The sequence below is a fragment of the Streptomyces monashensis genome, assembly GCF_001866665.1.
Classification (GTDB): Bacteria; Actinomycetota; Actinomycetes; order Streptomycetales; family Streptomycetaceae; genus Streptomyces; species Streptomyces monashensis.
Genome location: NZ_MLYO01000054.1, coordinates 1 through 56123, shown reverse-complemented (window position 1 = coordinate 56123; position 56123 = coordinate 1). Strand labels below are relative to the sequence as shown.

Annotated in this window: 54 protein-coding genes and 4 pseudogenes (1 of these 58 running past the window's edge); 36 read left to right on the top strand and 22 right to left on the bottom strand. The window is 73.2% G+C overall.

The window, feature by feature from the left end:
• The 3 genes in view from BIV23_RS29785 to BIV23_RS29775 are tightly spaced (at most 13 nt apart) and all read right to left on the bottom strand, a layout consistent with a single transcriptional unit that may run on beyond the window.
• A protein-coding gene (locus BIV23_RS29785) for a hypothetical protein (protein WP_071384084.1) crosses the window boundary here: on the bottom strand, positions 1-882 show its 5' portion. Its footprint begins 1263 nt before the window's first position; 882 of the gene's 2145 nt are visible here — the first part of the coding sequence; it begins with the start codon at positions 880-882; its stop codon lies off the left edge, out of view.
• Positions 879-1955 carry a hypothetical protein gene (locus BIV23_RS29780; protein WP_071384083.1) on the bottom strand — a complete coding sequence of 359 codons (1077 nt, stop codon included), beginning with the start codon at positions 1953-1955 and terminating at the stop codon, positions 879-881. The genes BIV23_RS29785 and BIV23_RS29780 overlap by 4 nt, the downstream gene beginning before the upstream one ends.
• Before the next feature lie 13 nt (positions 1956-1968).
• Positions 1969-3021 carry a protein kinase domain-containing protein gene (locus BIV23_RS29775; protein ID WP_079173481.1) on the bottom strand — a complete coding sequence of 351 codons (1053 nt, stop codon included), beginning with the start codon at positions 3019-3021 and terminating at the stop codon, positions 1969-1971.
• A gap of 134 nt (positions 3022-3155) precedes the next feature.
• Here BIV23_RS29775 and BIV23_RS29770 point away from each other — a divergent pair, with 134 nt between their 5' ends.
• Genes BIV23_RS29770 through BIV23_RS29710 form a run of 13 tightly spaced genes read left to right on the top strand, consistent with a single transcriptional unit; the run spans position 3156 to position 18946 of the window.
• Positions 3156-4010, top strand: coding sequence for a CHAT domain-containing protein (locus BIV23_RS29770; RefSeq protein ID WP_079173480.1), 855 nt, complete (start codon positions 3156-3158; stop codon positions 4008-4010).
• Positions 4007-4648, top strand: a complete 642-nt coding sequence (locus BIV23_RS29765) for a hypothetical protein (protein ID WP_071384080.1) — start codon at positions 4007-4009, stop codon at positions 4646-4648. The genes BIV23_RS29770 and BIV23_RS29765 overlap by 4 nt, the downstream gene beginning before the upstream one ends.
• Before the next feature lie 2 nt (positions 4649-4650).
• Positions 4651-5664 (top strand): HesA/MoeB/ThiF family protein, encoded by a 1014-nt coding sequence (locus BIV23_RS29760; RefSeq protein WP_071384079.1) that lies wholly within the window; start codon positions 4651-4653, stop codon positions 5662-5664.
• Complete coding sequence (locus BIV23_RS29755) at positions 5661-7160, top strand: effector-associated domain EAD1-containing protein (protein ID WP_071384078.1); 1500 nt, start codon at positions 5661-5663, stop codon at positions 7158-7160. The genes BIV23_RS29760 and BIV23_RS29755 overlap by 4 nt, the downstream gene beginning before the upstream one ends.
• Complete coding sequence (locus BIV23_RS29750; protein ID WP_071384077.1) at positions 7153-8244, top strand: JAB N-terminal domain-containing protein; 1092 nt, start codon at positions 7153-7155, stop codon at positions 8242-8244. The genes BIV23_RS29755 and BIV23_RS29750 overlap by 8 nt, the downstream gene beginning before the upstream one ends.
• A complete protein-coding gene (locus BIV23_RS29745) occupies positions 8192-9061 on the top strand; it encodes a hypothetical protein (protein WP_071384076.1) in 870 nt (289 codons plus the stop codon). The genes BIV23_RS29750 and BIV23_RS29745 overlap by 53 nt, the downstream gene beginning before the upstream one ends.
• A complete protein-coding gene (locus BIV23_RS29740) occupies positions 9058-10962 on the top strand; it encodes an ATP-binding protein (RefSeq protein WP_071384075.1) in 1905 nt (634 codons plus the stop codon). Before BIV23_RS29745 ends, BIV23_RS29740 begins: the two co-directional genes overlap by 4 nt.
• 39 nt (positions 10963-11001) lie before the next feature.
• The gene (locus BIV23_RS29735; protein ID WP_071384074.1) at positions 11002-12207 is read left to right on the top strand and encodes an AAA family ATPase; all 1206 of its coding nucleotides are present in this window, start codon (positions 11002-11004) and stop codon (positions 12205-12207) included.
• A 30-nt stretch (positions 12208-12237) separates the two neighbouring features.
• Positions 12238-13032 (top strand): hypothetical protein, encoded by a 795-nt coding sequence (locus BIV23_RS29730; RefSeq protein WP_071384073.1) that lies wholly within the window; start codon positions 12238-12240, stop codon positions 13030-13032.
• Between the two features lie 3 nt (positions 13033-13035).
• Positions 13036-13299, top strand: a complete 264-nt coding sequence (locus tag BIV23_RS29725) for a hypothetical protein (protein ID WP_071384072.1) — start codon at positions 13036-13038, stop codon at positions 13297-13299.
• Entirely contained in the window at positions 13296-13973 is a 678-nt protein-coding gene (locus tag BIV23_RS29720; protein WP_071384071.1) for a hypothetical protein, read from the top strand. The genes BIV23_RS29725 and BIV23_RS29720 overlap by 4 nt, the downstream gene beginning before the upstream one ends.
• A gap of 48 nt (positions 13974-14021) precedes the next feature.
• Positions 14022-15782: a hypothetical protein gene (locus tag BIV23_RS29715; RefSeq protein ID WP_143079142.1), complete on the top strand. Its 1761-nt coding sequence runs from the start codon at positions 14022-14024 to the stop codon at positions 15780-15782.
• Positions 15779-18946, top strand: a complete 3168-nt coding sequence (locus BIV23_RS29710) for a WD40 repeat domain-containing protein (protein WP_071384069.1) — start codon at positions 15779-15781, stop codon at positions 18944-18946. The genes BIV23_RS29715 and BIV23_RS29710 overlap by 4 nt, the downstream gene beginning before the upstream one ends.
• 14 nt (positions 18947-18960) lie before the next feature.
• Here BIV23_RS29710 and BIV23_RS29705 read toward each other — a convergent pair whose 3' ends face one another.
• The 4 genes from BIV23_RS29705 to BIV23_RS29690 form a co-directional block, all read right to left on the bottom strand.
• Positions 18961-19170, bottom strand: a complete 210-nt coding sequence (locus BIV23_RS29705; protein ID WP_071384068.1) for a radical SAM-modified peptide, FtsH ternary system-associated — start codon at positions 19168-19170, stop codon at positions 18961-18963.
• A 4-nt stretch (positions 19171-19174) separates the two neighbouring features.
• Positions 19175-20182, bottom strand: a complete 1008-nt coding sequence (gene amrS, locus BIV23_RS29700) for an AmmeMemoRadiSam system radical SAM enzyme (protein WP_071384095.1) — start codon at positions 20180-20182, stop codon at positions 19175-19177.
• 74 nt (positions 20183-20256) lie between these two features.
• Positions 20257-21513, bottom strand: coding sequence for a hypothetical protein (locus tag BIV23_RS29695; RefSeq protein WP_071384067.1), 1257 nt, complete (start codon positions 21511-21513; stop codon positions 20257-20259).
• Between the two features lie 77 nt (positions 21514-21590).
• Entirely contained in the window at positions 21591-22427 is an 837-nt protein-coding gene (locus BIV23_RS29690; protein WP_071384066.1) for a hypothetical protein, read from the bottom strand.
• A gap of 298 nt (positions 22428-22725) precedes the next feature.
• Here BIV23_RS29690 and BIV23_RS29685 point away from each other — a divergent pair, with 298 nt between their 5' ends.
• From BIV23_RS29685 to BIV23_RS29675, 3 genes are all read left to right on the top strand, one after another.
• Positions 22726-23013: a hypothetical protein gene (locus BIV23_RS29685; RefSeq protein WP_071384065.1), complete on the top strand. Its 288-nt coding sequence runs from the start codon at positions 22726-22728 to the stop codon at positions 23011-23013.
• An 85-nt stretch (positions 23014-23098) separates the two neighbouring features.
• Positions 23099-25171, top strand: coding sequence for a SpoIIE family protein phosphatase (locus BIV23_RS29680; RefSeq protein ID WP_071384064.1), 2073 nt, complete (start codon positions 23099-23101; stop codon positions 25169-25171).
• Between the two features lie 40 nt (positions 25172-25211).
• The gene (locus tag BIV23_RS29675) at positions 25212-25820 is read left to right on the top strand and encodes a 2'-5' RNA ligase family protein (protein WP_071384063.1); all 609 of its coding nucleotides are present in this window, start codon (positions 25212-25214) and stop codon (positions 25818-25820) included.
• Positions 25821-25848: 28 nt separating this feature from the next.
• On the opposite strand, the gene BIV23_RS29670 is transcribed toward BIV23_RS29675, so the two are convergent.
• The 3 genes from BIV23_RS29670 to BIV23_RS29665 all read right to left on the bottom strand — a co-directional run bounded on the left by BIV23_RS29670 (position 25849) and on the right by BIV23_RS29665 (position 30065).
• The gene (locus BIV23_RS29670) at positions 25849-26988 is read right to left on the bottom strand and encodes an ABC transporter substrate-binding protein (RefSeq protein ID WP_071384062.1); all 1140 of its coding nucleotides are present in this window, start codon (positions 26986-26988) and stop codon (positions 25849-25851) included.
• Positions 26985-27134 carry a hypothetical protein gene (locus BIV23_RS52340; RefSeq protein WP_245790700.1) on the bottom strand — a complete coding sequence of 50 codons (150 nt, stop codon included), beginning with the start codon at positions 27132-27134 and terminating at the stop codon, positions 26985-26987. Before BIV23_RS52340 ends, BIV23_RS29670 begins: the two co-directional genes overlap by 4 nt.
• Positions 27135-27200: 66 nt before the next feature.
• The gene (locus BIV23_RS29665) at positions 27201-30065 is read right to left on the bottom strand and encodes a SpoIIE family protein phosphatase (protein ID WP_079173476.1); all 2865 of its coding nucleotides are present in this window, start codon (positions 30063-30065) and stop codon (positions 27201-27203) included.
• A gap of 569 nt (positions 30066-30634) precedes the next feature.
• On the opposite strand from BIV23_RS29665, the gene BIV23_RS29660 reads away from it, so the two are divergent.
• A complete protein-coding gene (locus tag BIV23_RS29660) occupies positions 30635-31555 on the top strand; it encodes an NADP-dependent oxidoreductase (RefSeq protein ID WP_071384061.1) in 921 nt (306 codons plus the stop codon).
• Positions 31556-31790: 235 nt separating this feature from the next.
• On the top strand, positions 31791-32093 hold the full coding sequence (locus BIV23_RS29655) for a hypothetical protein (RefSeq protein WP_143079141.1): 303 nt from the start codon (positions 31791-31793) through the stop codon (positions 32091-32093).
• On the opposite strand, the gene BIV23_RS29650 is transcribed toward BIV23_RS29655, so the two are convergent.
• Together BIV23_RS29650 and BIV23_RS29645 are read right to left on the bottom strand one after the other, a co-directional pair.
• Entirely contained in the window at positions 32069-32833 is a 765-nt protein-coding gene (locus BIV23_RS29650; protein ID WP_079173475.1) for an MBL fold metallo-hydrolase, read from the bottom strand. The two genes, BIV23_RS29655 and BIV23_RS29650, sit on opposite strands and share 25 nt — an antisense overlap.
• Before the next feature lie 300 nt (positions 32834-33133).
• On the bottom strand, positions 33134-33634 hold the full coding sequence (locus BIV23_RS29645) for a DUF3995 domain-containing protein (RefSeq protein ID WP_071384059.1): 501 nt from the start codon (positions 33632-33634) through the stop codon (positions 33134-33136).
• 171 nt (positions 33635-33805) lie between these two features.
• On the opposite strand from BIV23_RS29645, the gene BIV23_RS29640 reads away from it, so the two are divergent.
• Positions 33806-34312: an RNA polymerase sigma factor gene (locus tag BIV23_RS29640; protein ID WP_071384058.1), complete on the top strand. Its 507-nt coding sequence runs from the start codon at positions 33806-33808 to the stop codon at positions 34310-34312.
• Positions 34309-34791, top strand: a complete 483-nt coding sequence (locus BIV23_RS29635) for an SRPBCC family protein (protein ID WP_143079140.1) — start codon at positions 34309-34311, stop codon at positions 34789-34791. Before BIV23_RS29640 ends, BIV23_RS29635 begins: the two co-directional genes overlap by 4 nt.
• Positions 34792-34853: 62 nt before the next feature.
• Here the strand turns inward: BIV23_RS29635 and BIV23_RS29630 are convergent, their stop codons facing one another.
• The 4 genes from BIV23_RS29630 to BIV23_RS29615 form a co-directional block, all read right to left on the bottom strand.
• A complete protein-coding gene (locus BIV23_RS29630) occupies positions 34854-36200 on the bottom strand; it encodes an FAD-dependent oxidoreductase (protein ID WP_071384056.1) in 1347 nt (448 codons plus the stop codon).
• Between the two features lie 196 nt (positions 36201-36396).
• Positions 36397-37272 carry a geranyl diphosphate 2-C-methyltransferase gene (locus BIV23_RS29625; protein WP_245790699.1) on the bottom strand — a complete coding sequence of 292 codons (876 nt, stop codon included), beginning with the start codon at positions 37270-37272 and terminating at the stop codon, positions 36397-36399.
• Between the two features lie 51 nt (positions 37273-37323).
• On the bottom strand, positions 37324-38706 hold the full coding sequence (locus BIV23_RS29620; protein ID WP_071384055.1) for a family 2 encapsulin nanocompartment cargo protein terpene cyclase: 1383 nt from the start codon (positions 38704-38706) through the stop codon (positions 37324-37326).
• Positions 38707-38711: 5 nt separating this feature from the next.
• The gene (locus BIV23_RS29615; protein WP_071384054.1) at positions 38712-40139 is read right to left on the bottom strand and encodes a family 2B encapsulin nanocompartment shell protein; all 1428 of its coding nucleotides are present in this window, start codon (positions 40137-40139) and stop codon (positions 38712-38714) included.
• Positions 40140-40584: 445 nt separating this feature from the next.
• On the opposite strand from BIV23_RS29615, the pseudogene BIV23_RS52335 reads away from it, so the two are divergent.
• The 3 genes and pseudogenes from BIV23_RS52335 to BIV23_RS54075 form a co-directional block, all read left to right on the top strand.
• Positions 40585-40713, top strand: a pseudogene (locus BIV23_RS52335) (metallophosphoesterase); the annotation flags it as partial.
• 190 nt (positions 40714-40903) lie between these two features.
• Positions 40904-41515, top strand: coding sequence for a DNA polymerase ligase N-terminal domain-containing protein (locus tag BIV23_RS29610; protein ID WP_071384053.1), 612 nt, complete (start codon positions 40904-40906; stop codon positions 41513-41515).
• A gap of 704 nt (positions 41516-42219) precedes the next feature.
• Positions 42220-42363, top strand: a complete 144-nt coding sequence (locus BIV23_RS54075) for a hypothetical protein (RefSeq protein WP_425443540.1) — start codon at positions 42220-42222, stop codon at positions 42361-42363.
• 80 nt (positions 42364-42443) lie between these two features.
• Here BIV23_RS54075 and BIV23_RS47060 read toward each other — a convergent pair whose 3' ends face one another.
• Positions 42444-42656, bottom strand: coding sequence for a DUF5133 domain-containing protein (locus BIV23_RS47060; protein ID WP_079173474.1), 213 nt, complete (start codon positions 42654-42656; stop codon positions 42444-42446).
• Positions 42619-42888 carry an Hsp20/alpha crystallin family protein gene (locus BIV23_RS53640; RefSeq protein ID WP_342746388.1) on the bottom strand — a complete coding sequence of 90 codons (270 nt, stop codon included), beginning with the start codon at positions 42886-42888 and terminating at the stop codon, positions 42619-42621. Before BIV23_RS53640 ends, BIV23_RS47060 begins: the two co-directional genes overlap by 38 nt.
• A 367-nt stretch (positions 42889-43255) precedes the next feature.
• Between BIV23_RS53640 and BIV23_RS29595 the strand changes: the two genes are divergently transcribed.
• From BIV23_RS29595 to BIV23_RS49780, 4 genes and pseudogenes are all read left to right on the top strand, one after another.
• Complete coding sequence (locus tag BIV23_RS29595; RefSeq protein ID WP_071384091.1) at positions 43256-44059, top strand: VOC family protein; 804 nt, start codon at positions 43256-43258, stop codon at positions 44057-44059.
• Between the two features lie 251 nt (positions 44060-44310).
• Positions 44311-44607 (top strand): annotated as a pseudogene (locus BIV23_RS52330) (PAS domain-containing protein); the annotation flags it as partial.
• 45 nt (positions 44608-44652) lie between these two features.
• Positions 44653-45735, top strand: a pseudogene (locus BIV23_RS29590) (SpoIIE family protein phosphatase); the annotation flags it as partial.
• A 204-nt stretch (positions 45736-45939) separates the two neighbouring features.
• The gene (locus BIV23_RS49780; RefSeq protein WP_143079138.1) at positions 45940-46359 is read left to right on the top strand and encodes a hypothetical protein; all 420 of its coding nucleotides are present in this window, start codon (positions 45940-45942) and stop codon (positions 46357-46359) included.
• 97 nt (positions 46360-46456) lie between these two features.
• On the opposite strand, the gene BIV23_RS29585 is transcribed toward BIV23_RS49780, so the two are convergent.
• Positions 46457-46855: a YbhB/YbcL family Raf kinase inhibitor-like protein gene (locus BIV23_RS29585; RefSeq protein ID WP_245790698.1), complete on the bottom strand. Its 399-nt coding sequence runs from the start codon at positions 46853-46855 to the stop codon at positions 46457-46459.
• Here BIV23_RS29585 and BIV23_RS29580 point away from each other — a divergent pair.
• A pseudogene (locus BIV23_RS29580) lies at positions 46848-48207 on the top strand (nicotinate phosphoribosyltransferase). The gene BIV23_RS29585 and the pseudogene BIV23_RS29580 sit on opposite strands and share 8 nt — an antisense overlap.
• Positions 48208-48360: 153 nt before the next feature.
• Here the strand turns inward: BIV23_RS29580 and BIV23_RS29575 are convergent.
• Positions 48361-49506, bottom strand: a complete 1146-nt coding sequence (locus BIV23_RS29575; RefSeq protein ID WP_071384049.1) for a site-2 protease family protein — start codon at positions 49504-49506, stop codon at positions 48361-48363.
• 292 nt (positions 49507-49798) lie between these two features.
• Between BIV23_RS29575 and BIV23_RS29570 the strand changes: the two genes are divergently transcribed.
• The gene (locus tag BIV23_RS29570; protein ID WP_071384048.1) at positions 49799-50011 is read left to right on the top strand and encodes a hypothetical protein; all 213 of its coding nucleotides are present in this window, start codon (positions 49799-49801) and stop codon (positions 50009-50011) included.
• 337 nt (positions 50012-50348) lie between these two features.
• Positions 50349-50654 (top strand): hypothetical protein, encoded by a 306-nt coding sequence (locus BIV23_RS29560; RefSeq protein WP_071384046.1) that lies wholly within the window; start codon positions 50349-50351, stop codon positions 50652-50654.
• 243 nt (positions 50655-50897) lie between these two features.
• On the opposite strand, the gene BIV23_RS52320 is transcribed toward BIV23_RS29560, so the two are convergent.
• A complete protein-coding gene (locus BIV23_RS52320; RefSeq protein WP_245790701.1) occupies positions 50898-51128 on the bottom strand; it encodes an ATP dependent DNA ligase in 231 nt (76 codons plus the stop codon).
• A gap of 17 nt (positions 51129-51145) precedes the next feature.
• On the bottom strand, positions 51146-51850 hold the full coding sequence (locus BIV23_RS29555; protein WP_245790697.1) for an ATP-dependent DNA ligase: 705 nt from the start codon (positions 51848-51850) through the stop codon (positions 51146-51148).
• A gap of 485 nt (positions 51851-52335) precedes the next feature.
• Here BIV23_RS29555 and BIV23_RS29550 point away from each other — a divergent pair, with 485 nt between their 5' ends.
• From BIV23_RS29550 to BIV23_RS29525, 6 genes are all read left to right on the top strand, one after another.
• Complete coding sequence (locus tag BIV23_RS29550; RefSeq protein ID WP_071384045.1) at positions 52336-52740, top strand: STAS domain-containing protein; 405 nt, start codon at positions 52336-52338, stop codon at positions 52738-52740.
• Positions 52741-52937: 197 nt separating this feature from the next.
• Entirely contained in the window at positions 52938-53189 is a 252-nt protein-coding gene (locus tag BIV23_RS29545) for a hypothetical protein (protein WP_071384044.1), read from the top strand.
• Positions 53190-53333: 144 nt separating this feature from the next.
• Complete coding sequence (locus BIV23_RS29540; RefSeq protein ID WP_071384043.1) at positions 53334-54125, top strand: alpha/beta fold hydrolase; 792 nt, start codon at positions 53334-53336, stop codon at positions 54123-54125.
• Entirely contained in the window at positions 54122-54703 is a 582-nt protein-coding gene (locus BIV23_RS29535) for a hypothetical protein (RefSeq protein WP_071384042.1), read from the top strand. Before BIV23_RS29540 ends, BIV23_RS29535 begins: the two co-directional genes overlap by 4 nt.
• 308 nt (positions 54704-55011) lie before the next feature.
• A complete protein-coding gene (gene panD / locus BIV23_RS29530) occupies positions 55012-55431 on the top strand; it encodes an aspartate 1-decarboxylase (RefSeq protein ID WP_071384041.1) in 420 nt (139 codons plus the stop codon).
• A 42-nt stretch (positions 55432-55473) separates the two neighbouring features.
• Positions 55474-55818, top strand: a complete 345-nt coding sequence (locus BIV23_RS29525; RefSeq protein WP_071384040.1) for a GNAT family N-acetyltransferase — start codon at positions 55474-55476, stop codon at positions 55816-55818.
• Positions 55819-56123: the final 305 nt, after the last annotated feature.

Genomic DNA, 56123 nt, shown 5'->3' with positions numbered 1-56123 from the left:
GATCCGGCCGTCCACGATCGGCACCGACCGCTGCCAGCCGGCCACGTCGACCGCGTCGGTCAGCGGCCGGTGCGGGCGGATCCGCTCCAGGGCCGGGTGCCCGGCCGCCCGGTACAGCTCGACCAGCTGGGCGGCGAAGCGGGCGGTCTCCGACGCGGGCGGCGGGTCGCCGACGTCGACGCGCAGACGCTGGTTGATGTACATCGACTGGGGCGGGCGGGCGGCGAGGAACACCACCCGGGGCTGATGGCTGCCCTTGTCGGTGGACTCCCGGCCGGCGAAGGTCCACGGGCGGCCGGCGACCGGCCCGACGATGTCGAGCAGGGCCGTCATCATCGGCAGGGCGAGCTGCGGCCGGGCGATCACGCTGAAGTCCTCCGCCGGGTCGGCGAGCACCCGGGCGACGAGCGTGGTGAGCTGGTCCGCCGGGATGCCGGCGGCCTCCTCGCGCAGCGCGGCCAGCCCCGGCCGCGCTGCCTGTTCGAGCCCGGCCAGGTCGAGCGGGGCCAGCGGGCCGCAGGTGCCGTCCGGTTCGCGGTCCTGCCAGCCCGGCCAGTCGTGCAGCCCGAGCGCGAGCCGGGTGTCGATCGCGTGGGGGTCGCCGACCAGGACATGGGTCAGGGTGGCGCCGCCCCGGCCGTGCGGGTTGCGGGAGGGCAGCTTGCGCAGGACGGCCGCCTCGTCCTCGAACACCAGGTGGACGAGGCTGGCCGCCGCCTCCGGCTGGTCGCCCTGGCCGTCCTGGGTGGCCCACACGTACTGGAGGCGTTTGGCCCAGCGGTCGATGGTGCGCAGCCCGGAGTGCGCGACGGGGCGTACCCCGGCGTTGCCTTCGTGGTCCCGTTCGGCCCAGCCGAAGAGGATCTGGTCGACCGTCGTCATCCGGCAGCTCCCTGGCCGAGGTCGGTGGGGCCGAGCACCCCGCACATCGCGAAGAGGGCGAGCATGGGTTTGAGCGTGCGGCGGGGCGCGAAACTCCCGTGCGGGGAGCGTTGGACGCCGTCCGCCTCGACGGCCTTGTGGCCGGTCGCCGTGGCGAAGTGCAGGGTGGAGCGGGCGCAGCGCACGAAGGGCGCGAGCCAGCCGCGGGCGTCCCGGGAGCTGAGGAACGCGTACGCGTCCTCGCTCTCCTCCTCCACGGTGGCGAGGTGCAGTTCCTCGTCGGGCGAGGCGTTCTGGAACCAGCGGTCGACGAGGTTCTCGTGGTGCCGCAGCAGATCGCACTTGCCGATCACGACGGCGGCCGGCAGCGGCAGGAACTGGGAGCCGTCGACCCCGCGCAGCCGCGCGATCTTGTCGAGGACGACACCGAAGGACGGATCGCCCGTGACGCTGCCGCCGGTGGCGGTCAGCCCGCGGATCCGGGTCGGGTCGACCACGAACACCAGCGCGCTGACCGCGCCGAGGAACGGCACCTCGGCGTCGTGGTCGGCGAGCCACTCGCCGGAGACGTCGAAGAAGGCGACGGCGAAACTGCGGCCGGTGTTGCTGTTGTGGATCCACAGCGCGTCGGTGAACTCCGGAGGCTGCGCCGGGGTTCCCGCCAGGCCCAGGCCCTGGTCGAGGAAGGGGCGGACGACGTCCTTCAGATAGCGCTGGTGCAGTTTCAGGTCGAGGCCGCCGACGACCAGCCCGAGCCGGGCCATCCGGTCGACGTCGGAGAGCATGCCGAGCATGGCGGCGAGCAGATGGCTCTTGCCGGCGGCGGACTCGCCGACCACCCCGATGACCAGGGGTTCACCGAAGTCGCCGTAGCGGCCGGGCAGGACATGCGGTTCGCCGCCGCCGGCGCACAGCCGGTAGGCGTCGAGGCGGCGGTGGTTCCAGCGCACGTCGTCCTCGCCGGGCAGCCGGACGAGGGGTTCGGGCCGGCCGTCGGCGTTGAGGGTGACGGTCTCGGCCTGCGCCCAGTCGACGGTGCTCAGGCAGATGGGGCACCTCACGTGGTCTGTCACGTCACTCCTCCTGTCAGGCCACCGCGACCACGGCGGCGACCACGGCGATCAGGGCGACGGCCAGGACGGCGTACACGACGACGGTCCGCCACCGGCGCGGGTCCGGGGGCCAGGCGGTCCGGACGGCGGGCCCCGGGGCGCCGGCGGCGGCGTACGGCGCTCTGCGCGACGCCTGCTCGAAGGCGTACTGCCGGGCGCGCAGGTCCCGGAAGTGCTGCCGGGCCTCCTGCTCCCGCTCGGCCATCCCGGGCACGCGGCGCGCGCCCGGCCCCTGAGCGGTGCTGCGGCCGGTCCGGGTGTCGCGGCGCAGCTGGAGGGTGTACCCGGTGACGCGGTGGCGGGCCTCGTCGGTGAAGACCCCGTCCAGCAGGGTGCGCAGGCCGGGGTCGAGCCAGCGCACCCGGTCGCGCATCTCCGCCGCCGTGGTGACCTCCTCGCCGGTGGTGAGGTGGAAGAGGACGGCACCGGCGGCGTACACGTCGTCGCGGCAGTCGGCGCGGCCCCGGCCGGCCGCCTGTTCCGGGGAGCGCCACGGGTCGGTGCCGGCCGGGCCGCCGCGCGGATCGCCCTCGTCCAGGGTGAGACCGAAGTCGGCGAGCTGCACGGTGGTGCCGTCCCACCACAGGGTGGCGGGCCGGATGTCCCGGTGCACCAGGCGCAGGTCGTTCAGGTGCCGCAGAACCGTGAGGACGCCGTCCGCGACGGCGGACAGTTCGCCCGGCGGCAGCGGCAGCCGGGCGGCGAGTTCGGCGAGGGGACGGCCGCGCCGGGTGGCCACCAGGAAGGGGGCCCGGTCGTCCGGCCGGTAGCCGATGACACGGCCGAGTTCGGGCGGGTAGCGGGTGACGCCGAGCCGGCGGACCAGCACGTCGGCGGTGCGCACGGTGCGCTCCAGTTCCCGGCGGGCCCCGTCGGTGTGCGCGATGCGCTGCACGACGTGCTCGCCGCCGCCGTGCACCAGTACGCCGTGGCGCTCCCGGAATCCGCCGCGGGAACTCTCTCCCTGTTGATCAAAATCGATCTCGAAGATCGATTTTCCGGCTTCGCGGCCACCACAGGTGATCATTTCCAGACGCTCGATCAAACCCGCCCCCGATAAGTGTGCTGCGGAATCCGAAACTACACCCGTCGGGCGCCACTGCGCGTACCCTTCTCCCCAAGGGCCTGTGTTTCAACGGTAGTTGTCTCGGGGGACGACGGATGGCCAGTCCGACATGGAAACAACTGCGCGACGCCGGCGCATTCGAAACACTGGGCGAATTATTTCCGGACATCCTGAGCAGTCACGCATTCCTCGAGGACGTGGGAATAAGCCCTGCCCTGCTGCCGCCTTTCGGTGGGCCGCTGCCCGCCGCCTCCTGGTGGCGCACGGTGTGCCGGACCGTCGAACAGGGCCGCTTCGCGGGCATCACCCTGGGCGGCCTCGTCACCGCGGCGGCCGCCCTCTTCCCGGGCCACGAGGGCCTCGCCGCCCTGGCCGACCAGGGCGCGCCGGCCGGCCTGCGGGTGCTGTGCCTGACGGCCGCGCCGCTGGACGAGGCCAGACTGCGCCTCGGCGCCGAGCAGCGCGTCATCCAGGACGCGGCGGCCCGCTCCGCCGGCCGGCTGACGGTGACCGTCCACCCGGCCGTCCGGGTCGCCGACCTCCTTCCCGGGCTCCGCACGGCACGGCCGCACCTCGTGCACTTCGCCGGACACGGCACCGACGACGGACGGCTGCTGTTCGAGGACGACGCGGGCACCTCCGCCCCGGTCCCGGTGCGCGCCCTGGCCGCCGCGCTCGCCCTGTCCGCGCCGCTCGTCTGCGTGGTCCTCAACTCCTGCTGGTCGGGGGCGTACGCGGACGGCCTGCTCGACTGCGCCGACACCGTCGTGGGCACCCGCGGCACGCTCGACGACGCCGCCGCGCTCGTCTTCGCCGAGGGCTTCTACGGCGCGCTCGCCCACTCCACCGGCGTCGACCGCGCCTGCGACGCCGCCCGCGCGGCCCTCGCCCTCGCCGGCCACGCACCGGACGAGGTACGGCAGTGCTCCCGAAGGAGCCGCGCCGCATGACGACACCCGAGACGCCCGCCGGGACCTCCGCCCCGGCCGACGTCGCCAGCGCCTTCGAGCGCGGGCTCCAGCGCGGCGACAACCCGCAGGTGGCCGGCGCCGACGGCCCGGCCTCCACCACCCTGGACTCCCGCTGGCTCGGCACCTGGCGGCGGCCCGGCTCCGCGCGCCGCGCCCCCTGCCGGGTGTGCGGGCACACCTTCCGGCTCGACGACACCGTGTATCTGCGCCACGCCGAGGACGGCCGACTGGCCGACGTCACCCACCACCTGCGCAACCTGCCGTGCAGCGGCGAGGCCCCGGAGGCGTCCGGACCGCCCGACCCGGGCGCGCAGGCCGCGTTCTTCCACGGCGTCGACGACACCGACCCCCGTCCGGACACCCTGCACACCGTCCGGCTGATGCCCGACGACCCGGTGCTCGGGCGCCCCGGCCGGCGCAACGCCTGCTTCGTGTGCACGCACACCTTCCGGCTGTTCGAGACCGTCGTCGTCTGCCCCTGCTCGCCCGAGGCACCCGGCTGCCGCAAGGCCGTCCACCAGGACCCGGCGCGCGGCCTCGGCTGCTTCGAGCAGTGGCGCAGCGAACTGACCGTCAAACAGTGCCCGATGAACTTCCGCACCCTGAGGCGGGAGTAGCCATGGGACGCTTCGACCGCCACGCCCTGATCGCCGGCTGGGACCAGCGACGGCTCGCCGGGTCCACCGTCGTCCTGTGCGGGTCGGGCGCGCTCGGCAGCCAGTGCGCCCAGGCCCTCGCCCTCGCCGGCGTCGGCCGGCTGGTGCTCTGCGACCCGGACACGGTCTCGGAGTCGAACCTCAGCCGCGCCCCGCTGTTCCGCGCCGCCGACATCGGCGCACCCAAGGCGGCCGTCGCGGCCCGCCGCCTCGCCGAGCTGTCCCCGGTGACCCGCGTCGACGCCCGCACCGCCCCCCTGGTCAGCGGGGTGGGCCTCGCGGAACTGCGGGACGCCTCCCTGGTCGTCAGCTGCCTGGACAGCCTCGCGGCCCGGCTCCAACTCGCGGGCCGCTGCCAGCAGATGGGCGCGGCCCTGCTGGACGGCGGCACCAGCGCCTGGGGCGGCGAGATACGGCTGTACGAGGCGGACGGCCCCTGCTTCGGCTGCGGTCTGACCGCCCGCGACCGGGCCGCCCAGGACGACCCCTGGTCCTGCACGGACGCCGTCGTCCCCGAGGCCGGCGCCTCGGCGCCGGTCTCCGCGCTCATCGGCTCCTGGCTGGCGGTCACCGCGGTACGGCTGCTGTGCGGCGCCGGCCCCGCGCCCGGCGTGGTCCGGGTCGACGCCGCCGGTGGTACGGCGACCCCGGTCACCGCGCGCCGCGACCCCGGCTGTCCGCTGCACAGCCGTATCCCCGCCGACCTCGTCTCCGCCGTCCCGTACACGGCACAGTCCACCGCGGCCGACCTGACCGGCCGCCTCGCTCCCGAGGAGACCGTGATGACCTGGGCGCCGCTGCCCGGTACCGCGCCCACGCGCGAATCCACCCGGCTCGCGGACGCGCCCCCGCGCGCCCGGCTCGCCGATCTCGGCGTGGCACCACGCGAGATCCTGCCGGTCGTCACGGCCGGCCGCACCCGCGGAATCCGCTACCTGGAACTCTCCGGGGCCGGCGGGAAAGGAACGCCCCGATGAGCTACGACACGGGCAAGCTGCCGGGCGAGATCAAACGCGTCCTGGTCGACACACTGGCCGACATCTACCGCACCCAGGGCCAGGCCGAGGAACTGCTGGAGGACATGGACTTCCCGCCGCTGACCCGCCCGCGCTGGGACGCGGCCCAGGAGGTCGCCGCCTACTGGCGGCAGGTGGTGCGCGCCCTGGAGCTGGGCGCCCTCCAGCGCGACGGCCTCCGGCAGCTGGTGGACGCGGTGCTGCGGCGCTGGCCCGGCAACCAGGACCTGGCCAAGATCCGCGGCTTCCTCGAGTCGCAGGAGCAGGAGCGCGAGGGCGCCGGCGGCAACGCCGAGACCCTGTACCGCACGGTGGAGTTCGTGGGCAGCGAGGCCTACCCCGAACTGCTCAGACTCGTGCGCGAACTGCTCGACGCCGACGCCGTCCAGCTCTACGCCGGCCACCGGCAGGCCGCCTTCCGTATCGCCGCGCTGCCCGCCGACCGGCTGGAGGAACTGCGCGAGCGGGCCGCGCGCATCGCCCCCGGCGTCGAAGTGCTCTACGGCGAGTACGACTTCCGGCCCACCCTGTACACACGCCTGGAGGTCATGGGCCCCGACGGCCAGCAGTTCGAGATCCCGTACGTGCCCAACACGACCCTGCCGGGCGAACTCGTCCCCGCCGTCTGGGCGCAGTACCGGCCCGAGGTCGCCCAGGACGCCAACGGCCATCTGCTGCGCGCCGTCGTCGACTACCGCGACGACAACGGCGAGGCCCACCGGCTCGACCCCGAGGAACCCCTGCACAACCAGGGGGTCCGGGACGGCGGCCAGTTGCAGATGTCCGCCGAGTCCACCGCCGGCGTCGACACCTGGCTGCGGCTGGAGGCCCTCGCCCGGGCCCGCGACGACATCGTCGACTTCGCCGCCGAGCACCCGGAGTTCACGCTCGTCGAGATGGACGACGACCGGCTGCCGCTGGAGTACACGGTGGAGCTGCACGTCCCCGGCTTCGCCCCGCCCGAGGACCTGGAGGCCTGGCCGCTGGACCCGCAGCGCATCGACCGGCACGAGCTGGTCGTCTGGATGCCCGCCGAGTTCCCCATCCAGGCGCCGCGCGTGCGCTGGCAGTCGGACGTGTTCCACCCGAACATCGCCCGCGACAAGGACCACAAGGGCGGTGTGTGCCTCGGCCCGCTGATGACCGACTACACGCCCGACCTCAGCATGTACTCCCTGTGCCAGATGCTCATCGACATGGTGCGGTACCGCAACTACGAGATCCTGCCGCACGACTACCGCATGGCCCGGGACTACGACAGCCTGGTGCAGGACATCCTCCAGCGCGGCGAGTACCTCGACGCGGACGCCGCCGCCTGGGCGTTCTCCTGGGAGGGCCAGGAACGCATCAAGGAGATCGGCGGCACCACCTGGCTGACCCGGGCCGGTCTGACCGAGCGGGCCGACCGCTCCCGATTCCTTCAGGTCGAGCGCGTGGAAGCGAGCCCGGATGAGTGACGAAGCCCGCGCCGGTGCGGCCATGGTGCTGCTCTACAAGGGCACCTCCTTCGAACTGGTCGGCAAGATGACCCTCTCCTCGCTGCTGGTCGAGGCGGTGCGCAGGGAACTGGCCGGCGGCGACCCGGAGGAGCAACTGGTCCTGGAGATCCGCTATCTGCGCCGGCCGGACCCCCGGCTCGCGGACGGACCGCGCACGATCCACAACCTCCGCAGCCAGATCGGCAGACTGGCGCTGACCGTCACCCGCGGCTCGGAGAAGGTGGTCGACGGCGAGTACCCGGTGCGCGAACTGCTCGGCCCGGTCCTCCAGCACGTGGTCCAGCAGATCGATCCCGACGAGGAGGTGTGGGGCTTCTGCCTCGACCACCCCTCCCTCAGCGGAGTCGCGCTCGGCCGCTCCACCCCCGAGGTCGAGGGCACCATGGACCTCAACCTGCGCGAGAGCAGGCGCAGTTTCACCGTGCGCAAGGTGGCCGAGCCGCCCATGCCCGGTCTGGACCCGGACAAGCTGGGCATCGACGCGGCCGGACTCGGCCCGGTGACGGTCCTGCTCTCCGCCGACCTCCACGGCCATCTGCACGAGATGAAGCTCTCCCGCCGGCTGGAGGAGGGCGGCTTCCTGCTCGGCAAGGTCCTCAGGGTCCTGCGCCCCGACCGGGAGCCGGCGGCGGGCGGCGACGGCGAGGCGCCGGCCGACCGCTATCTCGTGGAGATCACCGAGGTCACCCCCGCCGAGCACTCCGGCGCCGGAGCGCTGCACTTCACCTTCACCGGCGACTCCTTCCGCGAGATGAACCAGCGCATCACCGCCTCCGGGCAGGACCGGCAGCTGATGGGCTGGTACCACACCCATCTGTTCTCCGGGAACGACTCGGGGCTCTCCGGCATCGACGTCGATCTGCACCTCGGCACCTTCCGGCAGCCCTGGCAGGTGGCCGGACTGATCAACCTCTCCGGCGACGAGCGGCTGCTGCGCTTCTACGCCCGCTCCGGCGACTCGGTACGCGAATGCGAACAGTGGGTGAAAGATGACCGCGGTCGATACCGCCGTGCGCGTGCTGCTGTGGTCGGCGACGACTGACGGCACGGCGGCGGCCCCGGCCCCGCCCGAAGGCGAACTGACGGATCCCCAGGACCTGGTCGTGCCGCCGCCCGACGTCGGCGCGGCCGTCGTCGGGCTGGCCGTGCGGACCGCGGCCCGGCTCCGGCTGGACGCGCTGGCGTCGAGGGAGCGGCGCCCGGTCGGCGTGGGCGCGCTGCTGCTCGCCGCCGCCGTCGGCGGCCGGGACCGGGCCCGCCTCGCGGCCGAGACGGTACGGGCGGTGCCGCCCGCCCGCTCGCTGTGGGACGTGCTCGCCCACCACGCCGTCGTCGCCCCCGCCCTGCCGCACATCACCGACCCGGCGCTGGCCGGCCGGCTGCGCGCCGCCTCGCCGCTCACCGCGCTCCTCGACCGGCCCGACCCCGTCGGCGAGAGCGACGCCGAACTCCTCCTGGAGGACCGACTGCTGACTCATCCTCAGGGACGACGACTGATCACCACCGTCTACTGCGAGGCCCCGGCCTCCCCGGCCCAGGCCCTGTGGCGCGGCCGGCTGCTCGACCAACTCCGCATGAGCGAGAGGGAGTTGGTGATCGACGTGTACGAGGCGGCACTGCTGCGCCACACGGCGGCCCACCTGGCGCTGATCCGCCGGGCGCGCATCGGCCTGGCCGTGCCGCCCGACCTGGACGCGGCCCGCCCCGTCGCCCGCTGGTGGGCCGCGCTGGCCCGGCTGGAGCGCTCGCACCGGCACCTGCTGCGCGCCCGCTCCGGCATCGGCAAGGAGTACCTGGCGGGCGTACGCCTGTACCGGCAGGTGGAACGGCTGGAAGCAAGAGGGGGAAGTCCCGCATGACCACGAGCGTGCGCCGTATCTCCGTCGTCGCACCGGACGAGCCGGCCCGGGCCGCCCTGCGCCGGCAGCCGCCCCATGTCACCGTCGAACAGGCGCTGGCCTCCGGGCCGTACATGCTGCTCCTGCCGCTCCCGCCGGGCTGGGACCTGCTGGCCTGGGAGACCGTCTCGGCCGAGCTGCTCCTCCAGGCCGACCTCTCGCCCGGCACCCCGCTCTATCCGCCGACGTACGCCTCGGCCCGGCCGGACCTCACCAAGCCGCCGGCCCCCCGGTCCGCGGACCCGGCGCCGCGCGAGCAGGTCCCGCCCGAGGAGCCCGTCTTCCGGCACCCGCAGCCCGCCGAACTCCACGAGGACGAGGCCACCGTCCTCGCCTACGGCCGGGACATCGCCCAGGTCTCCTCGCTGCTGCGGGCCGGGCTGTCCGTGCTGGTCGTGGCCGAGAAGCCGGTGGTGCCGCACCTGTGGCGGGAGATGGCCACCCGGGCCGGACTACGCGCCGAGGTCCTGGAGGAGCCCCCGGAGGGCGACGACGCCGAGGCCGAGGACCAGCCGCCGGGCGGGGAGCCGCTCATCCCGGTGCAGCAGAACCCGCGCCAGCGCCTGCTGGGCCGGCTGCGCGAGCTGGTGCGCGCCCTCAACGACGACACCGTGCTCGTCGTCCAGCACCTCGACCTGCTCGCGGGCGGCTCCGACGGACAGCTCTCGCCGGAGGCCCGCGAGGTGACCGAGCTGCTGCACGGGGCGCCCGAGCGCGTGATGCTCGCCTTCGCCGCCCCCTCGCTGTCGGTGCCCGAGGTGCTGGGCGAGCGGTTCAGCACCCGCGTCACCATCACCGGCGTCCCGCGCACCGTCCGGTTCCGCGACGACCGGGAGGAACAGCCGCTGGGCCGGGCCCTGGTGACGGTCGGCGAGTCCGCGCGCTTCGAGCGCTACGACCCCGTCGAGTTCTACAAACACGTCGCCGGCATGAACCCGGTGCTGCTCCGCCAGGCCATGCGCTACGCGATGAGCGTCCACCGGGACCACCCGGCCCCCGTCGCCCGCGACCTGTACGCCACGATCCGGGCGTTCAAGGCCCAGATGTCCAGCAACTTCGAGGTACCGGACGTCGGTTTCGACGACATCGCCGGCTACGACGAGGTCAAGGCCCACATCCAGCGGGCCATCGACATCGTGATGGGCCACCACCGGCTGCCGCAGGAGTTCGACCACCTGCGCACCAAGCTGATCCCGCGCGGCTTCATCTTCCACGGCCCGCCCGGCACCGGAAAGACCCTGTTCGCCAAGGCGATCGCCAACCGCATGAACGCCACCATCCTCGTCGTCTCCGGCCCCGAGGTCATGGGCACCTACGTCGGCGAGAGCGAGCGCAACGTCCGGGAGATCTTCGCCGAGGCGCGGCGCAACGCCCCCTCGGTCGTGGTCTTCGACGAGTTCGACTCCATCGCCTCGCGCCGCTCGGAGCACTCCGACGGCGGCACCCGGGCCGGCAACGCCGTGGTCGCCCAGATCCTCACCGAGATGGACGGCTTCCGGCCCGAGGTGCCCACCCTGGTGATCGGCACCACCAACCGGCTGAACCTCATCGACGAGGCCCTGCTGCGGCCCAGCCGCTTCGAGTCCATCGCCATCGACCTGCCCAACGACGAGGCCCGGCTGAAGATGATCAGCCTCCATGCGGCCAAGTTCGGCATCGACGTCGGCGGCGGCGTCGACGAGCTGATCGCGTCCGCGCTGCGCGGCCGCAACGGCGACGACATCCACTCGGTCTTCCGGGACGCGTTCGTCGCCGCCCACTTCCAGGACCCACCGGTGCCGCCCACTCCCGAGCAACTGGGCCAGATCGTCGGCCGGTTGCAGCGCAAACGGCGCGAGCAGCGCCGCTCGGGCAGGCGCTGACACCGTGGCGGACACGAGCGACACGAGGCAGGAGGCGCGGTGAGCTGGGGCCAGGACACCGTCGACACCATCAGGGACCTGGAGTACGTACGGCGGCGGCTCGGCGACGAGTTCGTCGGTCGCGAGCGGGCCGTACGGCTGCTGCAGCTCGCCGTGGTCTGCCGGGAACACGCACTGCTGCTCGGCCCCACCGGCACCGCCAAGAGCGAGCTGATCTCCGCCCTCGCCCGGCATGTCGAGGCCCGCCGGTTCAGCTATCTGCTCACCCGGTTCACGGAGCCGTCGGAGATATTCGGCGCGCTGGACTTCGAGCAGTTCCGCGAGGGCACCTACCAGGTGCGCACCGAGGGCATGCTGCCGACGGCCGAACTCGTCTTCCTGGACGAGGTGTTCCAGGGCAGCAGCGCCATTCTCAACACCTTGCTGACCCTCCTCAACGAGCGCCGCTACCACAACGGCGCCACGGCCCAGAGCGCCCCGCTGATCAGCCTGCTCGGCGCCACCAACGACATACCGGACGACCCGGGCCTGACCGCCTTCTCCGACCGCTTCCTGCTCCGCCTCCAGGTCGAACCGGTCGGCGGCACCGACCTGGAACGGCTGCTCCAGGTGGGCTGGGGCCACGAGACCCGCCGGTTCACCGAGGCCGTGCACACGGCCGAAGAGGCGCGGCGCACGGGCGGCCCCGTCCCCGCCGGTGCCGACAGCGGCTCGGGCACGGTCACCGTCGAACGGCTCGGCCGGCTCACCCTCCGGCTGCGCGACGTCGACCTCGATCCCGTCCTCGGCGAACACCGGGAACTGGTACGGCAGTTGCTGATCCAGGGCGTACGGCTCTCGGACCGCCGGCTGGTGCGCAGCCTGAAGCTGGTCGCCGCGGCCGCGCTGCTGCGCGAGTCGCGCACCGCCGAGCCGGCCGACCTGTGGCCGCTGGCCCACATCTGGACCGACCCGGCCGACCGCACCACCGTCGAGGAGGCCGTACAGGCCGTCGTCGAGAAGCACGGCGGGGAACCGGCCCGGCGCCGCCGCTCCGATCACGAGATCCTGCTCGACGCCCGCGAGATCCGCGCCCCGCTCAGAGGCGAACGACAGCCCAGCGAGTGGAGCGTCGTCGAAGGACTGCACAAACTCGCCGACCTGGCACGGGAGTTGCGGGAACATCCGCCGGTGAACACCGGGACCGAGGCAGAGCTGTCTCGTATCATTGCCGAAGTGAACGCCCTGCTCGACCAGTTCGAGTGAGGGCGGGAACACACAAGGGGGTACCCCACCATGTGCAATCCCCGACGCGTCCGCGTCCGGGCCTCCAGCCGGCTCACCCGCATGTGGCAGGAGGAGATCAGCCGCACGGCCAGCGTGAGCACCGAGGTGGCCGCGGAAGCCACCCTGCGCCAGGAGTTCGGGACCCTGCTCGGTGTCCCGGCCCGCAAGGCCTTCGAGTCCGCGCTGGGCGCCGACACCCGCTGGACCTGGCAGGACGACGCCTACCGGCTCGACACGGACCACGGCGTCATCGTCTACCACCTCGCCACCGGCGAGATCGAGATGACCGCCCGGCTCACCGACGTCGTCACCGCCGAGGCCGAGGTGACCCGCACCCTGCAGGGCACGGTGGAGGTGAACGCCGTCGCCGAGGAGAGCGCCCGGTACTACGACGACAGCTGGGGCGGGCTGAGCAGGTCGGTGGCCGAGCGCACCGCCCGGATGCAGGCCCAGGAACGCGCCGACCGCGAGGCCGTCGAGCAGATCGCACGCGAGGAGGAACAGCAGCGCCTCGCCGGACAGCGCGAACTCGCGGACCAGCGCGACGACATCGACGCCGAGGCCCGCGCCGAGGCCGAACGCCGGGCCGCTGCCGGCGCGGGCCGGCGCCGCGAGGAACTCGAGCGCGATGCCGCGGCCCGGCTGCGCGACGCCCGCACCGGCCTCCTGCGGCCCGTGCACGAGGTACTGGCCGTGGCCTACCGCGACGCCATCGTGACGTACGCCCGCGAACACGGCGCACAGGACCTGCGGGTCGACGAGACGGACGGGATGCTCAACATCCGGTTCGAGATGGAGGCCTGAGCGATGCGGGTCAGGGTCGAGTTCCGGTACAACGCCGAGACCGGCGAGGTCGAGCTGTTCCGGGTGGACGACATCGGCCGCGCCACCCGGGTCGGCGACCACGACGCCGCCCACGACGAGATCGCCCACGGCCTCGGCCGGGTGCTGGACCGCAGGCCCGGCGTCGAGGAGGTCGTACCCGGCCGGGAGCCCGTCCCCGAGCCGCCGCGGCCGCACGAGCGGGACGAACCGGGCGAGACGCCCCCCGAGCGGGAACGCCTCCGGTGAGCACGCGACCGCCCGACCTCCTGGTGCGCGCCGCCCACTGCTACGAGCAGACCGGCGACTACGCCCAGGCCGCCCGCTGCCACGACGAGGCCGGCCACCCGCTGAAGGCGGCCGAACTGTGGGAACAGGCAGGCGACATGACGCGGGCCGCCGACTGCTGGCAGCGCGCCCGCCGGCCGACCCGGGCCGCCGAGTGCCTGCTGTCCGCACACCGCTACGACGAGGCCGCCGCCTGCTTCGAAGCGGGCGGCGACCTGCTGCGCGCCGGCTTCACCCTGGTCACCCTCACCCGGTCCTTCGCCACCGCCGAGCAACTGTTCGCCACCGCACGGGCGCAGACCCCGGGCGAGCGGCTGCGGCGCCGGCTCGGCCGGCAGCTTGCCGCCGCCCGGGCCTACGGCGACAGCGGACCCCTGCTGCACACTTTGGCGGACGTGCCGGAGCGCATCGGCTCGCTCACCCCGGCCCGGGAGCGGGCCGACGTCGAGCGGTGGGCGGTGGTCGCGGCCGTCCTGATCCACCGCCCGGACCTCGGCGCCCTCGTCTTCGCCGCCTCCTACCGGGCCGGTGTCGGCGGCTGCGCCGAGCGCTGGCAGCACTGGGCCGCGGAGCACCTGGGCGACACCACCGGCGTACCCACCGCACCCGCACCGCCGGACCCGGTCGCGGCCTAGGCGGGCGCGCGAGCGGCGGCACCACCAGATCCACTCATCGGGGGACCCATGACCACTCCTTGGCGGCGCAAGAAGCGTCCGTTCCCGTTCGTCTTTCCCGCGCAGCCGCCCGCGCCGCCCCAGCCGGCCGCGCCGCCACCGCCCGCCGGGCCCGCGTCCGCGGAGGTGCCGCCGCCCCGCTTCACCGCGGTCCCCGTGACCCCCGGCGGTCACGACGGGCCGCCCGCGCCGCCCGACGACCCCCCGCCCGGCGAACCCGCGGGCGGCGACCCGGGGGAGCCCGGCGCGCCCCCCGGCTGGTCCGTCGCGGTCCGCTTCCCCTCCGCCCGCGCCGCCCTCGGGCATGTCGCGGCCACGGTGGAACTGGGCCCGCGGGCCCTGCGCAGATCACCCCACGACCACGCCGTGTGGACCCTGCTCCACCCCGGACAACAGCCCGCCCTCGCCCTCGCCCCCGCCTACGGCGGCCTGGCCTGCCACGCCGACACCGACGGCCTGCTGTGGCCCGACGGGCTGCCGGGACACGGCAACGCGCCCGGCCACGACACGGCGCACGGCCACGACGGGCCCGGAGGCCGCTCCGCACGGGCCGTCGGACACCTGTCCACCGTCGCCGGATGGGACCGGTTCGGCCTCGCCGAACTGGCCGCGCACAGCCCCGAGGACACCCCGCCCCCCGGGCTCAGGGAGGTCGTCGTCCTCGCCCCGGGCGCCCTCGCCCGCTGGCTGCTGCGCCGCTGCCTGGCCACCGGGGTGGCGATCACCTTCCAGCCCGTGGAGCGCCTTGGCCAGGGCGGCGGGAGCGACCCGGGCTGGCTGCTGCTGCGGCTGAGCGCCGCGTCCGGTGCCGTACCCGCCGGGCTGGTCGAGGCGTGCGGCCGGCTGCCCCACGCCGTGGCCTGCCGGGCGGCCGACCCGGATCTTCGGCTCCTGGTCGACCTGCGGCTCCGGCTGCCCCTGGACGACGCCGTGCTGCTGGAGGACATCCCGCTCGGACGGCACCTCGTCGTGGAGCGCGCCGGGGCCGGCACGCCCTGGCAGTGGCGGCCCCGCGACGACGAGCGGCCGGGCGAACTCCTCGACGCGCGCCCGCTGCTGGCCACCGGGGAGCCCGCGCGCACCTCCGTGCCCGTGCCGCCCCTCGGCCCCGCCGTACCGGTCCGCCTGGTGACCAGCGCCCGCGCCCCGCACCGGGTCGACGCCGTACTGATCGCGGACGCCGAACTCACCCTGCTGCGCCGCTTCCTGCGCTCCAGGCCGCTGCACGAGACCGCCGTGGTCGCCTTCGGACCGGGCCGCCACCTGGTGACCGAACCCCCCGGACTCTGCCAGACCCTGCCCTTCGGCGTCCCCGTCTACCAGGCCGGCCCCGGCGCCCTGTACCTGGAGAGCGGCTGCGTCCTCAACCCGCCGCTGCCCGACACCGCGCGCGACGAGGTCCTCGGCCTCGCGCCCGACGTCGTCACCGTGCTCTGCCGGGACGGCGCCTGGCGGCTGCGCCTGGAGGACGTACGGCCGGCCTGGCACCTGTGGTTGCCCGAGCCGCCCGCCTTCGCCGCCGGACTGTCCGGCCCCGCACGGGAGTTGCTGGACCGGGTCGCCGCCGCCGTACCGGAGGCCGAGCCCGCCGCCCCGGCCGCGCCCCGCACCCCCGAGGCCGAGCGGCGCCGGCTCAACCAGGCCGCCATGGAGCACTCCCTGCGCGGCGAGTACCGCGAGGCCGCCGAACTCCTGGAACAGGCGGGCCACTTCCAGCGCGCCGCCCAGATGTACGAGCGCGCCGCGGCCGAGCTGGGCGAGGGCCGGTGAGCACACCGGCCGCCGGCGCCTGGAACGCCCAGCAGATCCTCACCGTGCCCGCACCCGACGCCCGCTGCCTGTGCCTGTCGCCCGACGGCACCGGGCTGGTCGTGGTGCACGCCGAGGACGTCGTGCGCTACGACGACGAGGGGCGCGTCGTGTGGCGGCTGCCCTGGCCCGGCCCGCCCCCCGGCACCGTACGGCACTCCGGCACCGACGCCGCCGTGTGGAGCCCCGAAGGCGACCGCCTGTTCCTGCTCCGCGCGGGCCGCTCGGTCCTCCTGGACGCCGACACCGGCGACGCCGTGGAACTCCCCGCCGCGCTGCACACCGAGGGCGAGATCACGGCCCTCGCCCTGTCGCCCGACGCCCGGCACCTCGCGGCCGGGCTCGGCTCGGGCGACGTCCTGCTGCTCGGCCGCGCCGACGGCACGGTGACCCGGCTGCGCGGCGTCGACCCGGTGGCGGAGGTCTGCTGGATCCCGGGCCGCCAGGACACCCTGTGCGTGGCCACGGCGACCTCCGCGCAGCTGTGGGAACCGCACGGCGGCACCATGACCGGCACCCTCGGCGGGCTGTTCGAGGGCCTGCGCCGGGTCGCCTGCTCCCCGGAGGGCCGGACGATCGCCGTCGAGGACTACGCGGGACTGCGGCTGCTGGACCCCGGCTCGGGCCGGGAACTGGCCCGCGAGTTCGTGCCGTACCGGATGAACGCGCTGACGTTCAGCCACGACGGCTCCCTGCTGATCGCCGGCTCCGCGCTGGAGGGCCTGCGCGTCCTCGGCCCGCGCCTGGACCTCCTCGGGCAGCTGCCCGGCCGGGTCACCGGCCCCGGCGAACTGGGCCTGTCCGCGAGCGGACTGTTCGCCGCCCGGCTCGATCCCGACACGGTCGCGGTGTGGGAGCCGACCGGTGCCGTACCGCGCTCGCACCGGCGCCGCGGCCCGGCCGCGCTGCACCGCTGGGCCAACGCGATGGGCGTGACCGTCGGCAAGGTCCACACCCGCACCGGGGAACGGCCCCCGGGCGTGCTGCGCGCGCTGCGGCTGCCCGAGGCGGGCGCCGGCTGTGTCGCGCCCGTCCTGGTGTGGTCGCCCGACGGCGCCGGACACTGGTGCGAGTCCGGCCCCGGCCGCATCCTGGCGTACGGCGCCGACGCCACCCGACCGCACGGCTCGGCACCGGTGCCGAGCTTCCCGCACGGCTGGTACGACGCCGCCTGCCTGGCCGGCGACCGCCCGGTGGTGGTCCTGGCCGCCCACTACGAACAGGGCGTCAACCGCCTCGTGGACCCGCGCGACGGCACCGTGCTCGCCGAGCGCACCGCGGGGCAGGCGGTCAGCGCCGACCCCGTGCGTCCGCTGCGCTGGGCGGTGCCCGAACCGGGCGCCGACCCGCGCACGCTGCAGGTGCACGACCTCGGCCCGGGCGGCGGCGGACCGCAGCGGCTGCCCGTCGAAGACGGGGTGCGCCGGCCCGCCTGGTCCCCGGACGGCCGCCTGCTCGCCGCCGGCACCCGCGGCCGCGTCGTCGTCTGGGGCGTCGGCGCGGGCGGCCGCTGCCGACGGGTGCACGTCCTCGACTGGCCCGACCCGCGGGCCCTGGTGTGCCGGGTGGCCTGGTCCCCGGACGGCAGCCGGCTCGCCGCGACCGCGGGCAGCGCCGGGGGCCCGGTCGTGGTCTGGGACACCGGCACCTGGCAGCGCCTGCGGATCTTCGGCGAGGCCGGCGGCCGGGACTGGGCACCCGCGCTGTCCTGGTGCGCCGACTCCCGGCTGCTGGCCTTCGCCACCGCCGAACAGGACTCCGTGGCCGAGGTCTGGGACACCGAGGAGCCACGCCGTATCCGCGTGCTCGTGCCCCCGGACGGGGTCGGCGGGCATCTGTGGACGCTGCGCTGGTCACCGGTCGGCGACCAGCTCGCGGCCACCTACAACTCGGGTGCCGCGGTGCTCTGGGAGCTGTTCACCGGCGGCCCGCGCACCGCCGCCGCGCCGGTCCCGCCGAGCGGCCAGGAGGAACTGGTCCGCCTCGGCGTGCTGGCGGCCGTCCACGGCTTCGGCGTACCGCTGGACCTGCTCGGCGACGTCCTGGCCCTGCTGCGCGGCACCGTCCCGCCCCGGCTGCGCGCCCTCGCCGACCACCGCGGCCTGCACGCGCTGCGCGAACTGGGCTGGCCGGGGCCCGCGTTGGCGGGACTTGCGCTGCTGCTGGTGGCGGACCTGCCCGCCGCCCCGGCGTACCTGGCCCCGCCCGAGGTCACCCCCGCCGACCTCGCCCAGGCGCTGGGCCGGGCGCTGACCGGCTCCTCCGTCCCCGCCCGCGCCTCCGCCCCGGCCCTGACCGAACTGACCGCCGCCCTGGGCACGGTGGACGACCGGCTCGTGGCCCTGCTGCGCATCCTCGGCCCCGAGGCGGTCGCCGTCGATCCCACCCTGCCCGCCCGGATGCGCCGCCTGCGCCTCTCCCTCACCCCGCCGGGACCCGCCCAGCGCGCCCTGCTCGGCCTGCGCCTCCTGGACGGCGACACCGGGCTCGCCATGGGCGGCGCCGGCGGCACCGGCCGCTCCGGACTGGCCCGGCACGGCCCCGCCACCCGGCTGCTGCCCACCCAACTCGCCCTGCCGACCGAGCTGTTGCGGGCCCGGCACGCCCGGGACGAGCTGCTGTACCGCACCAGCAGCGGCCGGCTGCCGCGCGATCCGCACGGGCTGGTGCTGGTGCTGGACGACACCCCGGCCACGCACGGCAAGGTCGGCTCCGTGCTGCGGCTGGCCGCCCATCTGATGGCCGTCACCGTGCTCCGGCTCGGCCGGCCCTGCGCGCTCGTTCCGCTCGGCGAGCCCTGGCGGTCCCGGCTGCTGCTCGGCCCCGAGGACCTGGTCCATGTGTGGGCCGCCGGACCGCTGTCGGCGGGCGATGTGCCGGCCGCGTTCCGCGAGGCCGAGGTGGTCGCCGCCCGGCTCACCGCCGACCTGTCCGGGCCGCCCCGGATGGTCCTGCTGTCGCACCCCTACCTGCGGCCCGTGCCCCGGCCGGGACTGCGGGAACTGCGCGTGCACTACCCGAGCGTCCCCTGGCGCGAGCCCGCCCGGCACCGCCAGGTCCTGCCGCCGGAACCCGCCCCTGAGGAACTGCGCGCGGCGCTGACGGCACTGCTCTCGGACGACTGAACCCGTGCCGCCGCTCAGCCGCAGAGCATCTGCTCGATCGCGTCGGGGCCCAGCCGCTCCAGCAACTGCTCCAGCACCTCGGGCCGGAAGGCGTCGCCGAGCACCTGGACCCCGTCGCCGTCGACACGGATGCTGATCCGCACCAGACGCCCCTCGGGATGCTCCTCGTACTCCTCGGGCTGGATCAGGTCGGGAATGTGCTCGACCATCCGGTACTCGGTCATCGCCTCACCATCGTCCTTCCGTCACGGTGCCGCACCGCGGGCACCTGCCGTCGTCGAGGATGTTCTCGCCCAGCGCCCAGACGTCCCGCGCCACCACGGTCGTACGGCATCCCGCGCACCGGGTGGCCCGGCCGTCCGCGCCGAGGGCCCGCTCCACGTACACGTGCCGCAGCCCCGCCTCGTGCCCGATCCGCACCCCGGCCGCCAGGTCGGCCACCGGCGTGGGCGCGTGGCCGGTGCGGCGGTGGGCGGGGGTGGCCCGGACCAGATGCCAGGGGATCGCGGGATCCAGCGCGGCGAGCGCCCGGGCGATCGGGCGCAGCGTGCCCGGCCCTGCGGTGAGGCCGGGGATCAGCGGGGTCGACACCTCCACCCAGACCCCGCGCTCCCGCAGGCCCGCGAGGGTGTCGAGGACGGGTCCCGGCCGGGCGCCGGTGAGTTCGCGGTGGTCGCGTTCGTCGAGGGTCTTCACGTCGATGTTGACGGCGGCGACATGGCGTGCCGCGAGGTCGACGGCCTCGGGGGTGAGGAAGCCGTTGCTCTTCCAGACCACGTCCACCCCGAGCGGGCGGCCCGACTCGGCGAGCGCGGCCGTGAGTTCGATGGCCAGCGAGGGCTCGGTGTAGGAGATCGCGACACAGCCCGCGCGCGCGGCGGCCTCCGCGGCCACGTCCTCGGGGTCGACGGGCTCGGCGTCCCAGCGCACGGAGTCCTCACGGCCGTACTGGGACATGCGGTGGTTGATGCAGTAGTCGCAGGCGAAGGTGCAGCCGGGCGCCGCCAGGGTGAGACAGGGTGTGCCCGGGCGGTAGTGGAAGAGCGGCTTGCGCTCGAGGGTGTCCCAGTGCCGTACGGACGACGCGAACGTCGCCGTCTCCAGCCGGCCACCGGAGCGGCGGCGCACCCCGCACAGCCCCGTCTCACCGTCCTTCAGCGCACACCGGAAGGGACACAGCAGGCACTGCACCCGCCCGTGCCGCTCACGGTGCAGCACCGCCGGTGTCCACCGCATCCCCATCCGCCGTCCCCCGTCCGGTCGGCACGCCGCCACCAGCGTACCTCTGCCGTCCCGTCAACTTGTCGTGATCACTGACGAGTTGACCCGCCTGTGGCGTCGAGCGCGGCGAGCAGGGCACGGCCCGCCGCGTGGTGGGCGCCGCTGTGGCGTTCCTCGTTCCGCGGTTCCGGTCGGCCGCCCGCACGGGAGCCGGCGGCCCGCAGCGCCAGCACCTCGGAGACCGCGCGCTCGCCGACCTCCCGCCGGTCGTACGCGGCCGGCTCGCACCGGAAGGCCAGGGCGGCCGCGGCCAGCACCCCGGCCGTCGAGGAGCACCGGGAGGGGCCCCCGGCCAGCAGTCGCCGGGCCCCTTCGGGCACGGCCGCGCCGGCGGACGCGCGCTCGGGGACGAGCAGTTCGGCGAGCGACAGCCCCTGCAGCCCGGACCAGCCGTCCGTCATGAACGCCCGCGCCACGACGTCCGCCTCAGGGCCGTACCCGCTGTCCTCGGCGTCCGTGCCGTCCTCGACATCCCGGTCGTGGGTGTCCGGGTGTCCGGCGAGGCGGGCGGCAGCAGCGGCCAGCCGCAGCCGGGCTTCCGGGGGCGGGTGCGGGCCGTCGAAGTCCCGCTCGTCCACGCCGTCTTCACCGTCTTCACCGTCTTCGTCGTCGCCGCTGTCGAGGAGATCGGCGAGGACGGCGGCGTAGGCGGGGCCGCACAGCACGGCGGCGCACACGTCGGCGAACGCCTCGCCCGCCCAGCGCCCCCAGTGCGCGCGCCGGTCCGGCGCCAGAGCGGCGTCCGACACCCGCTCGGCGATCTCCGCGCCGAGGCCGCAGTCGTCGTCGATGTGGTGGGCGGCCTCGTGCGCCACGGTCAGCAGGGCGGGCAGATGGGAGCCGAAGGACCAGGGCACGTCGATCACCGGGAACGGCAGCCGGGCCGCGGCCGCCCGGCCCTCGGGAGTGTGGATGCCGCCCCGGGGCAGCAGATCGTGGTAGGCGCCGCCCCTGCGGTGGGCCCGCGGCGAGGCCGCCCGGCTGAAGCCGACGAGCGGCGGCTCCTTGGGCCGGGCGCCGGCGAGCCGCACGGCCGGGCCGTACGTCTCCCAGGCCAGCTCGTCGGCGACGTCCAGGAAGCGGCGGTACGCACGTACCTGGCGCAGCAGGAACCGGGTGCGGTAGAAGTCCCACACGTGGTGCAGGTCCAGCACCCGCCCCGGCACCTGGGCGGCGCGCCCGTCCGTGAGCCGGACGCGCACGTCGGCCACCGCAGCACCCAACAGCGCGCCGACCGCGTCGAGTTGACTGCGGTGCTTCTCCAGCGGTCCGCCCGCGCGGCTCACCGCCTCCCACTGACGCAGCTCCGCCTCCAGCCCGGCGACGGCGTGCTCGCGGACGGCGGCGCGCCGGGCGGGGGAGGTCAGGAGGCGTCCTGGGCCGGTGGCGTCGTCGGATCCGCCGCCGGGAGGGGCTGGGGCGGGAATTCGAGGACGGCGGCGGGGTCGTCGCCGGCCTGCTCCAGCAGCAGGGGCGGCACGGGCTCCGCGTCCAGGCCGCGCCCCGGCTGGACCGGCCCGTACTCCTCGCGCACCCCGCCGAGCCAGGTGGTCCGCAGCCGTACGACACGGTGGAGCGGCGTGACGGACGCGCCGATCCACTGGAAGCCCAGGTGCCGGCTGCCCGCGATCCGTGCCGCGCCGGCGAGGTCGAGCAGGGACAGCGGGCCGACGCCCGCGGACGTGGTCAGCCGCAGCTCGACGGCGGCTCCCGCACCGGCGGCCACCAGCACGGCGGCGGCCTCGGCCCGGACCACCTCGGTCACGGCGAGCAGGTCCGCGTCCCAGCGGCCCTCCCAGTAGCGGCGCACCAGCGCGCGGGCCAGGGCACGGGTGTCGGTGACCGCGCTGCCGGTCATGCCGCGGTACGCCACGAGTGCCGCCCGCTCCCGGGCGAACCGCAGCAGCACACCGGCGTCCGCGTCGACGAGGGCCGAGAACAGCGGGTCGGTGGCGCCGGACGCCTTGAAACGCAGGTCGACACCGCCCCCGGCGTCGTACACGAACGAACCCCGGGCCGCCGGTGCCGTCTCCTCGCACGTGATCCGCCGGTCGCCCAGCGTCCCGGCCGTGCGCACGGAACCCCTGGCGTCGTGCAGGACGTCCCCGACGGCCACGTTGTGGACCAGGGGCCAGGTCAGCCACCAGTCGCCCCACGCCTCGCGCAGGGCGTCCCGGTACACGGCGAACGCTTGGACCACGACCGTCGGCTCCTCCCTGCCCCCACGCGGATTCCGCTCGGGCGCCGTCCGGGTACCTCGGGCGCCCAGGGCGTCTGCGCGCAGGCTAGCAGCGGCGCCACCGGGACACGCCCGAACCGCCGTGATCGGCCGGGGGAGTTGACCCGGCACACCCGTGGACGGTGGCCGTCGGCGTCCGGATCGCCTGTCCGGTGGCGGCCGTCCCCTGGCTGCCGCGCCGGGTCCGGATCGGGGACGGCACGACGGCGGGCCGGTACGCGCCCGTGAGCGGCCTGTCGCGCGGAGCTACGCTGCGGTCATGGAACTGACGGTCCTGGTCGTGCCGGCGTGCCCGCACACCGCGCCGCTGCGCGAGCGCCTGACCCTCGTCCTGGAGGGGCGTACCGACGTCACCGTGACCTGGCGCGAGGTGACCGACCCGGAGGAGGCCGAGCACCTGGGCATGCACGGCTCACCGACGCTGCTGGTCGACGGCGCCGATCCGTTCGCCCGCCCGGACGAGGCACCGAGCCTGTCGTGCCGCCTCCTCGGCCTGCCGTCGCCGGACCGGCTCCGCAGGGCCCTGGCCCGCCCAGGTGTGTGCTGACGGGTTCTGGGCCGACGATGGATGAAGGCAGAACACCCGCCGGTACGGCAAGCGCCGAGGCGCCGAGCGGGAAGGACAATGAGGCATGGGCACGATGGACTCTTTCCGAGCAGGCCATGGCCGGTCGGTGACGGGTCCCGCCGCCGCGCCCCCGAGCGGCCTGCTCGATCTGCTCAGTGTCGCCGCGGTGGTGCTGAACGCGCAGGGCCAGGTGGTCTTCTGGAGCCCGAAGGCCGAGGAATTGTTCGGGTACACCGCGGTGGAGGCGCTGGGTCAGCACGCGGCCCGGCTGACGGTCCACGAGGAGCACCGGGACGCGGTGATCAAGGTGTTCGCCGAGGTCATGGAGTCCGGCAACGACTGGGCAGGGGCGTTCCCGATCCGGCACAAGGACGGCAGCACCCGCCTCGTGGAGTTCCGCAACATGCGGCTGCTGGACGACCTCGGTGACGTCTACGCCCTGGGCCTCATCGCGGACCAGGCCGCTGTGGAGCGGGTCGAGCGGGATGCCGCCCTGGCCATGTGTCTGGTGTCCCAGTCCCCGGTCGGGCTGGCCATTCTGGACCCGGACCTGCGGTACCTGGCCGTGAACCCGGCGCTCGAACGCATCACCGGACAGTCCGCCGCCGAGCGTCTGGGCCGCCCGGTCGGCGAGATCCTGGACTACCTGGACACGGACCCCGAGGCACGACTGCGCCGGGTCCTGGAGACCGGCGAGCCGGTCGTGGACCGGGACATCGTCTGCCGTCCGCCGGGCGACCCGGACCACGAGCATGCCTGGTCCGTGTCGTACTACCGGCTGGAGGACTCCGGCGGGCGGGTGCTGGGACTGGCCTATTCCGTGATCGACGTCACCGAGCGTCACCGGGCCGCTGCCGAGGCGGCACTGGCCCGGCGACGGCTGGCCCTGATCGCCAGGGCCTCCGCCTGCGTGGGCACCACCCTCGACCTGGAGACGACGGCGCGCGAGCTCGCCGACGTCGTCGTACCGGACCTGGCCGACGTGGCGGCCGTGGACGTGCTCGACAGCGCCCTCGACCGCCGGAGCGCGCCGGGTGAGGGACCCGCCCTCTTCCGTGCCCTCGCGGTCAGCGCCGCCCACCCCACCGAGGCGGTCCACGCGGCCGACCCGCCGGGGGAACTCGCCGTCTACGACAGCGACCGTCTGATCACCCGGTGCGTGCGCACCCGCCGACCGGTACTGGTGCCCCGCACCACCCGTCGGGATCTGGAGCGCATCGCCCGGCACGGCGAGGCCGCCGCCGCCCTCGAGGCGGGCGGCGTGCACTCCTACCTGGCCGTACCGCTGCTGGCCCGGGGCGAAGTCCTCGGCGCCCTCGACCTCGCACGCACCCGGAACCCCGTGCCGTTCGACGACGACGACGCCCTCCTCGCCGGTGAGCTGGCCGCCCGGGCCGCGGTGTGCATCGACAACGCCCGCGGCTACCAGGCCCAGCGCCATGCGGCCCTCACCCTCCAGCGCAGCATGCTTCCGGAGCGCCCGTCGCGGCTGCCCGGCCTGGACGTCGCCTGCCGCTACCAACCCGCGGGCGCCGCGAGCGAGATCGGCGGCGACTGGTACGATGCCGTCCCCCTCCAGGGCGACCGAACCGCCCTGGTCGTCGGGGACGTCATGGGCAGCGGCATCAACGCCGCCGCCACCATGGGGCAACTCCGCAGCGCCGCCCGCGCGTTCGCCGAGCTCTCCCTCGCCCCCGCCGAGGCCCTCCATCACCTGGACCGGCTGACCGAAGGCATCGAGCAGACCATCACCACCTGCATCTACTGCGTCTACGACCCGCACCGGGCCGAGTGCGAGATCTGCCTGGCCGGCCATCTGCCGCCGGCCCTGCTGCGGGCCGGCCGGGCGGCACAGCTGCTGGACCTGCCCACCGGCGCGCCGCTGGGTGTCGGCGGGGTGCCCTTCGAGGCCGCCACGATCGCCTTCCGCCCCGGCGACGCGCTGGTCCTCTACACCGACGGTCTGGTCGAGACCCGGAGCGAACCCATCGACGCTCGCCTGGACGCCCTTCTCGACGCCCTCACCGCGACATGCGGCCACGATCTGGAGGTCACCTGCGACCGCATCCTGGAGCTGCTGCGCTCGTCCGGCGGTGAGGACGACGTGGCACTGCTCATCGCCCGGGCCCGGCCCTGAGCCCTGGACCCGATCGGGACGTGCTGCGGAGGAGGGCGGTGTGGACGGGAACGCGGATGCCGGCGGGGCCGAGCCGGTGGACGTGCTCGAGGCGGCGCCGACGGCCCGGACGGCGGTGGCGTGGTTGCCGCCGCCGGAGCTCTGGCCGGCGATCCAGGAGATCCGCCTGGAGCACGATCCGCAGGTACGGCGCTGGCCGCCGCATGTGAATCTGCTGTTCGGCTTCGTGCCGGAGGAGGAGTTCGCGCGGGCGGTGCCGCTGCTTCGCGCCGGGGCGGCGCAGACGGCGCCGTTCGCGGCGCACCTGGGCGGGGTGCGGTACTTCCGGCACCGGCGTTACGCGACGGTGTGGCTCGATCCGGCGTCGGCGGGCGCGGCGCCCTGGGCCCGTCTGCACCGGGCGCTGGAGGCGCGATTCCCGCTCTGCGGTGCGCGTGGCGGCCGTTTCACCCCGCACCTGTCGCTCGGCCGGACCCAGGACCCGCGGCGCCTCGCCGCCGAGTGCGCGGCCCGGCTCGGCACTCTGCCGGCGGTGGTCGAGGACGTGGTCCTGCTCTCCCGGCACGGTGACGAACCGATGCGCCCCCGCGCCGTCATCGCCCTGGGCACGGGCGAGGTCCGCCTTTCACCGCCGGGGGCCGGACTCTGAGCGGCGGGACACACCTCGTTGACGGGCCCTAGCCGGGGACGGCCTTCGCCCAGCCCCGGGTGACCGTCTCCCTCGCCTTCTCCAGTTGCGCGTCCGTCGGGAACTGGGGCGTTCCCTCGACCGTCGGCAGGCGTGCGGCGGCGGCCGTGTCGAGGGTGCCGTCCTGGCGCATGGCGTCCATGAGCACCGGGCGGGCGTAGCCGCGCAGCCGGAGGTTCTGGCCCTCCGGGCTGAAGAGGTACTCCTGCCACAGGCGGGCGGCCGCCGGGTGCGGGGCGCGCTTGTTGGTCGCCAGTGCGTAGTACTGGGCGAAGCTGCCGTCGAAGGGGATCGCGACCTGCCACTTCACGCCCTTGTCGCGGAGCTGGTCGGCGTAGCCGAGGTTGACGTAGTCCCAGTTGATGCTGATCGGGGTCCGGCCGCTCGTGATCGTCGCCGCGTCGGAGGCGACGGGGTTGAAGTTGCCGCGCTTGTCGAGTTCGGCGAAGAAGTCGAGGCCGGGCTGGACGTCGTCGAACGACCCGTTGTTCGCCAGCGCGGCCGCGTAGACGCTGGCGAAGGCGGTGGCCGACCGGGGCGGGTCGCCCTCGAGCGCGACCTTGCCCTTGTAGGCGGGCTTCAGCAGATCGGCGAAGGTCTGCGGACAGGGGGTGACCCGGCGGGCGTCGCAGCCGATGGAGATGTAGCCGCCGTAGTTGTTGGTCCAGCGGGCCTTCGCGTCCTTCTGGTCACCGGGGATCTGATCGAAGGCGGCCACCTTGTACGGCGCGAGAAGGTTCCGCGCCGCCGCTTTGCGGGCGAACGTGTCGCCCACGTCGATCACGTCCGGCGCCGTCGGCCGGTTCCCCCTCTTCGCCAGGGCGTCGATCTCGTCCTCGCTGTGGCCCAGCGGATTCTCCACCGTGACCTTGATCCCGTACTTCTTCTCGAAGCCGTCGATCAGGCTGCCGTAACCGGCCCAGTCGCGCGGCAGCGCCATCGCTCTGAGCGCGCCCTCCCGCTGCGCCGCGGCGATCAGTGCGCGCATGCCGCCCACGCTCTCGGCGGACGTGGCCACCGACGGTTTCACGGGGCCGGCGGCCGGGGGGCTCTCGCACGCGCTCAGACCGAGTGCCGCGAGAGCGAAGCAGCCGACGACCGCCGCTGTTCCGGCACACGGTGGGGTCACGGCTGCTCCCGGACGTGGGTGGACGAGGCGGTCACCTCGCCCCGCTGCCGCCGGCGGCGCCACCGGGGCCGCAGCGGCGGGCCTCCCGCCGCGCCTTCCGGCCTGTTCGGCTCCCCGGCGCCGACAAACGCCGACAAAATGGTCATCGAGGCCAGCGTACCCGGCCGCCTCGACGGCGGAATGCCGTCCGGGCGGCACGGGTGCACCGTCTTCTACAGCGCGATGTCGTCCCATTGGTCGAGCAGGGGATCGCCGAGTCCCTCCGCCTCCGGCGTGGCGTCGTGTTCCAGGGACTGCTCGGCCCAGATGACCTTGCCGGTGGCGGTGTAGCGGGTTCCCCAGCGTTCGGCGAACCGGGCGACCAGGAAGAGCCCGCGGCCGCCCTCGTCGGTGACCTTCGCCCGGCGCAACCGCGGCGAGGTGCTGCTGCCGTCGGCGACCTCGAAGATCAGGGTGCCCGCATCGGGGCTGCCGTCCGGCTCCGTGCGGAGCAGTCGTACGGAGATGGGTTCGGCGCCGTAGCGGACGGCGTTGGTGATCAGTTCGCTGAGGATGAGCTCGGCGGTGAAGACGACCTGCTCCAGCCCCCATTCCGCCAGGCGGCGGGCGCAGGCGGTGCGCACGGGGGCCACCGCCGCGGGGTCACGGGGCACCTCCCACTCGGCGACCTGATCCGGCCCGAGCCGGCGCGTGCGGGCCACCAGCAGCGCGATGTCGTCCCGGGGGCGGTCGGACAACATGGCCTCCATGACCGCCGTACAGGTGGCCTCCGGCGTGCGCGGAGGCCCGGCCAGGGCGTCGCGCAGGGCCGCCGTGCCGGCGTCCGGGTCACGGGTGCGGTCCTCGATCAGCCCGTCGGTGTAGAGCACCAGCCGGGCGTTCTCGGGCACGGTGAGTTCGGTGGTCTCCACCGGCAGGCCCGCGCCGAGTCCCAGCGGCGGGGAGACGGACAGCCGGGGAAACTCGACGGTTCCGTCGGGCCGGACCACCGCCGGTCCGGGGTGGCCGGCGCTGGCGACGGCCAGCCGCCCGGAGGTGGGGTCGTAGACGGCGTACTGGCAGGTCGCCCCGGTGATCACGCCCTGCTCGGGCTCCGCGATCACCTCCTGCTCGTGCTCCGGCGCGCTGACCTCCTCGGCGTCGATCTGCGCCACCAGCTCGTCCAGCCGGCCCAGGAGTTCCTCCACCGGCATGTCCAGGACGGCGAAGTTGTGCACGGCGGTGCGCAGCCTGCCCATCGTCGCCGCCGCGTGCAGACCGTGGCCGACGACATCGCCCACGACGAGCGCCACCCGGGTACCGGACAGCGGGATGACGTCGAACCAGTCCCCGCCCACCCCGGACTGGGCGGGCAGATAGCGGTAGGCGACCTCGAGGGCGGACTGCTGGGGCAGCGCGCGGGGCAGCAGGCTGTGCTGGAGGGCGACGGCCATGGAGTGCTCGCGGGTGTAGCGGCGGGCGTTGTCGATGCACACCGCCGCCCGGGCGGCCAGCTCCTCGGCGAAGGACACGTCCTCGTCCTCGAAGGGCGGGGAGCCCCTCGCGCGCCAGTAGACCACCACGCCCAGGACCACGCCGCGGGCGCGCAGCGGCACCGCGAGCATGGAGTGGATCCCGTGGTCGAGGATCCGCCGGGCACCTTCGGGGTGCTGGGCCTGCCAGGCGCCGGACGCGCTCAGGTCCGCGACCAGGACCGGGCGGCCCTCGGCCATCGCCACGGAGACGGGGTTGCTCGGGACGGGCCGCATCAGCTCGCCGACCGGGTGGAGGGGACGGTCCGCGTCCAGACCGGCGACGGCGCTGCGCCGCAGCTCGGTGCTCCCGGCGGGCGCGGCGGAGGTCTCCTCGCCGCGCAGGACCGGGTCCAGCAGATCGACGGTGGCGACGTCGGCGAACCGGGTCACCGCCACCGCGGCCAGTTCCTCGGCCGTGCGCTTCACGTCGAGCGTGGTGCCGATCCGCATCCCGGCGTCGTAGAGGGACTGCAGCCGTTCGCGTGCCACCTCCGCCCGGCCGGTCAGGGCCCGCAGCTCGGTGGTGTCCCGGAGCGTGACCACGCTGCCGCCCGGTCCGTGCGGTGCGGTGAGCCGCTTGCTGACGGCGAGCAGCCGGTCGGCGGCCAGGTACACCTCGTCGGTGGCGGGGCGGTCGGAGGCCAGCAGGCCGGCGAGGTCCTCGTCCAGCCCCAGCTCGGTGATGTGCCGCCGCTCCGCGTCCGCCGGCAGGGCCAGCAGCCGCCGGGCCTCGTCGTTGGCCAGCAGCAGGCGGCCGTCACCGCCGACGATCAGCACCCCTTCCCGCACCGCGTGCAGCACCGCGTCGTGGTGCTCGTACATCCGGGTCATCTCGGTCGGCCCCAGGCCGTGGGTCTGCCGCCGCAGCCGCCTGCTCACCAGGGCCGACCCGACCGCGGCGACGACCAGGGCGACGCCGGCGCCGACGACGAGGACCGGCAGCTGCTGGTTCACCCTGTGCTGCACCCGCTCGACCGTGACGGGCACGGAGACGATGGCGATGACCGAACCGCCGGGATTCCTGACGGGCACCGCCGAGACCACGGAGAGGCCCAGTGCGCCCTGGAACGTACTGGTGAACGGCCGGCCCGTCGCCGCCGCCGCGTACGGCCCGATGACGCGTTTGCCGACCTGCCGCGGGTCGCTGTGGGCGAGGGTGATCCCGTCCAGCCCGTACACGATGACGGCGTCGACGCCGGTGGTCCTCTTGGCCGCCTCGGCGGGCGGCTGCAGCGCCGCGGTCGGGTCCGCGCTCTCCAGCGCCGCCACGGTTCCCGGGGCGTGCGCGAACGTCTGCGCCACGGTGAGCGTCCGGTTGCGGGCGTCCGCCATCACGTCTCGTTGCGCCTGTACGACGAGAGCCACCAGGGCGGCGGCGACGAGCAGCATCGCGACCGCCAGCTGGAGCAGGAAGACCTGTCCCGCGAGGCTGCGCAGACTCAGCAGCGAGCCCGACCGCCACGGTGCTCCGACCCGACGGCGCCGACCGGGCCGATGGGCCCGCTGGGACGCGTCCGACGTATCGGACGCGTCCTGCCCGGACCGACCGGAAACTCCGCTCATACCACCTTTCTATCGTTTCGCGGGGTTGACCACGAAGCGACAGGGGACGGACGGGTCCACTCGGGGACGGCGCCGGGCGAGACGGGGGAGTTCCGGGAGGTTCCTCTGCCGCGCTCGGTGCGCGAAGCGATGGAGCGGCACCGGGCGAAGCGTGCCCGCTCGGCCCTTCGCCGGTGATGCCGGCCGGCCGGTCCACGGGAGCCGACAGCTGCGTGGCGAGCTCGTCCGCATGAGGCAGCGGGGTGACGCCGCGCGCCCGGCGTTCGAACAGTTCACGGCCCAGGTGGTTCCTTCAGCGCCCGGGTCTGCGTGGTGACGGTGGACCGCGACCGGAACCATGGGGTCCTGATCGCTCAGGGCGTCGAGACGACGAGATCCACAGGGCAGCCACCGGCCGTCCGTCCCCGTATCAGACATCGGTTCATCGACACCTGATACCGGGTCTTCCATTGGTGCGGACACGTCGGCGGTTCTAGATTCGAGGCACAAGCGCTCAGCTACCCGACCTCAGACGCGCCGGCCCCCACTCGGCCGGGATGCGCCGACCGCCCGGAAAGCCACTGTGAATCATGAAGGCCATTGCACTCGAACAGTACGGCTCGTCCGACGACCTGCGGCTGATGGACCTGCCTGATCCCAAGGTGGCGCCCGGCGAGGTCCTCGTCCGGGTGAAGGCGGCGGGGGTCAATCCCGTCGACTGGAAACTCGCCGCCGGGTACCTGGATCCGATCATGGAGGTCCGGTTCCCGCTGATCTCCGGCTGGGATGTCGCGGGCGTCGTGGAACGGGCCGGGTTCGACGCCGGTGAGTTCGCCGTGGGGGACGAGGTCTTCGGCTACGTCCGCAAGGACTGGGCCCAGAACGGGGCGTACGCCGAACTGGTCTCCGCCCCCGTTCGCACCCTGGCCAGGAAGCCCGCCGCGCTCACCTGGGAGCAGGCCGCGGGGGCGCCGCTGGCGGGGCTCACCGCCTACCAGAGCATCAAGCGGGTGGGCCTCGGCAAGGGGGAGACCGTGCTGATCCACGCCGCGGCGGGCGGTGTCGGCTCGCTCGGCGTCCAGATCGCCGTCGCGTTCGGCGCCCGGGTGATCGGCACCGCGAGCGAACGCAACCACGGCTTCCTCCGCGAGCTCGGCGCGGAGCCGGTCGCCTACGGGGACGGGCTCGCCGACCGCGTACGGGAACTGGCGCCCGACGGCGTGGACGCGGCCCTGGACTTCGTCGGCGACGGCGCGGTGGACGTCTCGCAGCAGCTGCTCAAGGAGCGCGAACGGGTGGCGTCGATCACCGATGGCGAGGCAGCGGCGAAGGGCGGCCACTACGTGTGGGTGCGCCCGGACGCGGCCGACCTTGCGGCCCTCGCCGACCTCGCCGACGCGGGCAGGCTCACGGTGCGCGTGGAGCACACACTGCCGCTGGCCGAGGCCGCCCAGGCGTGGCGCCTGAGCCAGGCAGGCCACACCCGGGGAAAGATCGTCCTGACCGTCTGACATCGCCCGCGGTGACGGGCTCCGGGCCGGTGCTCCGCGCCGGTGGACGGCGGGCCCGCGGCGAAGTGTGACCGGCGAGGCGACGTGGTCCGCCGAGACTTCCCGCGCGGGGGCAACCGACAGTGAGTCTCCTGACGCCCGCTTCGGCCACGGCCCTGGCACTGAACGCGCGTCGGAGACCTTCATGGTGTCCTTCAGGAGGTCCATGAAGGCCCGGTCCAGGTATCGCTCGCCGGTGCCCTCGGCATCCAGCAGCCCGGGATGGCCCTCGGCCGGTTCCGAGGCGGTCTCCAGTCCGGTCAGCCCCGCGCCGACCACCGCGACCGCGCCGCCGGGGGCGATCGATCTCGCCGACCGCATGCCGGCCCAGGTCTGCTGCGCCCTCGTGACCCGGCCGGCCGACCGCTCCAACTCCTCAGCCGTGACCGGATCGTCCGCCTGCCCGCTTCGCTCCACCTCGATGAACCGGCCCATCACCGCCTCGGCGGTCCGCAGCCCCGGCACAGGGCGGGCCTACGTGTTGGTCGCGTGGACATAGTTGTGTGCCAGTTCTCGCAGGCGGTGCCCGTCGAAGCTGCGGCCGTGGCCCGGATGGGCGATGGACACGTCCAGGTCGGCCAGAAGTGCCAGGCTGCGCCGATAGGTTGGCGGGTCGGATTCGGGGAGGTCGTCGATGAGGTGGCCGTTGTAGAGGACGTCGCCGGTGAACAGTGCCCCGGTGCGTTCTTCGAGGAGGGCGACGCAGCCGGGGGTGTGTCCGGGAAGGTGCAGGACGGTCAACGAGCGCCCGCCCAGATCGATCACGTCCCGGTCCCGGAGCGGGTGGTGCACCGTGAGCGGCTCCACGCGGTAGGCGCGTGGGTCGTAGCCGGTGTGGGGCAGCGCGTCGATCAGCAGGCCGGGGAGGTCCTCTCCGGCTGGGTCCATGCCGAGTTCCGAGTAGAGCTCGGGGCCGTACAGGCTGGCGGGTACGCCCTGCGCGAGGGCCTCTGCGGCGGTTTCGTGGGCTGCCCGTTCGCGGAACTCGTGTGCTCCGCCGACGTGGTCCAGGTGCGCGTGGGTGAGGACGACGAGCGGGTCCCGTTCGAACAGGTCGGGGATGTGCCGGCGCAGGCCGGCAACGCCCAGGCCCGCGTCCACGACGAGGTCGCGGTCCGAGCCGCGCAGCCACCACAGGTTGGCCCGCACCAGCTTGTCGGCGTGCGGCTCGGTGATGCGTACGACGCCGTCGTCCCGTTCTTCCAGCTCGTACCAGCAGCGAGCCCGCGCGAGGGTCATCGGCCCGTCCCGCTCGCGACGAGATGCCGATCACCGGAGTCCAGGTCTTGCCATGAGGGAAATGAGAGCAATGAGAGCAATGAGAGCACCGCAGTCACCTTCCTTGTACGGGAATCGGTCCTTCCCCGGCCGACGACGGGGTAGCCATGCCACCGGCGGCTGAGTGTGACCGTACGCGGCAGGGTTGGATCAGGACACGGGGATACCCCTGCCCCACCCGTCCGCGCTTCGGCCCCTCACGCCACAACGCGGGAAGCCGGGGCCGCCTTCCCGAGCAGCGGCGGTTCCGCCGGCGGACGCTCAGGCCCGCAGGGGCCGTGCCCGCCTCACCTCACCAGCCTGCGCGCCCGCCGCTGACACCTGCCAGGCCGCCCGGCCCAGCAGCAGACACAGGGGGGTGTAGAGCAGCAGGTTGAGCCGGTAGAACGTGTCGCCCGGGTCCGCCCAGGCCCCCGTCACCCAGACCAGTCCGACCGCGCCGCGGGCCAGCAGTCCGGCGGCCACCGCCCGGCTTCCCCAGCGCGGCAGCACGGCGGGCAGCCGGCGGGCCAGAGCCGGCAGCCGCCCGCCGCGGACCAGCACCAGCGTCGCGCCCGAGAACAGCAGTCCCGCGAGAGGGACCAGCCCTTGCGGGGTGAACGGCACGTGGGTGTTGAGCACCAGCTGCGAGAGCCGGGTGGTGCTGTGCACCGGCCAGGTCCGCCCGGTGGCCCAGTACAGGTGGATCAGACCGTCCACCGCCAGCACCGCGCCGATCGCGGTGGCCCTTGTGCGGGTGTTCGCCGGCTTCACCGGTCTCATGTCGTCACCTCATGGAGTGTCAGGACCCTTGGACACCCGGAGGAGCACCCTGCCCGCCGATCCGTTCCTGTGACGAGGAACACTGCGGCCGGGCGGACATCGCAGGGAACCTTTCGCCGTCCCGGGGCCTCCATCCACGGACCCCTGTCACCGATCGACGGAGAGAGCGTCATGCAGGAGCCCCCGCCCGGCCTTGCCGAGCTGGTCCGGGCCGCCCAGGGCGGCGACCAACTCGCGGTCGGCCGGCTGCTGGACCTGATCACCCCGTACGTCCGCCGGCTCTGTGGCCCGATCGCGCTGGACGACGGCGCGGACGCGACCCAGGAGGCGCTCATCGCGGTCTTCCGCAAGCTGCACCAACTGCAGTGTCCCGACGCACTGTTCGGCTGGGTCCGGGCCATCGCGGTGCGGGAGGCGGTGCGGTACGCCACCCGCTCGGCGCGCTCGCAGCCGGCCGAGCTCGGCGAACTCCCCGCGCCCGGCGACCCCCAACTCGCCGCGGACATCCGCGACGTGCTGTCCCGGCTCTCCCCGGAGCACCGCGCCGTGCTGCTCCTGCGTGACCTGGAAGGGCTGGACGAACGGCAGACCGCGGCACTGCTCGCGGTCGCGCCCGGGACGGTCAAGTCCCGGCTCTCCCGGGCCCGACTCAGCTTCCGAAAGGCGTGGCAGCAGTGACCGAGACCCCGATGCCGCAGTGGCCCGTCGCCGACTTCGACCCGGTCCGCCGCCTGCACGTGATCGCCGCGACCACCCCCGGAGCGGCGCGGATCGGCGAGGCCGTTCTCGACGCACCGTTCGAGCGGGTCTGGTCGCTCGCCCAGGACCTGGAACGCACGATGCCGCTCTGGATCCCCGACGTCCGCACGGTCCGTCTCCTCACCCCCGAGTCGACCGGTGCTCCGCTCCAGGCCCGGATCCACGGGCACACCCGGCTCCGTGCGACCTTCGCCATCGACCTCGCTCCCGGCTGGTGCCTGATGCAGAGCCGCCTCGTCCTCGGCGGAATGGCGGCTCGCCCCGAGACCGACCGTACGACCCGCCTCGCCTTCCTCGGCGGCCTGCGCTTCCCCGGCGCACGCCTCCTCGCACCCGCCCTGCGCCCGTTCACCGGGAACCCGCTGGCGCGGTTCGCCGCCCTCCTCGACGAGGAGTAGCACAGACGCCGCAGGGCGGCCACCACCGCAAGGGGTGACCACCCTGCAGCGTTTCGGGCGCGTCAGGTGCGCCGGGACGCGGCCGTCAGGACCTTCAGGGCCACCAGGGGGTGGAACAGCAGGGCCGGTGAGGCCACCATGTTCACCACGCGTACGAACCTGGTCCATACGGCCGCGTCCTTCACCGCGACGTGGAAGAGACGTGTGTTGTACCAGTGGGCGAAGCGCGCGGCGAGTGGCTGGCCCTTCGGGCTCCACATCAGGTCCGAGTTGGTGGACAGCGTCCACGGGCCCAGCAGCAGGCGGCCCACCTTCTTCTGGAATCCGCCGGCGAGGCCGTCCAGGCGCCCGGCGGCGCTGCGCCGCTCGAGCATGCTCTGCAGCAGCTCCGCCTCCATCGCGGCGACAGTCAGGCCCTGGCCGTAGACGGGGTTGAAGACGCAGACGGCGTCGCCGACGGCCAGGAGGCGGTCCGGCCAGTCCTTGACCGCGTGGTAGGGCCGCCACTGGTTGTCGGCGTTGGTGTAGCGGCGAGTCGGTTCCTGGACGGTGCGCCGGGCGATGTGCTCGGCCAGGCGTGGGTTGTCCAGGCCCTCCGCGAACGCCAGGTAGCCCTCGTCGTCGGTCGGAGGCTGGTCCTGGAATCCGAAGAGCGAGCAGGTCCATCGGTTGCGTTCCACGGCGAGCATGACCCCGGCCCGGTGCACGCTGGGAGCGAACAGCATCTGGTAGGCGATGTAGAAGTCGGGGTGGTCGGGGTCGCCCGCCTCCGGCCGGTCGAAGTTCATCGACGTGTAGGTGACTTTGGCCTTCACGGTGCGTTTGGGCGGCACGCTGATCTCGATCGCGTCCAGCCAGTCCGTCAGGGAACTGGACCGCCCCGAGGCGTCGATGACGAGATCGGCGGCCAGATGGAAGGGCTCCTCGCTCTGCGCGTGGCACGTCACGCCGTTCACGCGGCCTGCGAAGTCCTGGGTCAGGCCCGTGCACTGGGTGGACGGCACCAGCGTGACCTGGGGAAGTGCGAGTACCTTGCGTCGCAGGCGGCGTTCCAGTTCGTCGCGGGTGAAGGTCTGGATGGCCACGCCCGTTCGCTGCCGTGGCGCGAGTCCGACGGGCAGCAGGAAGTCGATGCCCTCTCCGTAGTCGAACACCGGTGCTCCGGCTTCTCGCAGCTCCTCGCGCAGTCCTGGGAACAGCCGCTCCAGGATCTGCCCGCCCCTGGCCAGCATCGCGTGCGCGTGGTAGCCCTGCGGGGCGCCCGGGTGAGCGCCGGATCCCTCGTCGACGGCGTCCCGTTCCACGAGGACGACCTCGCTGAAGAAGTCGGCCAGTACCCGGGCGGTCACCAGCCCCGCGTAGCTGCCGCCGATGACAACGGCCTTGCCCCAAGGGCGATCTGCTCTCATGTCGTCTCCCACGTGTCACTGGGCCAGGGCTGCATACTGGTCAACGGGGCTGTCGACGGGCGCGACACGGGGCTCGGGAAGCCCCCGGGAGCGCGTGTGCAGGCTCCCGATCCGGCTCGTGTGCCGCACAGCGGGGTCGTACGCGCGCCGCCCGAGCCCCGCGCGTACGACACCCCGGAGGGCGACCTGAGCCGGGTCAGATCCGGTCGGCCGCGATGAGGAGGTAGTGGAAGCTGCCTTCCTTGTAGGCGGTCAGGAACGGGTCCTCGATGCCGGTGGCCACGGACGACTTGGCGCGCAGTTCCCAGTACGGGATCGTGTCCGGGGTCAGATCCACGACCTGGATCGGGACGAGGTTGTTCGCGGCGAGTGCCTTGAAGTAGTCGCTGCGCGGGTGGATGTTGCAGGTGTAGTGCTCGTCGATCCTGCTGACGGCCTTGGAGCGCATGCCGGTGACGTCGTTGGAGCAGCCGGTGATGCAGACGTAGCGCCCGCCGTACTCCAGCAGGCGCGAGAACTCGGCGAAGAGTTCGAAGAGATCGACGTACATCGTTGTTTCGTTGGTCCAGATCGCGCGGCGCGATCCGGTCTCCAGGCGGGTGTCGAGCATGTTGCGGAAGTGAAAGCCGACCTTGTCGCTCACACCGCGCTTCCTGGCCTGCTCGTTGGCGAAGGCGACCTGCTGCTCGGAGATGCTGACGCCGTCCACGTGGCAGCCGAAGCGGCCGTTGGCCATGAAGCTGGTGCCGCCGCGGCCGGAACCGGCGTCCAGGAGGCGGTCGTCGGGGGTGAGGTCGCCGAGGTGGTCGAGGAGCACTTCGGCCTGTGCGGTCTCCAGGCGGTGCAGTTCCTCGATGATGCGCTGGTCGCGGTTCTCGGACGGGCCGGCGAGGATGGAGGGGTCCCAGTCGCCGAGCCCGTAGTGGTGGTGGTAGAGGCCGTCGACCTCGCCGAGCTTGATGTTGACCGGGTCCTTCTCCTTGTTCCAGTACTCCGCGACCGACTTCTGATAGTCGGTGCGCAGGACATCGCCCATGGCGATGCTTTCCATCTGGGTGGAGATCTTGGACATGGGGGTCCTTACTCTGAGCTGGGGTGGAGCATGCGTGGGGTGGTCGCGGGGTCAGGCGGCGTCCGCGGCGCTGTGATAGCGGCCGCTGCTGGCATGCCACTCGCGGCTGCCGCCGACCCAGGCCCAGGTGGAGGCCAGGAAGCGGCGCAGTTCCGGGGAGCCGGTCGCCGCGAGCGCGGCCGCCTCGGCCTCGAACGTGAGCATCAGCTCGTTGTGGATGCCGACGGTGCGGTCGACGGCCTCTTCCGGTGAGCAGCCGTCCTCGGTGGCGATCAGCCGGGGCAGGCTGAAGTCGGTGGGGCCCTTCTCCTTGGCCATGGAGTAGAGGTCGTTGACGATCACGGTGGCGGTGCCGGCCAGGGTGAACGCGCGCCGAACCCGGGGGTCGGCGAACTCGCCGTAGGGGATCTCGTAACCGGCGATCGCGTCGACGAGCACCATGCACGGGATGAAGCTGTTCTCGTGCCGGTGCATCAGGTACTCCCACACCGGCGGGCGGTGGCCGGCCGCCTGCCAGTAGCCCTCCTGGTTGTAGGCGACGAACATGATGCCCAGCTCGTGGCGGAGCCGGCGCACCTGTGACGTCGTCGCGTACGTGTGGAGGTTGCGCAGGCTGTCGCGCAGGGCCCGCATGACCGGGTCCGCCGTGACGACCTCTTCGAGCTGGGGGGCGTAGGCGAGCGGGAGGTTCGCCTGGTCGATCACCGAGTGGGCGACGGCGAGCCGCTGTCCGAGCTGCTCGGGCCGTGCCTCTTCGACCTCGCCGTCCACGTAGTGGTCGTCCACGGACCATTCCGCCAGCGCGCACTTGGCCGCCGCCAGCAACCGGTCCGGGTCGTCGGACTCGGGGTGGGCCAGCATCATCAGCCGGCCGAAGTCGGCCGTGCGGATCTTGTCCAGCTGGCCCGGGTAGATCCCGATCTCCTCGGCCCATTCGACCAGGCGCTCGGTGACGGTCTCGCCCAGCGCGGGGTCGTCGCGCACGGCGGGCGGACAGTGCAGTCGGCGGCCGAGATCGGATGCCGGTGCCGCCTGCGGGCGCGTCTCGTGGGCGGGGGCGGTGCGGGGAGCCCCCGCCGGTGTGCCGAGGCTGGTGGAGCCGGTGGGCAACACGGCCGAGGGCGGCGGTGCGGCCGCCGGCGGCCGCACCGCCGGCGGCTGAGGCACGATCGCCGGAGTCGGCAGCGGGAGCCCGCCCGTGGGGGAGGCGAAGCCGCCGGTCCGGGAGCAGCGCGGGGTGGCCGCGGCTTTGGTGAGGACGCGCGCTGCCGACGTGCCGAGCCCGGTGGGGCCCGAGGGCGGTCGCGGCTCGGGGGGCGTGGGCCCGGCGGCCACAGGGCGGGTCGGCGACGGCCCGGTCGACAGCAGGGCCCGTACGAGGCCCGCCGTGTCGTGGGTCGCGGCGGGTGCCGTGACCCGGGAGATCAACGACACCGTCGTCAGCTCCCGTTCGTACGGGCGATCTCGACGTTCTCCAGGACACCGAGGGCGTCGGGCACCAGGACGGCCGCCGAGTAGTAGGTGCTGACCAGGTAGGAGATGACCGCCTGCTCGTTGATGCCCATGAAGCGGACGTTCAGGCCGGGCTCGACCTCGTCCGGGATGCCGGTCTGATACAGGCCGATGACCCCCTGGTCGTCCTCGCCGGTGCGCATGGCGATGATCGACGTCGTGCCCTGGTCGCTGATCGGGATCTTGCCGCACGGCAGGAGAGGCACACCGCGCCACGCGGGGATCTGGTTGCCGTTCAGGTCGATGCTGCCGAAGTACAGACCCCGCTGGTTGCACTGCCGGCCGAACGCGGCGATGGCCTTCGGGTGGGCGAGGAAGCAGCGGGTCTTGCGCCGCATGCTCAGCAGTTCGTCCATGTCGTCCGGGGTCGGCGGGCCCGAGTACGTGGAGATCCGCTGGTCGAAGTCGGCGTTGTTGAGCAGGCCGAACTCCTCGTTGTTGATCAGCTCGTGCTCCTGCCGCTCCCGCAGCGCCTCGATGGTCAGCCGCAACTGCTGCTGCGTCTGGTTCATCGGCTCGTTGTAGAGGTCGGCGACCCGGCTGTGCACCCGCAGCACCGTCTGCGCCACGCTCAACTCGTACTCACGAGGCTGGAGGTCATAGTCGGCGAACGTCTGCGCCAGCGTCTCCTCGCCCACGTGCCCCGAGCTGAGCTCGATCGCCGATTCCCCCGACCGGTTCAGCCTGCGCTGCCCGTTGGAGCTGATGTGCTGCACATGCCGGCGCAGCGCCTCGTGGCGGTCGGCGACCGCCTTGTACGCGGCCAGCGGCAGCGCGAGGACCGTCGTGGCGGTCTGGGCACGCGCCGTGAACTCCCACTTCTTGCCCCGGCCGTCGAGCACCTGGCCACCGAAGGCGTCCCCGTCGGCCATCAGGCCGATCACGGCCTCGTCCCCGTACGGACCCTCGCCGAGCTTCTCGACCTTGCCGTGCGCGATCAGGTACACGTGGTCGGCCTTGCGGCCCTCCTGCACGATGACCTGGCCGGCGGTGAACTCCTTCTGCACGAACTTGTCGGCCAGCGCACCGAGCGCGTCGCTGTCGCAGAAGCCGCGCAGCAGGGGCAGTTCACCCAGTTCGGCGGGGACCACCTGGACCTTGGAGCCGGTCTTCACGAAACTCACCCGGCCATCGCCCAGGGTGTAGGAGAGGCGGCGGTTGACCCGGTAGGTCGCGCCGGGCACGTTCACCCAGGGCAGGATGCGGGTCGCCCAGCGGGAGCTGATGCCCTGCATCTGGGGTTCGGACTTGGTGGTGGTGGCGAGATTGCGCGCCGCCGCGGTACTGAGACTCTGCTGGTCCTGCCGCTGCTCCGACTCCTGGCCCGCCGGTGCTGTCGCTGTGTCGAGGGGCATGGCTCTACCTCGTCTTCCATGGCACGGAAAGGCACGACGACCTGCTGCCGTCACGCTGCGTACACAGAAGTATCCGAGCGATACTCACGGTGAGTAATCGAAATAGGTGGCGCACGAGCGCAGTAGACGAGCCCAAATTGCGCCCCTGTGCGCCCCTTTCGTGATAACCACTGGTCGACGGCGTTGCGCGTCAACCGAAAGGGGACCGTTCGCCCGGAAAACGGGCGAGCGAAATTGCGTACTCTCCGTGACCGGCGCGGCGGATTCCTGCCTTCGCGCTCAGTGCACCGGTACCCCTGCCGGTGGAGCGAGTCACCGGAGAAGACGGTCGGCACCGGGTCGGCGGGCGCCGCGCCGGCGGTTCCCGCCGGGAGGGCGAGCGCCAGGCAATTGCCCGGTGCGACGGTGCGGCGGCCACCGCCACTGGTGGGGCCCGGCCGTCGGCGAGGAGGCTCGGGTGGTCGCACGCGAGATCAAGGACCTCGGCGTCCCGGTCGTCGCGGTGCTCGGTGACCACGCCCGTCGCGACGGCCACTCCGACGAGGTCACGGCCATCGTGCGGGAGGGCGGAGCCGCACGCGACGCGCGGATCGCCCTGACCCGCTTCGCCCCCGCATGTGCGCGGCGTCATGACGAGCCGGGCCGGCGTGTGCGCCTGCCGACAGGGCACCCGGGTACCCGGACAGCGCGCTCACGGACGGGTCCTGTGACCGAAGGTCGTCGGCCGAGCGCCGCCAGGCAACGGCAATCACCGGGAGGCGGTCATGAACGCCAAGGACGCCCTCGCGGAATACCACCGCAAGCGCGACTTCTCCAGGACCAGGGAACCCGGAGGCGGTGACAGCCGAGCCCGGGACGAGTCCCGGTACGTGATCCAGCTCCACGATGCCAGCACGACGCACTTCGACTTCCGGCTCGAGGTGGACGGGGTGCTCAAGTCCTGGGCGGTCCCCAAGGGACCCTCCAGCGACCCGCACGACAAGCGGCTGGCCACGCCCACCGAGGATCACCCGCTGGAATACCAGGATTTCGAGGGCACCATTCCGGAAGGGGAGTACGGCGCGGGCACCGTGCTCATCTGGGACGAGGGCACCTACCACCCGCTGCCCGACCGCAAGGGCCGAGAGACGCCCATGGGGGAGGCGTTGAGGCACGGCCACGCCTCCTTCCGGCTGGATGGAGCCAAGCTCCACGGCGGCTACTCCCTCACCCGCTTCCGGACGGGCGACGACGGTGGCAAGGAGGCCTGGCTGCTGGTCAAACGGTCTGATCAGCACAGGTCGGACCGAGGCGCGCCCACACCGTCCCGGGCGCGTTCCACACGCAGCGGGCGCACGCTGAAGCAGATCGCTTCCGGCTCCGCGCCACGCCGGTAGCGGCGGACGAGCCGAGACTCGCCCGTGATCGAGTCCGGTTCGGAAGCAGGCCGACGGCGTCTGTGGCTACGGCCATCATGATTCCTTCGGCCAGGACGATGCTCGTACGACATCGGGCCAGAACGGCCCAGCCCCTCGCTCCCCACCGTGCCGTGAAACACCCTCCCCGCGTCTCGCCATCGCCCACTCGTGCGGTCCGCGTCCGGTTTCGGCTCCAGTGGGTGCTGCTCGCCTGGACGCGGCGGATACGCCGACCGGCGGCAGGTTCGCATCCAGGGAGCGGAAGCCGGGACAGCAGGCCGCCGCCGGACGGGCCGCGCGCGACGACGGCCGCCCCGGCCGGCCCGCGGTGCTGGACGTCTGCTGCTCCTGCGGGATCAACGCCGCACTCCTCAACCACGACGTGACACTGACGGAACTGGCGGCACGGGACAAGGAGTTCGCCCGACTGCACAACGCAACGCCGGTTTCGGAGCACGGCACCTCCGTCACGGCGCGGCGTGCCTGCTTCAGCACCGAGTCCTCACCGAGGCATCGGAAGAGGGCTCGGCACGCAGTTCCGGTCCGCCGTACCGACCGGGCGTACAGCTCTGCATGCCGAGCCGTTTCCGGCGCATGCTGGTGTCATGGACGGGCACCCTCCGGTGGTTGTGCTCCCACCCGAACAGGACGGCGGACGGCGGGTGACGATCCGTGGTGAGCACGTGGGCACGGCCTACAGCCTGTTCGACGTACTCGAATTCCTGCACCGGTCGGGTCTTCCGCCCGCCGACACGTCGATCGACGACCCCGAGCTGTTCGAATGGCGCGGCGGCGGGCCGTTCCACTGGCCCAACAGCGTGAAATGACGATGCGGTGCTCTCGAGTACGGGCTGAGCGCTTTGGCGCAGGCGGACCGAGCCGTCGCCCGCGGGTCGCGGCATCGGCGTCAGGAGATGAGGGTCCGTGCGTGTCCGGCCCGGCGTCGCCCTTTTTCGGCCGTGGTCCGGGCGAGGAGCTTCTCTGCCTGTGCCACCACGTCGGCGGCGTTGCGTTGCCCCATGAGGACGCAGAGTGCGCAGGCGTCGTCGTCGAGCCGGCGGTAGCTGAGCGGGTTCGCCGGTTCACGCAGTAGAGCGGTCCATGCGGACCGGTGAGGCACGAAGTGCTGCCTCGACGGTCCTGACGTGGGGCATCAGCATCTTCGTGTCCGCATGCCGAGCGGGGTCAGGACTCGGTGATCTCGATGTGCCGCGGTGTGGCGGCCTGTGCCTGGGCACGGTGACGGTCAGCACGCCGTCGTGCAGGGTCACGCTGACCTCCTCGGACCTGACGTCGGCAGGCAGGAGGGCCTGGTACTCGAAACGGCCGGTGCGGCGGGTGCTGCGGCGCACGACGCCTTCACGCTCCCGCTCCTTGTACTCCCCGGAGACGCAGTTCCCGCTCGCTCATATCGATGTCTCCACCGGAGCGGGCGACTCAACCGCCGGTGATCGCCCGTCCAGACCGTCCTCAGCGTCGCCATGACAGAGCAGCGAGACACGCCAGGCGCGTGATCTACGCCGACTGAGCGGCGCCGCCGTCCAGCAGGATGACGGCATCCCCGCGTGAGAGGTCAGGCCCGCATGGATACCGAGCGGGCATGAACGTGCACGTCTTCGCACATGGGTTGAGGGCGCGCGACGTGCGGCACCGGAACTCTGGTGGACACTGGAGTCGAAGCAGCCGGCCACCGGTATACGAGACCCGGGCGCGATGCCCATGAACCACGGCACGACACACTCCTTTGGCGCGACGGACGTCGTCCTCACACGTTCGGTGTTCGGCGCACCGTGCTGGGTGAGCCTGACCAGCCGCGACCTCGACGCCACCCAGGACTTCTACGGTGCCGTACTGGGCTGGCGGTGCCGCAGGGCCAGACTGGGCGATCATTTCCGGACCGCGCTGGCGGACGGGGTACCCGTCGCCGGCATCGCGGGGGTGGCCGCCATGTGGCACATGGCCGTGGCCTGGACGCCGTACTTCGCCGTGACGGACGCGGACGAAGCCGTGGCCCGCGCCCAGGAGCGATGCGGCACCCTGGCGGTCGGGCCGATCTCGTTCCCGCCCGGAAGGGCGGCTCTGCTCGCCGATCGCCACGGCGCGACCTTCGGGATCTGGCAGGGGAAACTCGTCACCGAGTGGGAGGCGTGGCGGCAGGTCGCGCCGACGTTCATCACCCTCCATACGCGCGATGCCTTCGACGCCGCCTTCTTCTACGGGGAGATCCTCGACTGGGCCTCGGGCCTCCCCGGCGCCTGCGAGGTGGAGTACGCCGACGGCGAGGTACTGCTGCGCAGCCGGGGCGACATCGTGGCCCGCATCGAATCGGGCTCGGTGGAGACGCCACCCGACCCCTCGGTCCGGCCGCACTGGCAGGTCCACTTCGCCGTGGCCGACGTGGAGCCCTGCGCCCGTGCCGCGGAGAAGCACGGCGGCAGCGTCCTGGAGGAGGACGAGCACGAGGCCGTGCTGCGCGATCCCGACGGCGCCCAGTTCACGGTGACCTCGCGCCGGCGGCGGTGACGTCCGGCTGAGTCACGTCGCCGTTCCGGGCCGAGGGCCGGCCCGGACCGCGACAGTGAAAGCGCCGGTCAACGGAGAGCGACGGGAACCCGGCGACGGCCGTGACCGACGCGTACGAGACCGCCGTCAGGGGAATGCACATCCGTCCGTCGGCGTTTCAACAAAGGTTGACTGTTGTCTCAAGGCCGTCGTGACACGGCGGTGTGCGGCGCGCGCCGACCCGCCGGTGAACGCATACGGGACTGAGAACGATGCGTACGTATGTCACTCCGCAGGTGGCGGACGCAGGCGTCGCGGCCGTCGACGCGCAAGGCGTCGTGACCGCGTGGAGCCATGGTGCCAGGCTGCTGCTCGGATACGCGCCGGGTGAGATCGTCGGGCGCCCGGCGACCGATCTTCTGGGCGCCGACCTCCCTGAAACCGCCCGGCAGAGGGCCGCACAGAGGCAGGCGTGGACGGGGCGTGTCGTGCTGCGCGACCGAGGCGGCCGCCAGGTGGAAGCCGACCTGCGCGCCTGCCCGCTGACGGACGCCGAGCAGCACGTCCAGTGGTTTCTGCAGGCCGACTTCCCGCAGGACGCCGACGGCGCCGACCTGGTCCTGCAACGCAGCCTGCTCCCGCACCACCGGCCGACCCGGCTGGCCGTGGAGACCGGAACCCGCTATCTGCCGGCCGATCCCCAGGCCGGTGTGGGCGGCGACTGGTTCGACGTCATCCCTCTCTCGGGCGCCCGCGTGGCCCTGGTCGTCGGCGACGTCGTCGGCCACGGCATCCACGCCTCCGCCGCGATGGGCCGGCTGCGCACGGCGGTGCGCACCCTCGCCGACGTCGACCTCACCCCTGACGAGCTGCTGACCCAGCTCGACGACCTCATCCTCGAAGAGGTCGAAGAGGGCATCGAGTCGGTCGGCGAAGTCGGCGCCACCTGCCTCTACGTCGTCTACGACCCCATCGCCGGGCACTGCACCATGGCCAGCGCCGGCCACCTCGCCCCGGCCGTCGTCACCCCCGACGGCAGGGTGCGCTTCCTCCGCGTGGCGCCCGGGCCACCGCTGGGCGTGGGCGGGCTGCCGTTCGAAGCCACCGACAGCCGGCTGCCCGAAGACAGCCTGATCGTTCTCTACACCGACGGACTGGTCCAGACCCGCCGTCGCGACATCGACTCCGGACAGCGGACCCTGCTCGAGACCCTGACCCGAGCCGCACCCTCGCCCGAAGCGACCTGCGACCGTATCGTCGAGACGCTCCTGCCCGGCACCCCGGACGACGACGCCGCCGTGCTCGTCGCACGCACCCACATCATGGGCGCCTCCCATGTGGCCTCCTGGAATCTCCCCGCCGATCCGGCCGCCGTCGCCACCGCACGCCGACGAGCGGCACGCCAGCTCTCGATCTGGGGACTCCGGGACGCCGCCGACAGCACCGAACTGATCGTCAGCGAACTGGTCACCAACGCCATCCGCCACGCCCACCCCCCGATCCAGCTGCGGCTCATCCACGACACCGCCCTGATCTGCGAGGTCTCCGACGCCAGCAGTACGACCCCGCACCTGCGCCGGGCCCGGGTCCTGGACGAGGGTGGTCGCGGCCTGTTCCTGGTGGGCCAGGTCGCCGAACGCTGGGGCACCCGGCACACAGCCACCGGCAAGACCGTCTGGGCCGAGCAGCCCCCGCCTCTGCGTCAACCGCTGCAGCCACGCCACGCTCCCGCGCCGCAACCGTTCTCAGCGGGCAGCCGCACCAAGGCCGCACGGCCGACCGGCCGCCCCGCGGGGAAGGGAACCCGTGACGGGGTTCGGACCCCGACGTCCCCTGTGGCCGGATAGCGGCCGATGGCCCCCAGGCTCCAGGGAGTGAGGATCGAGGAAAGGCGCTCAACCATGGCGCGGATACTCGTCACAGAAGACCAAGTCGTGATCCATCTGGCGTGGTGGGAAAAGGCGGCGGCCCGTCATCGCGACGTGCGTGTGCCGCTGGCGGCCGTGTCCCGGGTGACGGTCGAGCCCGACTGGTGGCGGGCCGTGCGTGGTGTGCACGAACGCGGCCTCTGCGTTCCCGGAACCTTGTCCATCGGAACGCGCAGCCATCAGGCCGGGAGGGACTTCGCAGCCGTGCGACGTGACAGACCCGCGGTATGCGTCGAACTCCGGCCTCCCGCCCCTTTCCTCCTTCTCGCGGTCTCCGCACCGGACGACAAGGAAGCCGAGGCAACAGCCGGGCACGTCGCCCGGGCCGCGCCGAACATCGACACATCGACGCCGTGGCGGCAGCCTCTCCCCGTGCCCGATGAATCGGAATGAGCGATGTCGGCGGGGGAGGAACGCGTGCGTGAACCTTCGGGAGGACCATCGGCAATCGCGCCCATGCGGGCAACCGGCACTCGTCCTGCCGTTCACGTCAGTGCTGGTACAGGCCCATGAGCGTGACGTCGGCCAGTTCACGCCGCTCCACGGCTTCATGGCACTGCTCGGCGCTGGGCGCGTCGGGCAGAACGCACGGCTCCGCCGGCGCGTACAGGTGGACGACGTAGAGATGTGGCCGGTCCCCAGGCCGCGGGTCGGGTCCGCTCCAGCCGTGTCGGCCGAAGCCGTTGACACGTTCCGTCCCGCCCGGCGAGGTACGGCCTGCCTCGACGCCCTGACTGTGGGGGTCGATGCCGACCACCGCCCAGTGGACGAAACCCCACCCGACGGAGCGTCGACGCCGCCACTGGCATGGTCCGGTGTGTCCGACGAGACGACGGAACTGATGCTGCTGTGCGACCACGACCGACCTGTACGAAGTGACGATGGCCATGGCGTATCTGCGGGAGGGGATGACCGGCCCGGCGACGTTCAGCCTCTTCGTGCGCGACCTGCCGCCCGACCGTGGTTTCCTGGTCGCCGCCGGACTGGAGTCGGCCCTGGACTACCTCGCGGATCTCCTCGTCGGCCCGGAGGACGTCGATGCCTTCGCCTCCGCGCTGCACCGGCCGCGACGGGATCTTCAGTCCCTGCTCGGCCTGGAGTTCACCGGTGAGGTGCGGGCGGTACCGGAGGGACGGATCGTGTTCGCGGGAGAGCCGCTGCTGGAGGTGGCCGCCCCTCTTCCGCAGGCGCAGCTGGCCGAGACGTACGTGCTCAACCAGCTCAGCCATCAGACCGCCATCGCCTCGAAGGCAGCGCGATGTGTCCTTGCGGCGGCCGGGCATCCGGTCGTGGACTTCTCCCTTCGGCGGACCCACGGCCCGCAGGCCGGGTTCCAGGCCGCCCGCCTCGGCGCGCTGGCCGGCTTCGCCGGGACCAGCAACGTGGCCGCGGCCACGACCCTGGGGATGGCCGCCGTCGGCACGATGGCTCACTCCTTCGTGCAGGCGTTCCCCACCGAGGAAGCGGCGTTCCGCGCCTTCGCACGGTCCCATCCCGGCCCGGTGACCCTTCTGGTGGACACCTACGACACCGAGGAAGGCGTCCGCGTCGCCGCCCGTGTCCTGCGGGACCTCGACGACGCGGCCCGCGGGCCCGGCTCGGCCGTACGACTGGACAGCGGCGACCTCGGTGCCCTGGCGGCACGGGCCCGGGCAATCCTCGACGGTGCGGGCCTGCCGGACGTGCGGATCACCGCCGGCGGCGGTCTCGACGAGTACGCCGTCGACGACCTGGTCCGTTCCGCAGCGCCCATCGACACCTACGCCGTCGGTACCCGCGTCGGAGTCTCGGCCGACGCGCCCTACCTGGACTCCGCCTACAAGCTGGTGGAGTGCGACGGCCGCCCGGTGATGAAGCTCTCCTCGGCGAAAGTGACGGCGCCCGGCCCGAAGCAGGTCTTCCGCCGCCCCGGCTGCGCCGACGTGATCGCTCTCGCCGACGAGCCGTCACCCGAGGACGGCACGCCGCTGCTGGAGACCGTGATGCGCGCCGGTCGGCGTACCGCCGCGACGCCGACGCTCGACGAGTGCCGGGAGCGACTGCCGCGGACCTGGCCGAGTTGCCGTCGGCGGCCCGCCGGGTCCGGGCCCCGCAGCGCCCCGTGCGTCGGTCTCCGAACCGCTGAGCGCACTCGTCTCCCTGGTCAGGCACCGCATCGGGGAGGAGACGTCGGCTGCCACGGCGCGGCGGCCGGGCCCAGGGCAGGCGGGCTCCGGATCGCATCGGTCCGTACCGAAGTAAGCCGGCGCGCGACCTCGGCGTGTGTTCGCCGTGATCTCGCGTGGTGGGCGTCGCGACCTGGCTGGTGATGTCCTGAGGCAGGTGTGCGCGCCGGGCGGACGATGTCGGTGAAACGTTGATCGACCCAGCATCGATCGTTGACCTGACGTGTGGTCAGGGCCCGGTCCCGGGGCCCGTGCCCGGGGGCGAGGTCGAGAGCCAGGTGATGATCCGGCTGACGTCGGAGCTGGTGACGATGCCGACGACGCGGTCGTCCGCCAGCACCAGGGCGCGGCGGGCGGGGCTGGTGTCCAAGGCCGGCAGGAGCTGGGCCAGGGGATCGTCGGGGGCGGCGGTGGGGACGTCGTTGAAGGGTGTCATCACGGCTTCGACCGAAGTCGAGTCGCGTTCTTCCACCTGCGCGGCCCGCCGTACGGCGATCAGGCCCACCGGACGCCCTGCCGGATCCGTGACCGGGAACGCGGAGTGCCGGTAGCGCCAGTGCGGGCTGCTGAGGAAATCCCGGACGGTCGTACCGGCGGGGATGGTCAGCGGGTCCGGGGTCATGGCCTGCCGGACCGGTACGGAGCGCAGAAGTTCGCGGAGTTTCGCCTGGCTGCCCTCCACGGTGGCCATGGCGACCATGAACCAGCCGATGAGCAGCAGCCACAGGCCGCCCGCGAACGCCCTGGTGAGGGACTCGTACAGGCCGACGGCGACCAGGATCCAGCCCAGCGCGCGTCCGGCGCCGGTGGCGGCCTCGGTGGCGCGCAGCCGGTCGCCGGTGCGCCACCACACCAGGGCGCGCAGCAGCCGCCCGCCGTCGAGGGGAGCGGCGGGCAGTACGTTGAACACGGCCAGCAGAATGTTGATGCCCGCGAGCCAGGCCATCGCCTCGACCACCAGTACCGGGCCGTGCAGTGCGTGGGCCCACCAGGTGAACAGGACGAAGAGCCCGCCCAGCAGCAGACTGACCAGTGGCCCGACGCCCGCGATGCGCAGTTCGGCCGCCGGAGTGGGTGCTTCGCCGTGCAGGCGGGCCGCCCCGCCGAGCAGCCACAGCGTGATCTCGTCACCGCCGACGCCTCTGCGGTGGGCCACCAGCATGTGGCTGATCTCGTGGGCCAGCAGCGACAGCAGGAACACCACCGCCGTCGCCACACCAGTCAGCCAGTAGGCCCAGGCCGGGCTGCCCGGGTGGGCCTGGGGCAGCCGCCCCTCGGCCAGACCGAAGACGATCAGGGCGAAGATGACCAGGACGCTCCAGTGCACGCTGATCCGGATGCCCGCCAAGCGGCCGAATGAGAAGGTCCCGCCCACGGCAGACACCTCCTTCGTCGCCGGTGCCCGGGTACCCCGGCCAGGCGTGGGTATCCAGGCACCGCCTTGTCGCGGACGGCGGAGCCCGCGGCCACCGAGCCATGCTTTCCGAGTCGGCAGGAACGCGCCGTTCATTCCTTGCAGGAGGGGGGAGCCTCGGCGATCGCTCGGGGTCAGTCCGTGGATTTATGGTGGTCATGAGGGACTTTCCCCATGGTCTCTGTCCGGTCACCGAGCCTGGCGGTGGTGTACCGCTGCACCTGGTGCCCTGCTTGCCGCCCGCGGGGGTGTCGTGCGAGTCGAACTGATCCAACCCGCCGCCAACGTGCTCTTCGACGTGCCGGACGAGACGCACGCGGAGATCATCGCGCTCATCGACGCGGTCACCGAGGACGCGGAGACCCGGTCGCCGAGCCTGGCAGCTGCGTTCGGCGAGTGGTGCTGGCTCGTCTACTCCGTGCACGGCGACGTGATCGAGGTACTGGACGTCGGCTGCGCACGGTGAGCCTGCCCGCTCGCGTGGCTGTCACCGTGTATCGGGGTCGTCCCTACGGCCTGTCCTGTCCTGCGCCGCGAGTTCCGTCGTCGGCATCGTTCCGGTACTCCGGGGCGGCGTACCGCTCGTGCGTCTCCGTCGGCGTGACGTGATGGTTCCCCAGCGCGGCGTCGACCCCGTACGAGCAGCGCACGGCCGGTATCGCCGGTCTGCCGCGGTGGCCGTCGTCGAGCGCAGCGCGGTCGGCTGCCACCTGAGATCGCCGCGCAGGCGCCATCGGTGCTGCGGACTTACGGTGGTCGCATGGGCGCCGGCGAGCCGGGCAGACGTAGCGGAGGAGGCTGGGGTGGAGGAGAACTTCGTCTGGGTGACCGCGCGTCGCATTCGGCCGGGCACGCTCGATGACTTCGAGACGGCGTGGCGACCGGCCACCCATCCGCGGGGCATGCGCCGTGCTTTCGCGTACTGGTCCGAGGACGGACAGGAGATCACCGGGGTGTCCTTCTGGGACTCCAAGGAGATGTGCGACGCCTGGCGGGCCTCGGAACCGGAGACGCAGCGACGTGCCGCCATGGCCCCGTACGTCGTGGAGGAGCGGGAAGGCTTCTACCGTGGCCGTCAGCTCGCGATTCCCAGCGGGAGCCCCGGGTGAGCGGTGCCCTCGCACCCCACGCGCCCGCTCGGGTGGTGGGACGGACGCCCACGCCCCTCATACGCCGTCTCGGACGGAGTTCGATGGCGCGGGCCCGCATGAGTCCTCGGCAGCGCGCACCTCGGCTTCGCCGGCGGCCCAGTCCGTGGCGAGCCGGCTGTGCGCAGCCTCATCGAGGCCGACGAGCACCGTCCCCCTGCGGTCGTCTCCGGTCACCTGTGCCTCCCCAACTGCCCATGCGGCTCACCTCTGTCGCTGTCCGGCTCGCCCCTTGCGTCCTTCCGGCCGTTCCCTGACCACGTGGGCGGCCGGCTTGTCGGTTCGCAGGCCGAGATACCGCGGGTGGCGCAGCTTGCCGTCGCCGGTCCACTCGGTGAACCCGATCTCGGCGACGACTTCCGGCCGGACCCAGTGGGCGCCGCGTTCGCGTACGTCCCCGGCGAACGGCTGGTCGTCTCGTTCCAAGGAGTTCAGCCGCTCGCGCAGGCGCGTCAGGGTGTTTCCGTCGTAGCCGGTGCCGACCCTTCCCGCGTAACCAGGTGTCGGCCTTCGTAGGAGCCGACCAGCAGGGCGCCGAATCCGACACGCTGCCCCTGCGGCTCGGTGAAGCCGCCGATCACCAGTTCCTGCCGGCTCCCGCATTTGAACTTCAGCCAGTCCGTGGACCGCCGGGACACGTACGTGCTGTCGGCGCGTTTGGCGATCAGCCCCTCCCAGCCACGCTCGCACGCCTGGCGCAGGTACGCCTCGCCCGAACTGTTGCGGTGAGGGGTGAAGCGGAGCGGAGAGGTGTAGGTCAGGGCGCGGCGCAGCAGAGCCTTGCGGGTGCGCAGCGGCAGGCCGGTGAGATCCAGCCCGTCCAGGCGCAGCAGGTCGAAGACGTAGTACGTGATCGCGATCCGGCTGGCCCGCGCCTGCTTCTCATCCGTCACGCCCATGCGCTGCTGGAGCCGGGCGAAGCTGGTCCGGTTGCCTTCGAAGGCGACGACCTCGCCGTCGGCCAGGAAGTCGGGGAACGGCTGGTGAGCCAGATCGTCCGCGGCTTCGGGGTAGGTCGAGGTGAGTGTCTGACCGCTTCGGGAGAGCAGCCGGGCTCCTGCCCCGTCACGCAGGCCGAGGCACCGTTCACCGTCGAGTTTCCGCTCGTAGATCCAGGCGGGGTGGGAGAACGGGGTGTCGGTCAGCGTGGCCAGCATGGGCTTCGGCCCGTGTGCCGGCGCCGGACGCAGCAGCCTGCGTTCCTCGGGACAAGTCGTCCAGGATACTGTGAGCGGGCACTCGAGGCCCCCTTCCGCACCAGGCGCGTCCGGCATTCCTCACAGCAGTGGCGGACCGGCCGGAAACCCGGCCCGGAGCCAGCCGGAAACCCGGCCCGGAGCCGACCGGAGCGGCCGCGTCAGCGGCACACCCGTGGGAATCCGCGACAGCCGCACCCCGCACCCAAGCGCACCCGGGCCGCGCGGACGGACTATTCCTGTCTCGTACCGCCCCTCCCGTGTGCCCGCCGGGGACGGCGGCAAACGCCGTCAGTGCGCTGTCAGGTCACGTTTCGGGCCGGCGGAGCTGCCGTACCAGCCTGAGGGCCGTGGTGTGGCGGATCGGCAGTCGGGCCAGTAGTGGACATCGCGTCATCGGGGGCGTTCCCTGGAAGCACAGGGGCGTCTGCGTGGGAGAAGGCGCTGTGTCCGAGCCGTTCCGTGTTGCCGTCCGGTACAGCGGCCCCGACCACTGTGCGCTGGCCGTGGTCGGCGAACTGGACATGGTCACCGCCGCGGAACTGCGCCGCGTGCTGCAGCAGGCCGTCGCGACGTATCCGAGCACCGTTGTCGACCTGGCGGGTGTGTCGTTCTGCGACTGCACCGGCATGAGCGCCCTTTTGGCCGCGAGCCGTCGTGCGAAGGAACGCGGCGCCGCGCTGCGGCTTCGCTCTGTGCCCTATGCCGTGGCCCGGATGCTCCGCCTGACACACACCCGCAAAGCGTTCTGCTTCGAGTTCGGGGAGAGCGGCCTGCCGCTGCCCGGCGACGGCGCCACGTACGGCCCGCCGACGAGCCGGCCCCACAGCCCTTCCGTCGTCTTCCGCTGATCCCCGCGGAGGACGGGGGCTGACCAGGCAAGATCAAGTGCTTCGCCCCAGTGGCCGGGCGTCGGTTCACGAGTGACGCGGGAGGCGTGCGCTGTCCCTCGTGCAACGCGCCTCCTGGGACTCGACGGGCCGTCCGGCCCTACCACCGCGCCCTGAACCTGCGACACGGTGGAGATGCCCGGTGAAAGAAGACCTCCATGAACCGCGACCCGACGGCCGAGCGCCTGATCGACGAGTTCTTCGACACGGGGCACGCCCTGCGGGAGGAAGACGCTGCCCGCCGGCAGACCCGAAGGGAACTCGCGCCGCCCACAGTGCTGCTGATCCGGGCGTGGTCGGCCGGCCGTGCCCTCGCCGCCTTCACCTCGGCCGGCTCGCCCGCCGAGCGGTCACGCCTAATAGCCGAACACAGCAGGCTGGAAGGATGGCTTGAGGAGAGATCCCCATGACCGACTGGCGGCGCCAACCCCTTGTCACTCCGGGAGCGGTGGAGCCGGCCGCCAGTGCTGTCGTCGGCTCCGGCCGGACCGTTCCCTGCTGACACGAGGGGTGGTGTCCTGATCGTGGTTCCGGTTTCCGGGTAGGGATCGATCATGCAACGGATCACGGTGGCGGTGGGCGGCCGGCCGATGGTGGCCTGGCGGATCGCGGGCCGGGGACCGTCGGTGGTGTGCGTCCATGGTGCGGGAGTCTCCAGCCGGGAGTTCCGGCCGTTCGCCGAGGTCCTCGGTCATCGGTACGACACGTGGACCGTCGACCTTCCCGGGTTCGGCGCCAGCGCCGGACCCCGCCGCCCGCTGGTGTTACGGGCGCTGGCCGACCTGCTCGTGGAGTGGCTGACCGCCGTCGGCCTGGACCACGTGCTGCTCCTCGGCGGGTCCTTCGGCTGCCAGGTGGCCGTGGACGCCGCCGTCCGGCACCCGGACCGCATCGCCGGGATGGTGCTCGTGGGCCCCACCGTCGATCCGGCCGCGCGCAGCTTCCCGCGCCAACTGCTGCGCTGGCTGCGCAACGCACCCCACGAACGCCCCTCCATGGCGGCACTCAACCTCGCCGACTACCGTGACGCGGGCGGACGCCGCGTCGTCGGCGCGTTCGCCGAGGCACTGCGCGACCGTATCGAGGACAAACTGCCGCATGTCGCCATGCCGACGCTGGTGGTCCGCGGGGCGCAGGACCGGATGGTTCCCCAGGAGTGGGCGGAGGAGGCGACCGGTCTGCTGCCCGCGGGACGGCTGGCCGTGGTGGGGAACTCCGGCCACATGGTCCCCTGCCGGCAGGCGCACGCGCTGGCCGGGCTCGTCACGGACTTCCTCGCTCACCTGGGCGCGGCCACCGGTGCGGGCGACAGGACGGGGCCGCAGGAGCAGAGGCCGGCGAGGTGAAGGCGGCCAAGGCGGTCGCCTCGTTCGACTCGGCCACCGGCATGCTGCGTGCCCTGTCGCGATTCCTCGCAGGCCGGGACGTCCCGGCCCTCGGCAAGCTCCCCGCCGCACTGGAACTCCCCATGTCCGGCCTGCTCGGCGCCCTGAACCGGCTGCCGACCGCGGCCCGGGAACGGGCGTACGCGGCGAGCGGCTGGGCGGAGGCCATCCCGCAGCACCGCGTCGGCGACGTGCGGTCGGAGGCACTCGCCGCATGGGTCACCGCTCACTACCTCCGGCCGGGCGGTTCGCGTCCACCGGCGTGGGCGGCAGGAGGACCGTTGCGGGTCTCGCCGGCCCGCGGCCAGGCGGCCTCCCGGGCGGCGGCACGGGCCGCGCGCGGGGAGCCGAGGGCGGCCGGGTCAGTGCCGGCCGGCAGTCGCCAGGCGGTTGGAGCGGAGGCAACCGTGCCGCGCACCTCCGGCCGGTCGCCAAGCAGGGGCAGGTCGGCGATCGCCTCGCCATCGTCGGCGAGCATCACCGCCGCATCGACCGCGATCCGGCCCGGATCGTGGCCGGTGCCCCGCGGACGCGGCTGACGAAGAGCGTCGCCGAAGGCGTGCGTGAGACCGGTGGCCTCGGAGACATCGGCCGGGCCGGCAGCCGCGAGCCTCCGTGGCTGACCACCCCGCGTCCGTCGGTGGAAACGACGAGCCGGGGAGCGACCCGGTGGTGTGCCGGCGGCGTCACAACGGTCTGGTTCGCTCGGAAGCGAAGGCAGGGAGCCTTCTCGTCAGAGTGAAGTGACGTTCTTCTCAATCGTCGAGCCCGAAGCGCGCCAGTGTAAAGTGAAGACCGCCCTTGACCTGTACAAAGCAGGCAGGGAGCCGTCTTCCAGGAGTCCAAAGTGCTGCGTACTCTGTTCAAGTCCAAGATCCACCGGGCCACCGTCACCCAGGCCGACCTGCACTACGTCGGATCGGTCACCATCGACGCGGACCTTCTCGACGCCGCCGACCTGCTGCCCGGCGAGCTCGTGCACATCGTCGACATCACCAACGGCGCCCGGCTCGAGACGTACGTCATCGAGGGCGAGCGCGGTTCCGGGGTCATCGGGATCAACGGAGCCGCCGCCCATCTGGTGCACCCCGGCGACCTGGTGATCATCATCAGTTACGCTCAGGTCTCCGACTCCGAGGCGCGACAGCTGCGGCCGAGGGTGGTACACGTCGACGGCGGCAACCGGATCGTGTCCCTCGGTGCCGACCCGTCCGAGCCGGTGCCCGGCACGGACCAGCAGCGCAGCCCGCAGGCCCGCCCGGCCTGACGGGTCCGCCGGACCAGGACGAGACCAGGAGCGTGTGAGCCCATGAGCGAGATCGAGATCCGCGACGACCGGGCGGCGGGCCGCCTGGAGGCCGTCGGCGCGGGCGAGGTCGTCGGCCACGTCGAGTACTTCGTGCTGGAGTCGCCGGCGCGCGCCCTGGTCCCGGTCCACACCATCGTCGAGCCCGCCCACGAGGGCATGGGCATCGCCGGCTCGCTCGCCCGGGAGCTGTACGCCCTCGCCGAGCGCGAGGGCGTCCCGGTGGCCCCGCTGTGCCCGTACGTCGTCAAGTGGGCCGAGTGCCACCCCGAGGTCGCCCCGCCGGCCGACCCGGAGCTGTTGTCGGCCGCGAAGCAGTGGCTGCGGGAACACCCCGGCCGATTCTGAGCGCACGGCTCGCCCTGCCGGGTGAGCGACCCGGGGCCGCCGGGCAGACGCGGGATCGTTCCCGAGGGACGATGAGTCCACAAGGCCCGTGCCCCGCGACCGCCCGGAGGCCCCCATGACCACCCCGGACCCCTACCCCACCCCGGTCCCGCCTCCGCCGCCCCCGCCCCGGCCGACCCCACCGGAGCCGGGACCGCAGCCCGCACCACCCCCGCCGCCTCCGGCCCCGGTCCCGCCGGAGCCCTCACCGTCCCCGATCCCCCCGGGCCCGGAACCGGTCCCGAATCCCGAGCCCGGTCCGCCGC

Excerpts from the sequence above, each read along its gene's own strand:
- BIV23_RS29775 (WP_079173481.1), bottom strand. The coding sequence starts at position 3,021 with ATGATCACCTGTGGTGGCCGCGAAGCCGGAAAATCGATCTTCGAGATC.
- BIV23_RS29770 (WP_079173480.1), top strand. The coding sequence starts at position 3,156 with ATGGCCAGTCCGACATGGAAACAACTGCGCGACGCCGGCGCATTCGAA.
- BIV23_RS29765 (WP_071384080.1), top strand. The coding sequence starts at position 4,007 with ATGACGACACCCGAGACGCCCGCCGGGACCTCCGCCCCGGCCGACGTC.
- BIV23_RS29760 (WP_071384079.1), top strand. The coding sequence starts at position 4,651 with ATGGGACGCTTCGACCGCCACGCCCTGATCGCCGGCTGGGACCAGCGA.
- BIV23_RS29755 (WP_071384078.1), top strand. The coding sequence starts at position 5,661 with ATGAGCTACGACACGGGCAAGCTGCCGGGCGAGATCAAACGCGTCCTG.
- BIV23_RS29750 (WP_071384077.1), top strand. The coding sequence starts at position 7,153 with ATGAGTGACGAAGCCCGCGCCGGTGCGGCCATGGTGCTGCTCTACAAG.
- BIV23_RS29745 (WP_071384076.1), top strand. The coding sequence starts at position 8,192 with ATGACCGCGGTCGATACCGCCGTGCGCGTGCTGCTGTGGTCGGCGACG.
- BIV23_RS29740 (WP_071384075.1), top strand. The coding sequence starts at position 9,058 with ATGACCACGAGCGTGCGCCGTATCTCCGTCGTCGCACCGGACGAGCCG.
- BIV23_RS29730 (WP_071384073.1), top strand. The coding sequence starts at position 12,238 with ATGTGCAATCCCCGACGCGTCCGCGTCCGGGCCTCCAGCCGGCTCACC.
- BIV23_RS29725 (WP_071384072.1), top strand. The coding sequence starts at position 13,036 with ATGCGGGTCAGGGTCGAGTTCCGGTACAACGCCGAGACCGGCGAGGTC.
- BIV23_RS29715 (WP_143079142.1), top strand. The coding sequence starts at position 14,022 with ATGACCACTCCTTGGCGGCGCAAGAAGCGTCCGTTCCCGTTCGTCTTT.
- BIV23_RS29705 (WP_071384068.1), bottom strand. The coding sequence starts at position 19,170 with ATGACCGAGTACCGGATGGTCGAGCACATTCCCGACCTGATCCAGCCC.
- amrS (WP_071384095.1), bottom strand. The coding sequence starts at position 20,182 with ATGCGGTGGACACCGGCGGTGCTGCACCGTGAGCGGCACGGGCGGGTG.
- BIV23_RS29685 (WP_071384065.1), top strand. The coding sequence starts at position 22,726 with ATGGAACTGACGGTCCTGGTCGTGCCGGCGTGCCCGCACACCGCGCCG.
- BIV23_RS29680 (WP_071384064.1), top strand. The coding sequence starts at position 23,099 with ATGGGCACGATGGACTCTTTCCGAGCAGGCCATGGCCGGTCGGTGACG.
- BIV23_RS52340 (WP_245790700.1), bottom strand. The coding sequence starts at position 27,134 with ATGACCATTTTGTCGGCGTTTGTCGGCGCCGGGGAGCCGAACAGGCCG.
- BIV23_RS29665 (WP_079173476.1), bottom strand. The coding sequence starts at position 30,065 with ATGAGCGGAGTTTCCGGTCGGTCCGGGCAGGACGCGTCCGATACGTCG.
- BIV23_RS29660 (WP_071384061.1), top strand. The coding sequence starts at position 30,635 with ATGAAGGCCATTGCACTCGAACAGTACGGCTCGTCCGACGACCTGCGG.
- BIV23_RS29650 (WP_079173475.1), bottom strand. The coding sequence starts at position 32,833 with ATGACCCTCGCGCGGGCTCGCTGCTGGTACGAGCTGGAAGAACGGGAC.
- BIV23_RS29645 (WP_071384059.1), bottom strand. The coding sequence starts at position 33,634 with ATGAGACCGGTGAAGCCGGCGAACACCCGCACAAGGGCCACCGCGATC.
- BIV23_RS29640 (WP_071384058.1), top strand. The coding sequence starts at position 33,806 with ATGCAGGAGCCCCCGCCCGGCCTTGCCGAGCTGGTCCGGGCCGCCCAG.
- BIV23_RS29630 (WP_071384056.1), bottom strand. The coding sequence starts at position 36,200 with ATGAGAGCAGATCGCCCTTGGGGCAAGGCCGTTGTCATCGGCGGCAGC.
- BIV23_RS29625 (WP_245790699.1), bottom strand. The coding sequence starts at position 37,272 with ATGTCCAAGATCTCCACCCAGATGGAAAGCATCGCCATGGGCGATGTC.
- BIV23_RS29615 (WP_071384054.1), bottom strand. The coding sequence starts at position 40,139 with ATGCCCCTCGACACAGCGACAGCACCGGCGGGCCAGGAGTCGGAGCAG.
- BIV23_RS29610 (WP_071384053.1), top strand. The coding sequence starts at position 40,904 with ATGAACGCCAAGGACGCCCTCGCGGAATACCACCGCAAGCGCGACTTC.
- BIV23_RS29595 (WP_071384091.1), top strand. The coding sequence starts at position 43,256 with ATGAACCACGGCACGACACACTCCTTTGGCGCGACGGACGTCGTCCTC.
- BIV23_RS49780 (WP_143079138.1), top strand. The coding sequence starts at position 45,940 with ATGGCGCGGATACTCGTCACAGAAGACCAAGTCGTGATCCATCTGGCG.
- BIV23_RS29585 (WP_245790698.1), bottom strand. The coding sequence starts at position 46,855 with ATGGCCATCGTCACTTCGTACAGGTCGGTCGTGGTCGCACAGCAGCAT.
- BIV23_RS29555 (WP_245790697.1), bottom strand. The coding sequence starts at position 51,850 with ATGCTGGCCACGCTGACCGACACCCCGTTCTCCCACCCCGCCTGGATC.
- BIV23_RS29545 (WP_071384044.1), top strand. The coding sequence starts at position 52,938 with ATGAACCGCGACCCGACGGCCGAGCGCCTGATCGACGAGTTCTTCGAC.
- BIV23_RS29540 (WP_071384043.1), top strand. The coding sequence starts at position 53,334 with ATGCAACGGATCACGGTGGCGGTGGGCGGCCGGCCGATGGTGGCCTGG.
- BIV23_RS29525 (WP_071384040.1), top strand. The coding sequence starts at position 55,474 with ATGAGCGAGATCGAGATCCGCGACGACCGGGCGGCGGGCCGCCTGGAG.